The organism is Acinetobacter sp. YH01008 (genome assembly GCF_013420435.1).
GTDB lineage: Bacteria > Pseudomonadota > Gammaproteobacteria > Pseudomonadales > Moraxellaceae > Acinetobacter > Acinetobacter pseudolwoffii.
In genome coordinates this window covers 115,344-173,014 of sequence record NZ_VOYD01000002.1, presented here as the reverse complement: position 1 = coordinate 173,014, position 57,671 = coordinate 115,344, and the positions used below count along the sequence as shown (strand labels likewise).

The window sequence follows — 57,671 nt, the reverse complement described above, 5'->3', positions numbered from 1 at the left end:
GGAATGCCGGTCACCCAAGCCGTACCCGATTTTTCAGCCTGTACTTTCATCGCTTCGAGAAAAGCTTCAATATCGGTCTGGAACATCGGAATCGAGGACTCTGGCCAGACAATCAGGTCACGGCCCCATTCGGTCTTGCTCAGATTGGCATAAATCAATAAAGTTTTTACCTGATATTCAGTCAGCCATTTCAGATCTTGCGGAATATTGCCCTGAATCAGAGAAACCGTAAGCGGTTTTTCATTCTTTGGTTGCACAAAACTCAATTGAGCCGCGCCCCAGGCACCGATTAGTAAAATTGCAGCAGGAACCACCCAGAACAGACGTCGGTTCAGAATTTCGACCAGTGCACAGGCCAGAATAATCACCACAAAAGATACTCCAAACACCCCAAACAGAGGTGCATAGGCATCTAGGTAGCGTTCGGTAAAAGCATAGCCGGCAAACAACCACGGGAAACCGGTAAAGACCCAGGTTTTAGACCATTCAAACAGAACCCAAAGCGGGGCAAAGGTCAAAGGGGTTTCCGGGAAAAAGCGGCGATAGACAAAGGTTTGAACGGCGCTAAACAGGCCCATCACCAGTGCCATGATCAAGATCATTACAACACTGAGAAATGCACTGGTATCGCCATAGACATGAATGGAGGTATACAGCCAGAATGCGCCCACAAACCATAGGCCAATTCCATAGGCCCAGCCAATTCCAAAGGCCTGTTTGGCAGTACGACCGCGCAGACAGGCATACAGCAATGCCGGAGACAGAATCGCCAGCCACCAGTAATGATAGGGAGCCAAGGCCAGACTGAAGATCGCACCTGCGAATAAGGCAATTAAGACCGGATAGATGAGCGGTAACGGTTTTTGCTGTTGAGAAGAACTCAACAGCTTATCGAAATACGCCCTCATTGGCGCACAGCTCGAATCAGGTGAATGGAACGTGAATCTGCTTCAAGAATGGTAAATTGCCAGTTTTCCAGCTCGATGGTTTGACCTTCAAGATCATTGACCAGACCAATTTCCTGTAATAACAAGCCGCCCATGGTTTCTACTTCATCATCAGAGAAAGTTGCACCCAGCATGTTATTAAAATGTTCAATCGGCGTCAGCGCTTGTACTACCCAGGTATTGGCAGTAGCCGGGTCATTATCCGGAACAATGAACTGTGCTTCTTCATCGGCATTGTCATGTTCATCTTCAATTTCACCGACAATTTCTTCCAGAATATCTTCTAGCGTCACCACTCCGGATGTGGTGCCGTATTCATCAATCACCACGGCAATATGGGTCTGGGTGTTTTTCAGCATGCGTAGCACCTGATCCGAACGGGCACTTTCTGGTACAAATAAGGGTTGACGCATCAGTGCGCGAATATCGACTTTGGAGGTTGGTTCGGTCAGAAAAGGCAATAAATCCTTGGCCAATAGAATGCCGACCACATTATCGGTTTGATCGGAGGAAAAGACCGGAAAACGCGAATGCGCAGATTCGACCAACACATGTAGGATATCCAGCAGTTGGTCATCTTCCTGTAAGCTGATCATCGACGTGCGAGGCGTCATGACTTCGCGAATTTTGGTTGCCGGAAGGTCAAGTACACCTTCAAGCATGGCAACAGTATCGGGTTCTAAAAATCGACGTGAATCTTGTACTAATTTTAGCAGTTCGTCGCGAGTTTCGGGTGCAGTTCCCAGCCATTTACGTAAGCCGCGCATACCCCACGACGGGCCTGATTCCTCGTGCATGATTTTTCCTGAAGACTCTTAATATCTAAAAAAACGTGGTTTTATCATACCGCAGAAAATACGCTTGTCTATTGTAAATATGATGTGCAGGCATGATCGTATCAGTCAGGGCTGCGTTTAGTCGTGTGTACTTTGGCAAAGCCGCAATGCCCGAGCGGGATTATGCTAAAATATTTTCAGTCTTCCACTCTTGAGTCTATCGATGTCCCCAACTGAAATTATCCCAAGCCTGCAATTAAATACCCGAGGTTTACGCTGTCCTGAGCCAGTCATGATGTTGCATCAGGCCATTCGTAAATCTAAAGCCGGTGATGTAGTTGAGGTGTTTGCTACCGATAATTCAACCTCTTGGGATATTCCAAAATTTTGCATGCACTTGGGACATGAATTGCTGTTGCAGGAAGAGTGTCTGGATGAAAATGGTAATAAAGAATTTCATTATCTGGTGAAAAAGGGCAGCTAAATTGGCCGAAATTTTTTTGAAATTTATGATCTGATAAGAGTTCTTATTCGATCTTAAAAATAATATTATCGTCATTCTCCAGAAAATAAACCCGCTCGAAAGCGGGTTTATTTTGTTCTCATGAGAGCTTAAATATTCGGATATGAGAACTTGCGGAATATATTCCTCATTCGCAAGATTACCCTAACATTACATGTTAGGGTATGAACTCGCGCAAGGACTAGCCGAATTACATATTCGGATACTCATTACATGTTAGGGTAATTAGGACCACCGCCACCTTCTGGTGTTACCCAGGTGATGTTCTGAGACGGATCTTTAATGTCACAGGTCTTGCAGTGCACACAGTTGGCTGCATTGATCTGGAAACGTTTTGAACCATCATTATTTTCCATGATTTCATAGACACCCGCCGGGCAGTAACGCTGCGCCGGTTCATCCCATTTAGGCAGGTTTACTTCAACCGGAATAGAGGCATCAGTCAGCTTTAAATGCGCAGGCTGGTTTTCTTCATGCACGGTATTCGATACAAATACAGAAGATAAACGGTCAAAAGTCAGCTTGCCATCCGGTTTTGGATAGTTTGGCTTGAAGCTTTCAGCGGCTTGGGTTTTTAGTGCAGCATGGTCTTGCACCAGATCATGCAGGGTAAATGGTACTTTGAACACGTTCTGGTCGATAAAGTTAAATGCACCACCCATCCATTGACCGAACTTGTGCATCGCCGGGCCAAAGTTACGTGAATTGTATAACTCTTCTTTGAGCCAGCTGTTGTTGAACTTGTCGGTATAAGCGGTGAGTTCCTTAACAAAGAAATCGTCACCCTCAACCACACGTGCAACCGCCAGATCACCGCCTTTTTCCACACCAGCCGCAATCGCTTCAAATACCGCTTCACCGCAGAGCATGCCGGATTTCATTGCGGTATGTGAGCCTTTGATTTTGGCAAAGTTCAGGAAGCCGGCATCATCACCAATGAGTGAGCCACCCGGGAAAGTGAACTTCGGTAACGAGTTAAAGCCACCTTTGGTCACGGCACGGGCGCCATAAGAAATACGCTTGCCGCCTTCTAAATACTGCTTGATTAAAGGATGGGTTTTCCAGCGCTGCATTTCCATGAATGGATACATATGCGGGTTGGTGTAGGACAGATCCACGATCATGCCCAAAGTCACCTGATTGTTTTCAGCGTGATACAGCCACCAGCCGCCTGAAGAACCGGTTTCATTCAATGGCCAGCCGGCGCCGTGCATCACCAGACCTGGTTTGTGCTTGGCAGGATCAATCTCCCAGAGTTCTTTAATGCCGATCCCGTAATGCTGTGGATCTGCATCTTTGGCCAGATTGAACTGTTCAATCAGACGTTTACCGAGGTGACCACGACAGCCTTCAGCAAAAATCGTATATTTGGCATGCAGTTCATAACCCGGAGTAAAGTTATGCGTCGGTTCGCCATCTTTACCAATGCCCATGTCACCGGTCTGGATGCCTTTTACCGTACCATCTGCATGATACAGAATGTCTGAGGCGGCAAAGCCCGGGAAGATTGAAACTTCCAGTTCTTCTGCTTTTTGGCCTAACCAGCGCACCACATTGCCGAGCGAGATGACGTAGTTGCCATCATTGTGCATGGTTTTTGGCACCATCCAGTGTGGTGCTTCTTGTGATTTTTCATCTGAAAGCAGGAAGAAGGTTTTATCTTCAGTCACCGGCACATTGAGCGGCGCACCTTGTTCTTTCCAGTCCGGGAACAATTCATTGATGGCACGCGGTTCTAGCACAGCACCAGACAGAATATGTGCGCCAACTTCGGAGCCTTTTTCTACGACACAAACGGACAAATCATTTAAGTTGTTTTCAATTGCAAGTTGACGGATTTTGATCGCAGCAGATAGACCCGCAGGGCCTGCGCCGACGATGACGACGTCAAACTCCATCGATTCACGTTCGATGTGTTCCATGTAGGACTCCTCATATTACTATTCGGTGGCAACCATAATCGGATGATTGGGTGCTGCCATAAGTGTTCTTGGTTCCTAGACACAAAAATACTGGTGTCTTTGATAATCTGGGCTAGTATAGTTTTAAACCGAGTTTTAGCCAATTGGCTGAAACATATTATTTTTCCGTCATTAAGGTCTTCTTTTATGGATAAGCCAGTACCCAGCAAACATCTGACGAAAAAAGTAACTTCTCCTGATGATAAAAATTTAATGGATATCGCGCAATACTTAAAAGATGCACAGGGCGGTCACAAAAGGTCAATTCCCCCTTTGGAGCAATGGCAGCCAAAGCATTGTGGCACAATGGATCTGAAGGTTTTGGCCAATGGAGAATGGTGGCACGAAGGTCAATTGATCAAACGCCAAGCCATGATTGACCTGTTTGCAACCGTCCTTTGGAAAGAGCAGGGAAAATTCTACCTAAAAACACCGGTAGAAATGATTGAAATTGAAGTGGAAGATGAACCTTTATTGGTCAATCAGGTCGATCAGGTCGAGATTAATGGACTGAGTTATTTACAACTGGGCACCACAACCCAAGACCTGATTATTGTGGATGCTGAACATCCGATCTTTATGCGTGAATATAAAGATGAGTTGCGACCTTATGTGCATGTACGTTTTGGAATCAATGCCCTGATCCAGCGTGCCGCATTTTTGCATCTGGTCGAGATGGGAGAGCTTGATGAAAATCCGGCAGGTGAAGCCGTTTTAAGTTTGAAAAGTGGCGATTTAGACTTGCATTTGAGCACCTGAGGTTTAAGCTTGGTCGCTAGAGTTTTTGACACCGCAATTCAGACCGTTATGAGCGCCATTCAACCCATTTCTCCGCTATTAGACCCGATGCCCAACGCAACAGCAGATGCGCCGATTGGTATTTTTGACTCGGGCGTAGGCGGCTTGTCGGTGGCTCTGGAAATTGCCCGCCATCTGCCGAATGAACGCTTTGTCTATTATGCCGATACTGCACATGTGCCTTATGGCCCGAGAGATGATCAGGAAATCCGTAGCCTGACTGCTCAGGCGATTGAATGGCTGTATCGTCAGGGCTGTAAAGTGGCAGTCGTGGCTTGTAATACGGCCTCTGCCTTTAGTCTGGATTATTTGCGTGACTATTATGGCGAGAACTTTCCAATTATCGGTTTGGTGCCAGCACTTAAACCTGCAGTCTTGAATACCCGGTCGAAAACAGTTGCGGTCTTGGCAACACCGGCCACTTTTCGCGGGCAACTGATTAAAGATGTGATCTCCCGTTTTGCCGAACCGGCTCAGGTTAAAGTCCTGCCTGTGACCAGTCTGGAACTGGTACCTTTTGTTGAGGCTGGAGAGCAGATGAGTGAAGCCTGTCTGCAAACATTAATAGAGATTTTACAACCAGTTGTGGATCAAGGCGCTGATTATTTAGTACTGGGATGTACGCATTACCCCTTCCTAAAAGCGTCAATTCAGTATATTTTTGGTCAAAAGCTGACATTAATTGACTCAGGATTCGCAGTTGCGAGACAAACGGCCCGAATTTTAATTAAAAATGAGTTATTATTTGAGCATGAGCGTAAAGAAAGCGTGAAAATTGAATTGGTGGTGAGTGGGCAGAATGCTGAACAGCTCCGGCCGGTTTTGCAGCACCTGATTCCTGCCGGTTTAAAATGGCAGATCAGTAATATGAGTGCAGTTTAAAACTCATTTTTATAATTTTAAAAGAACGATATTTTTTCATTTTGGGGTGGTCATATTGTGTCAAAATGCATGAATTCATGCATTTTTTATGCAAATGTACAGGAGAAGAGGATAGCCCATGCTGGATAAACGATACCAAGTGTTCATCTCAACCTCTGGGGCAGAAATGCAGCCGGAACGTATCATTTTGTCTCAAACATTAGTGGGTATGGGGTTCTTCTCTTGGGGACTGGAACAGCGTACGCCGCTGAATACTGCTTTTTCACGCCGCCAGATTGATGATTGTGACTATGTAGTGATTTTGCTAGGCAGTCAGTATGGGGAACAGTCTGTCTCGGGTGTCGGTTATATGCACCTCGAATACATCTATGCAGTGACCAAGCAAAAACCGATTATTGTGTTTATGCATGACGATCCGGCATCACGTGAAAGTTCATTACATGATACCAAGCCGGAATTGCGGGAAAAGTTTAAGGAATTCCGTCAATTACTGCAGCAGGAAGTAGACCAGGTCTTTACTTATCGCAGCTTGCGCGATCTGGAAATGGCAGTACGTTTTAATATGCCGCAAATGCTGGAGCGTTATCCGGTGACCGGATGGGTGCGTCCGCAAAATACCCAGGCGCTGCATGACGAGATTGATCAGCTTAAGGCTAAAGTGAGCCAACTGGAGCGTGATGGTGGAACGGCGGAAATAGATCCGTTCCTGAGCCTGCCTAAAGTATCCATGCATGAAGTTTTTTCTTTTGAATACCGGATGCAGGCTTATCAGGATGGAAACTTTAAGGAAATTAAAGTTCAGAAGAAGCTGACTTGGGCGCAATTATTGGCCCTGCTGGGCTCTACCTTTGTCAATCCGACACCGGAAGAGTTTTTCTCCAAGCGGATGAATGAATATTTAAATGAAAACGGTCTGGAAGATGCACGGGCAGAAATGCCACGTGCACATGCCGTGGCTCGTGCCCAGATGAATATTCGTGCCTTGCATAGCTTGAAAATTCAGATGCGCCAGAATGACTGGATTGTGCCATCAGGTCGGGATGACCGCCAGCGAATGCTCTGGCAGATTACGCCGAAAGCTCAAAAATTACTGGACAGCAGTTTGCTGGATTTAGATCGTACTTTTCAATCTAAGTCAGTGTATTAATCCATATAGAGAATCAATCAAAAACTGTTAAAGTACAGGGGTTGATACCATTACGGATAAACTGAATGTCTTCTCCTGCTAAAGCTAAAGTGACGATTATATTGGCCAACTTGGGTACGCCAGATGCGCCCACGATTCCAGCAGTACGCCGTTTCCTGAAGCAGTTTTTGTCTGATCAGCGGGTGATTGAAATTCCGAAACCCATTTGGCAAATAATCCTGCGTTTATTCATTTTGCCATTTCGGCCTAAGCGGGTTTCACAGGCCTATGCACAGGTCTGGGGAGAGGATTCACCGATGCGTGAAATCCTGTTGCAGCAGGTCAATACAGTCAAAACCCATTTGACCCAGCTCTATCCGCAGTTTGAGTTGAATGTGGTGCCAGCAATGACTTATGGCAATCCGAATATTCAGCAGGTTTTGGCCCGAGTGTCTGAACAGCCGCAGGACCATGTGATTTTATTTCCACTATTTCCCCAATATTCTGCTACTTCGACTGCACCTCTCTATGATGCCCTGGCAAAATGGGTGGTGAAGCAACGCAATTTGCCTGGTTTGAGCATCATTCGTGATTATTATCAACATCCTTTATTTATTCAGGCTCTGGCGCAAAGCGTGCGTGACTATCAGGCAGTGCATGGTCAGCCGGAAAAACTGTTAATGTCTTTTCATGGTATTCCGCAGCCTTATGCCGACAAAGGCGATCCTTATGCCGATCGTTGTCGTATTACCGGACAATTGGTTGCACAGGCGTTAGGGCTGAGTGCAGAGCAATATGCGATTAGCTTTCAGTCACGTTTTGGCAAACAGGAATGGATTAAGCCCTATACCGATGTTGTGCTGGAAGACTGGGCCAAACAGGGGGTGAAATCCGTGCAGGTGATGAGTCCGGCATTCTCGGCTGACTGTCTGGAAACGCTTGAGGAACTGGCCATAGAAAATGCCGAAACTTTTAAATCTCTGGGGGGAGGCAGTTATCGTTATATTCCTGCTTTAAATAGCCGTGAAGATCATTTGCGATTGCTGAACAGTTTGCTACAGGCTAATCTGGAGGCATTGACACAAACGCTTGCTCATTAATTTTTCCGAGGTTTTTTGCCCTATGTTACAAGTCAAAATTGTTCCGGTTACTGCTTTTCAGCAAAACTGTTCGATCATTTGGGATACGGACACGAAAGAAGCCATTTTGATTGATGCAGGGGGCGAAGCTGAAAAACTCAAAGCTGAGGTCGAAGCTCTGGGCTTAACCGTGAAAGCTTTATGGCTGACCCATGGACATCTGGATCATGCAGGTGCAGTAGGCGCCTTGAAAAAGGCCTGGAATGTACCAGTAATTGGGCCACATAAGGAAGATGCTTTCTGGCTGGACATGATTCAGGAGGTTTCAGCGCGTTATGGTTTTCCGATTCCAGAAAAAGTTGAAGTGACACAATGGCTGGAAGGGGGGGAAATACTGAAGCTCGGTGATGAAGAATTTGAAGTGCGTTTCGCGCCAGGGCATACCCCGGGCCATGTGATGTTTTATAATAGCAATCATGCCCTGTTATGGACGGGCGATGTGCTGTTTAAAGGCTCGATTGGCCGTACGGATTTCCCGCGTGGCGATCATCAGCAGCTCTTGGATTCAATTCAGCGTGAATGTTTTAGCCTGCCGGATGAAACCCAGTTTATTTCAGGACATGGACCGATCAGCACCATTGGTTTTGAAAAGCAGCATAATCCCTTTATTGCAGGCAAAGCGGGTTAAATATCGACGTGAATCAAAGACCAAGTATCCTTGGTCTTTTATTTTGAAAATGGATCACTGCTAAATTGACGAGTTTGCATGTGAATTAGCCATGCCATAAAAGCAAAAAGCACACCCAGTACAATAAACAAGCTATCTTGTTGGAAAATACCGACTCCCAGAGAGAGAAGTGCCAGTAGACCCACCCCAACTAATATGACTTTTAAAATAATATAGTTCATATTATTGCTCTAAAAATAATGTGAAGATTTAAAGTAGAACAATAATGCTAAGGCACGATGAATGGTGTTAATTCGTGTTGGCTTTTCAGGGTGATTTTATAAACTTTATGTGATTTTTGGCTAATTTTCTACATAGTCTTCAGTTCAGAAATGTTTTTTTACTGTACAGAACTTCTAATCCTCAGAAGTGTCCGCCTGCGGTGCATCTTGAGTGGGCAAGCTATATTCTTCATTGGCCCATGCGCCCAGGTCAATCATCTTGCAGCGTTCTGAACAGAAAGGACGGAAATCATTCTCTTCCCAGGTCGTCAGTTTGCCACAGCGCGGACAGTTTAAAGTAGTGGGCATGAGATCAACTCCAAAGAAAAATAAAGCTTCGATTAGGCAAATATAGCCGCACTTGGTAGACTTATGCGGTTTTTATTAGTTTGATCTGATTATGCCGATTCGTCAATTTCAAGCACAGCGTATGCATGCACCCCGTGATTTTCAAAGCATCAGTCCTGAAGCGGTCTGCATCGAAGTCGGGGCGGGTAAAGGCAAACATGCTTTGTTATTTACCAAGACCCACCCCGATACTCAACTGATTGCGATTGAACGTACCCGCGAAAAATTCCTGGCCATGCAAAAACAGCACGGGATTGAAGGTCAGGCCAATTTACAGACCGTTCATGCCGATGCTTTGCCGTGGATCGTGCATGCATTGTATCCAGAGCAGGTAGAACAATTCTTTATTTTGTATCCAAATCCGGAACCGCATAATCCGGCGCAGCGCTGGGTCAATATGCCATTTTTTGAGTTTTTACTTTCCCGTTTAAAGACGGGTGGAACCATTACACTGGCCAGTAATATTCCTGCCTATATCGAAGAAGCAGAACAGCAGGCAGAACAACTGTGGAAATTACCTTTTATTAAAGAAGTCATTGCCCAGGATTCAGCACGCACCCATTTTGAAATTAAATATCTGGAACGTGGGGAATTGTGTCAGCAACTTATTATTACTAAACCTGAAGCTTATGTGACACGGTTTGATGATTTCCAGCCTTTGCAAGGGCAGAATGCTAGCGTCGCGGAATAATCAGATGAGCAAACGTATTGCCATTGTTGGCGCTGGTCCTGCCGGGTTAATGGCCGCAGAAGTCCTTAGTCAGTTTGATTATGAGCTGCACGTCTATGAGCAAAAACCGTCTGCTGCACGTAAATTTTTGATGGCAGGCAAAACCGGCCTGAATATCTCTCATGCGGAACCGGTTGAGCAATTTGTGCAGCGTTATGATCAGGTGGACTGGTTGTCGCCATGGGTCAAACAGTGGGATGCTGTCTGGATTCAAAACTGGATGCAGGAACTAGGCATTGAGCCTTATATTGGTTCATCCGGTCGGGTATTTCCCACAGAGATGAAAGCTGCTCCCTTGCTGCGTGCCTGGCTCAAGCGCTTGGCCAGTCATGGCATCCAGTTTCATTACCGGCATAAAGTCAGCCGACTGCATCAGCAACAGCTTGAGCTGCACGATCTAAAAAATAATGAACTTCGCACTGAAAAATTTGATGCAATTATTTTGGCCTGTGGCGCAATATCCTGGTCAGAACTGGGCAGTGACGGCGCATGGCAAGCCTGGTTAAAACCCGATGAGATTGAGGCTTTTCAGGCCAGTAATGCCGGGGTGGAATATCCATGGTCCAAGTTCATGCAGCCAGTCTTTGGTCAGCCTTTAAAACGTGTAGAAGCCTGGGTCGGGCAAGGTGAAAAAACCACGGGTGACATTGTGATCAGTCATTATGGGCTTGAAAGTGGTTTGATTTATAAGCAGGGAAGAGGTTTACGCGAACAGCTAAAACAAGGTCAGCAAATGCAACTGAGTCTGGATTTATTTCCTGACCAAAGTGTGGGGCAATTGGCGAAAAAATTACAGCCGACTAAGAAGCAGTCTTTAAGCAATGTTTGGCGTAAAGCCGGATTGGATGGTGCCAAAGCGGCTTTGGTGCGTGAACTGGTGGCCAAGACTTGGTGGCAAGATGCTGCTGAATTAGCCAAGCAGATAAAACATTTGACCATTCCACTTACAGGCTTTCGTCCGATTGAAGAAGCGATTAGCTGTGCAGGTGGGGTCAAGCGTGAAGTGCTGTCGGAACAGCTGCAACTTAAATCCAATCCGTATGTATTTCTTTGTGGGGAAATGCTGGACTGGGATGCACCGACTGGAGGTTATCTGCTGACAGCCTGTTTTGCTACAGGCCGGGCGGCAGGTCAAGGGGTGCATCAGTTCCTAAAGGCCAGCTAAGTCATTTTATGCTGAGGGAGAAAAAGCCCTTATTCTGAAATGCAGACCAAGCCTGGACAGTATCATGCTTATTCAAGGTGCCTGTATGCACCCATTGAGCTTAGATATTCGCTGTGTATTTTAGTCAAGCTGGGTGCAAGCAATGAGCTCCATGGAATTAACTGGCTGGGCGGGCAGGTGCTGTGTTGGCATTCAGATCCGGATATTGCGAACGCCAGCGTTCTAGTTGCTCTTGCGCATGCAGATATTTCCCTAAACCTTTGACACTTTCACTGGCCTCATTCACTGTTTTGGTTTGAGTCTCAGGACTATTTACCAATTTGTCCTGATGTTGCCAATATTGATACATCATGCCCTGAATATAACGGCCCTGTTCGGTTTTCAGTTCTAAATCCTTCAGCATATTCAGGGCTGACTGTACATGATCGCGCTGGCGTTGCTGAATAAACTCCGGACTCAAGCTATCTTCATCACGCATGCTGTTTAATTCTTTTTCCAGCTCCGCACTCATTTCCTGAAAACGTTGCTCATAATCGGTCAGTACTGCAATATCATGTGGATCATCAGTGGTTTTGGGAAAGTCTTTCAGCGGCTCGGTTTTCAGTTCCTGCATCACCTGATCTGAAGCCGTACTGTCTGCAGCCGGTTCGGTACTTTCCGATGTTTTCTGGTCACATGCCATGAGCAGCATGACTGCTGCAAACAGGGCAGTGCGTGTCATTCCTGATATTTTATGCATGATTGACTCCTGTTTTTAATTAGTTTTTTTAAATACGTATATATGGGTAATATAAGGAAAATAAATCATTTCCTCTATACCTTTGGCTGTATAGTCCCAGATAATCTGTTCAAACTGTTGTTTGAGCTGTGCTTGCCGGGATGCCGGCATGGCTGCAATAAAGCTGGTCGAGAGTAGCCGTTTTGATACCACCTGCTCCACACTGCCATGGTGTTGCCGGGTCATGCTGGTTTCTGCATACGGCTGAAACAGGGTTTGTTGTTCAAACACCTTGCGCCACGCTCCGCTATGATAACGCGGGGTATCACCTTCTAATGGGGCGATACACTCTGCCAGTGCCTGAACCCAGGCTACCCGGGTATCCCGCTGATTCCAGACCAGAACCAGATAAGCATCGGGTTTTAGGACTCGGTTGAGTTCCTGTAAGGTCTCTGCATTCGCAAACCAGTGAAATGACTGTGCACAAAATACCGCATTCAGGCTATGATCAGGCAAGGGGAGTTGATGGCTCAGGCCTTCAACAGCCTCAATGTCCGGATGGGCCAGTTTTAATTGTGCCAGCATTTCCGCAACCGGATCGACAGCGATGATGTTTTTACTGAGCGGGCGTAAATAAGGAATAAACTTGCCGGTCCCACTGCCCAAATCCAAAAGACGCGCATCGACAGGCAAAGTCAAAGTATCGGCCAGCCACTGACTGATCTCTGCCGGATAATCGGGACGCACTTGCTGATACAGCTCGGCAGATGCACTAAAACCCCGTTTTGCTGCCGGATGTAATGATTGTGTCATATTTTGCGCTTTTTAATCTTTTTGATCGATATAAAATAGCATATTCACTTTTTTGACAGCATTCATTGATTGAATTGTTGTGGAAGGGTTCGATTTACCAGCACGGGAAAGTTATGGACAAGCAGATTGTTTTTGAAGATGAGCATATACGCGCGATTTTTATGCCGGGGTCATCTTCAGAATTGATTTTTTCATTTGGCGATTTGATTACCCGTGCCAAGGGCCTCAACATCAATGCAGAAAAGTCGCTACAGAAATTCGAGTTCAATGTTCTGGGTATTATGCCCAAGCACAAATCCTGGTTCCCGCAAGGTTCCATGTGGAACATGTTAGAGGCAGTGGCTGAACTGATTGCGCCGTTTCAGCAGCGGGTTGCCTATGGTGGCTCGATGGGTGGCTATGCTGCGATCAAGTATTCCCGCGCCTTAGGCGTGCAGCGCGTGGTGGCGATGGTGCCGCAATATTCGATCAATCCGGATGATGTACACGATGCCCGCTACAATATGTTCTATCAGCCAGAGCTGAATGTCGGGATGCGGGTTGAAGCCGAAGATATCGATAGCGCGTGCGAATATATTATTGTCTATGATCCGTATTGTGCCGAAGACCGTGCGCATTATCTGAAACTACAGGCCCTGATTCCGCAGCATCATGTGCTGCATTTGCCCTTTACCGGACATGATGCCATTGCCGTTCTGGCCAGTTCCGAATTGCTGTATGACTTTTTGGTACATGATTACGAACCGAGTTATTTTTACCAGAAAATGCGTCGGGTCAAGAAAAACAGCAAGTTCTATTATCGCAAAGTCATTGAAAGTGTCTTGCCACGCCATCGTATGGCCTTGGGGCGTATCCTGAAAAATAATGATCTGCAACTGGATAATCAGTTTTTTGATGCCAGCCAGAAACAGGTGATCTTAAGAGAATTATTGCAAAATAAACAGGTCGATCAGCATGACCTGCTCAAGCTCGGCATTCATGTCAATTTGCCGCAGGAAAATCGTCAGTTGCTTCTGGATCAATATGGACACGGTCTGGTATTTAATGTCATCAGTCATAAAATCGAAAGTTATGCAGAAGGCGCGATTGCCCTGAACCATAAATTCCTGATTCCGATTTATGCCAAAGGCAATGGCCTATTGAGCATCAGCTTGAATGATGAGCGTTATCTGGTGGTGATGAATGACCGGCATGTCATGAAACTGATCAAGGAGCAGGATGAACTCAGTCTGGGCATGCACCCGATTCTCATGAAACGTTATAGCGATTATTATATGTTCAGCTATAAGCACTTGAATTTAAGTACCAATGAGTATGGCGCTGCGGCCTTTATCGATGAAAGTGACAAAAATACGCAGTTTGTGACGCACAATGAGATAAACTAGCTTTATTTTTTAATAAAAAACAATTACTTGACATGTGATTGGCTAGGCATAATATAGAGATAGGCGGTACAAATAATATCCACCCGTACTGCTCCCGATAGTTGAAACGAACCAGGGGGTCTCTATATGATGCAATCTGCCCAGATGATACAAGTCTGTTTCATGGTCGGTTTAGCGCTGCCCAATCTGGCACATGCAGAAAGTGTACATCCAGCCGTGATTATGATGAGTGCATCGATTATTTTCATGATCATTCTGGCGGTGTATGTGATCTATAAAATCCGGCGTTCATTGCGCAATCATCTCGATAAACCGCTAGATTAAGATTGGCAGAGCGGAAACTGCTTGAAAAGCCTCAATGACTTGTTTTAAATGATAAAGATCAATGGTTCAACAGGATTGAGGGAACAGCCATGAAAGCCGTTTATTTAGACTATGCTTCTCTAGACCAACAGGATTTGGACTTTCAGGCACTGCATGCAGCCTTTGATCCGCTTGTGTTGTATCCAACGACTTCGGCTGCCGAGATTGCTTCCCGCGTGGCCGAGGTTGAGGTCATTATTAGCAATAAAGTACTGATTGATGCTGCGACCATTCAGCAATCTCCTGAACTGAAACTGATCCTGATTTCTGCGACCGGCAGCAATAATGTCGATCTGGCTGCGGCCAAAGCACGCGGCATTGTGGTCTGTAACTGTCAGGCCTATGGTACTTCTGCGGTTGCGCAACATACTTTAATGTTAATGCTCAATCTGGCCACTTCATTTCTGTCTTATCAACGTGCGCTACAACAAGGCCAGTGGCAAAAAGCCAGCCAGTTTTGTTTGCTGGATGCGCCAATTGTCGAGCTGTCCGGAAAAACACTGGGCATTGTCGGTTATGGTGAACTGGGCCATGCGGTGGCGAAACTGGCTGAAGCTTTTGGCATGAAAGTTCTCATTGCTGCGCTGCCAAACCGTCCAGCAGATGCATCCCGTGTAGCATTTGCCGAGTTGCTTGCTCAAGTTGATTTTCTCAGTTTGCATTGTCCACTCACTGAAGACACCCGACATTTGATCAGTCATGCTGAACTCGAAGCCATGAAGCCAAGCGCATTTTTAATTAACTGTGCGCGTGGCGGAATTGTCGATGAAGCAGCCTTGGCGCAGGCGCTGCGTGAAGGTCAGATTGCCGGTGCAGCGACCGATGTTTTAACGGTTGAGCCACCCAAAGAAGGCAATATCTTACTTGATGCAACAATTCCAAACCTGATTGTGACGCCGCATAATGCATGGGGCAGTGTTGATGCACGGCAGCGCATTGTGAATCAAATGGTCGAAAATGTTGAGGCTTTTAAAAATGGCCAGCCGATACGGCAGGTGAATTGATTTTTAACCCTTCTCTTGAAGTGAATATTTTTTGCTGAAAGATAAATAAAAAGCCCATGACGGGCTTTTCTTATAAATCAGTCACTGCATAGCTGGTGGCAGTGCCGGAACCGGATTGAGGCTGCATCTGCGGTGTTGTGGTTTGCGGAGGCGCAGAGGATTCACTCAAAGGCTGTTGCACAATCGGTGCTGCTTGTTGAGGGTTAGCGCGCCACACTTCTTTGGTTTGCTGGATTTTCTGATTGGTTTGTTGGGCTGCTTGCGTAGCTCCCTGATCGACTTTCTGCGCGGTTTCTGAAGCCGCTGCTTTGGTATTTCCCCAAGCACGATCTACACCTGGTTTTACTTTAGCAATGCCTTTTTCAGTCACTTCACCGACTTTTTCTGCGGTATTGATGACGCCTTCCTGAGCTTTATAGGCAAAGACATGCAAAAGATTTGGATTGGTGCCATATGGAGCAATTGGCTTACTGGTTTGTGTTTCTGATTCGGTTGCAGCTTGTGCCAGTGCTGGAATGCAGATTAAAAATGCAGTGCCGAGAATAATAGCTTTTTTCATCATCATAATGTGATCGACCTCGAAGTAGTCAAATAGCGATCTTTTGTTTGATTTTGAGTGTAGCGGATAATTTCACGAAAACAATGAAGAACTGATGGATTCGCGAGCGCTTCCAAGAAGTACAATTTAGCTTTTTTGTAATGAAAGACGGCGCGGTGAGATATGAAACCGGTTTTTATTTATTTTAGATAAAGAATTGCCCCATTTTCTGAATAAAAACAGGGCAGGATGCTTAGTCACATTGAGTTAATGCATCTTTGGCAAAGTGATGGCGGAGTGAAATAAAGTTTTTTTGTACATTTTCGGCATGTAGATCAAACTTTTGTGCAGTGCTGGTGCCGTCGCGCTGGAAAGTTGCTGAACCTGCATCCATCAGGGTAAGGCCTTTAAATGACCATTGTTCAACGACACGGTTATTGCCAAGATCGCCGGTAAATTCAATCACGCATTTGTCGAGGAACTTGGTCAGTTTTGCCTTGTTGTTGGTGGTTTCTGGAGATACTTCGAGGTTTTGTACTTCCTGTAAGACGCCAACTTCAAGCTGCGGGATTTTTGGTGCAGATGTACAAGCTGTAACTGCGATACTCGCAAGACCCGTCAAAATAAGAGCTTTAAATTTCATATGATTCTTTCTTGTTGAGTGTTGTTAGGTTGAGTATAGGGAATCTATAGAGAAAAGCATATAGTTTCCCATCATTACAACAAGGTAAGCTAAATTGTATTCATAGGTGTAATAGAAGAAAAAGGCATAACACATTCTTTTTCTAATAATATTGAGCATAGTTGATACAAAAATTGATTAGGAGAGAGATTTACAAACTCACTTACAATTGGCCTTAATGTACCCTGCAATAGTTCATTAGCTTCACTAGGTCTATATCGAGCAACAGTACCAAGATAGAACATACATAATAAAGTATAGGATAAGTGTGGTAATTCGGCCGTTTTTAAATCAACGTAATAACGATATCCAGTATTTGTAAGAATAGGTGCAATATCAAATTTACAATATTCTTTTAGGATATTCTGATAAATCGTATTCATATTTTCTCTAGTATAAGGCTTTCGAGACTTGGATCTGTATACTATTTTCCCTTCACGAGGGAGGCCTTCTTTGAAATAATTTAATCTTTCATTTTTAAGAAATCTGTTTATATCAACTTTGGTTTTTTGTTCATTATCAATAAGAATTTCGGTAAATAATTTATTATGTTCAGGGTTAGTTAAGATTTCTATCTGAATAGGTAGTAATTTTCTTTTAGGTAGAAGTCCTAAGCCATGACATAGACTATGAATTTCGGGAATATTAGTTACGGCTTGGCGAAAATTAATATTAAAAGGATGAGTGATTTTCTTACCTAGAATTTCAGAAAAAGTAGCAAATATATTTACTCCTTCGTTAGATTTTGGCTTTACCTGAATAGTACTGTCTGTGCCAAGCGGTAAATTTAAACCATGATGCTCATGTACGGTTTCTAATTCAATTTTATTATAGGACAAAAAGCATTTTACAAGGTTCAGCATCCCATAATAAAGTAATGTTGCTCGAGTTGGTAAAAGAATACTGTTAGCGGCTTTATAAAAAGATTCAGCTAAAGATGAGAAATATAAAGAACGCTCTAAGAAAATTTTATTATCACCTCTACTTCTTGAAATTTTTTGTTGAAGGTGTGAATTAATTAGAGACCAAGGATCACTTGTTAATATCTGTTGATCTCCAGCTTTTAAATTAGCGAAGGAGAATCTTAATTTATTATATTTAAATAATGCTATTTCACCCTGTTCTAATTTACTCATTTTAAACTCAATAAAAAACCCCACTAATTTATAGCGAGGTTTTGTTTAAACTTCAAGCAATTAAAGCTTAGTGCTGTAACACCGAAATATCAGCCACTTTCGTAAACAAATCACGCAGCTGAGCAAGCATACGTAAACGGTTTGCTTTCAAGTCTGCATCATCAGCCATGACCATCACACCGTCAAAGAACGCATCGACTGGCGCACGAAGTGCAGCTAAAGCTGAAAGTGCAGCAGTGTAGTCTTTGGCAGTAAATAACGGCTCAACCACAGGTGTAATTTTTGCAAGTTCAGCGAACAATGCTTTTTCAGCATCTTCAACCAGGTTTGCTTCAACAATTTCACCTTCAGGTGCAGCTTCTTTTGCAAGAATATTGGCAACACGCTTGTTGGCAGCAGCAAGGGCAGCAGCTTCAGGCAAGGCACGGAAGTGATTGACCGCATTGACACGCTTGTCAAAATCAAGCGGTGATTTAGGCGACAAGGCTTGAACAGCTTGAATCACATCAACTGCAACGCCTTGATCTTCGTATTTGGCACGGTAACGACCTTCTAAGAATGCAACAGCATCATTTAAAGTCTTGTCGTGATCTTTCAATACATCGCCATAAGCAGCTAAAGCAAGTTTGATCAAATCTTCAATTGATACATCAAGTTCATTTTCAGTGACTAGACGTAAAATACCAATCGCAGAACGACGCAGTGCAAACGGGTCTTTAGAGCCTGTAGGCGCTTGACCAATACCAAAAATACCCGTCAAAGTATCTAAACGATCCGCAAGGGCAATGGTTGTACCTGTTTTGGTTTTCGGTAAAACGTCACCCGCGAATTTAGGTAAATACTGCTCGCCTAAAGACTCAGCAACTTCATCATTTTCGCCTTCAAGACGTGCGTAGTAAGTCCCCGCGATCCCTTGAAGTTCAGGGAACTCACCCACAAGTTCAGAGGTTAAATCACATTTTGCAAGAAGCGCTGCTTTTTCAGCATCGGCAGCATTTGCACCTGTAATTGGCGCTAAAGCAACAGCCAATTTTGCAATACGTTCCGACTTGTTCCAAAGCGTACCCAATTCTGCTTGGAAGACCATATTCGCCAATTTCTCTTTACGCGATGCAAGCGGTTGCTTTTGATCTTGCAAGAAGAAGAATTCAGCATCCGACAAACGTGGACGAACGACTTTCTCGTTACCTTCAATAATTTGTGTCGGGTCTTTCGACTCAATGTTCGACACCGTAATGAAGTACGGTTGCAGTTTATTGTCAGCATTCACTAAACAGAAGTACTTTTGGTTGTCCTGCATGGTGGTGATCAATGCTTCTTGCGGAACAGCAAGGAAGCGTTCTTCGAAGCTGGCACGAAGCGCAACAGGCCATTCAACCAATGCTGTTACTTCGTCACGAAGGTCACTTGGTACAATTGCAATGGCATTGACTTCATCAGCCAACGCTTTCACTTGTTGGTCGATAATGGCTTGACGTTCTTCAAAAGAAGCTACAACGTGCGCTGCTTTTAATTTTGCTAAGTATTCGTCAGCATGCGTTAAAGTAATCGCTTCAGGTGCGTGGAAACGATGACCATAAGTCACGTTAGCTGCTTTGTGATCCTGAATGGTTGCATCAACAATATCGTTGTCTTTCAGCAATACCACCCATTTTACCGGACGTACAAATTCAGTACGGCTCGCCGCAGAACGCATGCGTTTTGCAATTGGCAGGTTGTCCAAGGCATTTTGTAAAATTTGCGGGAGTAAAGCGTCTAGGCTTTGACCTTTCACGTCTTTCAAGTAGCACACTTTTTCAACTTTACCGGCTTGGAAAGTCGATACTTGATCAACCGTGATGCCTTGACCACGCATAAAGCCTTCAAGCGCTTTAGTCGGGTTGCCTTCCGCATCAAAGGCTGCTTGCTTTGCAGGGCCGTCGAAACGTTTTTGCGTGTCAGCTTGCGCGCCGTCAACATTTTTAATTTTTAATGCCAAACGACGTGGTGCTGCATAGGCTTCGATAGAATCAAAAACAAGACCAGCATCTTTTAAGCCTTTTACGGTTTCTGCTCGCAATGCATCACGTAATTTTTTTAAGCTTTTCGGTGGAAGTTCTTCACAGCCTAATTCGAACAAAACGGTATGTTTAGACATTATTTGCTCTCCTTAGATTCAACTTTTGCTTCCGCTTCAACTTGTGCTTTTAACTGCGCTAACACTTCATCACGAAGCTCAGGTTCAGCCATCGGGAAGCCCAATTTCGCACGCGCTGCCACATAGCTGTTTGCAATGGCACGTGCCAAAGTACGCACACGTAAAATATAACGTTGACGTTCAGTCACCGAAATCGCACCACGTGCATCTAATAAGTTAAAGCAGTGTGAGGCTTTAATCACTTGCTCATAAGCAGGCAATGGCAGTTCAGCTTCGATTAAACGTGTTGCTTCAGCTTCGTAGAAATCGAACAACTCAAACATTTTTTCAACGTTTGCATATTCAAAGTTATAAGTTGACTGCTCAACTTCATTTTGATGGAACACATCGCCATAGGTCACAGTACCGAACTGACCTTTGGTCCAAACTAAATCGTAAACCGAGTCTACACCTTGCAAGTACATGGCAAGACGCTCAAGACCGTAGGTGATTTCGCCTGTCACTGGGTAGCATTCAACACCGCCCACTTGCTGGAAATAAGTAAACTGAGTCACTTCCATACCGTTGAGCCAGACTTCCCAGCCTAGACCCCAAGCGCCGAGGGTTGGCGATTCCCAGTTGTCTTCGACAAAACGAATGTCGTGTACCAGTGGATCAATTCCAATCGCTTTAAGCGAGTCAAGGTAGAGCTGTTGGATGTTGTCCGGGTTTGGCTTCAGTACCACCTGGAATTGGTAATAATGTTGCAGACGGTTCGGGTTTTCGCCATAACGGCCATCTTTCGGACGACGTGACGGCTGAACGTAGGCTGCGTTCCAGGTTTCAGGCCCTAAAGCACGAAGGAAAGTCGCTGTATGGAATGTTCCTGCGCCCATTTCCATGTCGTAAGGCTGCAAAATTACACAGCCTTGCTCCGCCCAGTAAGTTTGTAAGGCAAGAATTAAGCCTTGGAAGGTATCAATATGCGATATGGCGCGACTCATGGTCATCCACTTAAAATTAGAGAAAAATTGTGCTCAATTATAAGGACTTTGCAGGGGAGTGGCAAAGGGTTAATGTGTGGAACCTTTTTTGAAAAAATCCAGAATACCTTTAAACAAGAAGAGTCATCTATGCATCTGTCGTGATTTCAGCTTTACTGGCCGATTGAGGCTAACTTAAAAATCAAGAATAAATCAGATATATGGCATCCGATTAACCGGAGCATTATAAAGCTCAACTGATCTTATACGATTAGCATCCTAAAATTAGTTTAATATTCACACAATATAATAATGCTTAAAAATAAGGAAATTCATGACCACTTATCAAATTCAATGTCATTTAAAATATAAGGTTGTCCAGACCACAGAATTTGTTTTTCTGATTCAGGCGGCACATCATTCCGATCAAACTATTCTTGAACAACAACTGACATTTAATATGCCTGTCGTATGGCGTGAATTCCAGGATTTAAATCATCAAAATCGTTATATACGTCTGCATGTCCAACCTTGTGATGTCTTTGAAGTGCACTATGACGCGACAGTTGAACGTCATCCGGTGATTAATGCAGATGCGCAGCATAATCTGAATGAAGTGCTGATTCCGGATTTGCCTGATGCGGTGCTGCCTTATTTGCTAGCCAGCCGTTATTGTAATTCGGATTTATTTGCAGAAATGGCCAATCGGTCCTTTGGCTGGATGACGCCGGGTTATGCGCGGGTCAAAGCGATTGAACAATGGATTTATAACAATATATTTTATGTTTCTGGCAGCACGGATCAGTTTAGTACTGCAACAGATGTGCTCATCCATCGGGCGGGCGTCTGTCGTGACTTTGCTCATTTAGGTATTGCGCTGTGTCGTGCTTTAGGCATTCCAGCACGCATGGTGGTCGGTTATGTCGAAATCGAAAAGTTTTTACCCGATTTTCACGCCATTTTTGAAGCTTATTTAGAGGGTGGGTGGGTACTGTTTGATCCGACCCGTTTGGCGCCTGTAGAAAATTTAATTCGGATTGGCACTGGCATCGATGCCGGAGATGTGGCATTTTCGACCTTCTATGGTGAGGTCGAGCTGATTAAAATCGAGCCGATTATTCGATCTGAATCAGATGAAAATCCGCTATCAAAGCCCACTGAAATTACTGCAAAATAACATGATTTTAAACAGTTTTATCAGCTTCATTGTAAGTCACGATGTTGTTGGAATATGCATGAAGTATAAAGCCTCAGCCCTTCAAAACCATTTTGATGATGAGCAATCATGCCGACATTTTTTTTCTAAAAAGTAGGCATACCTGCAGCATTAAAAGATATAAAACAAATATACCTTTAAGGCTGCTTGGTTCTATAATGCGGAAAATCGATAAAAAGTAAATCAGGTAGACTGTGTTTCACTCAAATCTAGACTGGCTCAATACCTTAAAACCAAACTTCAAAGTCCTTCCGCTCAAAGACCGTCTGTTATGCGGCATCGGTGCCCTGATCGGCTTGGCCGTATCCTCATTGCTGAGTTTGTGGATTCTGGGTGATTTTAAGGCCTGGTATATTGCACCGATGGGGGCGTCTTCGGTGTTGCTGTTTGCAGTGCCGGCCAGTCCTCTGGCACAGCCCTGGAATATTATGGTGGGGAATACCATTGCGGCTGTGGTCGGCGTAACCTGCGCATTATTCATGGCCAATCCGACTGAAGCTTTTAGTGTCGCCGTCGCTCTGTCGATTATGCTGATGATGACCACAGATTCCTTGCATCCCCCGAGTGGTGCGGTCGCGATTACTGCGGTCTTGGGCGGAAATGCGGTACATGATCTGGGCTATGCCTTTGTGTTTTATCCGGTGCTCTTAAATTCACTGCTGCTGATGATCATCGCCATTGTATTTAACCGCATGATTGGCAAGAGCTATCCGCAGCAGGCGCAACTGAATACCCGTTCTAAAGATCCAACCCCGACCCAGAAAGTTACCATTCAGCCGCAGGATATTCAGGACGTGCTAGACCAGCAAACAGAATTGCTGGATATCAGTGAATATGACCTGCAAAAGATTATTCTGGAAGCACAGGATATTGCCAATGCGCGGGCGGTGCATGAATTTACTTGTCAGGATATTATGACCAAAGATGTGGTCACGCTGCATGAAAATGACAATATTCATCATGCGCTGGACAAGTTTAAACAGATGAACCTGATGAGCCTGCCCGTGGTCAATGCAGAAGAAAAACTGGTCGGCACTTTGGCCATGTATGACGTGGTGGAATGGTTTAAGCGTGCTTCGGATATTCGCAGCAGTTGGGAAGATCAGGTCAGGCATATTATGAGCTTAAAAGTCGTCACGGTGCAGCCGACCCAGCCGATTCAGGATCTGGTGCCTTATTTTGTTGAACGTTCTTTTAATTATATTCCGGTGGTCAGTCAACAACAGCTGGTGGGAATTATCAGTCGTGCCGATATCATTGCTGCACTGAATCAGGAACTCAATCAACTTAAGATCAAAAGCAGAACTGAATAAGATGATTTTAGAGAAATTATCTGAGTTTAATGCATCTGCTTTGAGCAAGGATTTTGCTTAAAAAGCAGCGATACTTGCCAATAAAAAAGCACGCCAAAACGTGCTTTTTTATTGGACTTGGTTTAGAGGAAGAACCAGTAAATAAACAGTGAAATAATAAAGATACACATAATATTCAGTACAAAACCGACTTTCATCATTTCGCTTTGCTGGATATGACCGGTTCCAAAAACAATCGCATTGGGCGGGGTAGCTACCGGCAGCATAAAGGCACATGAGGCACCAATACCAATGACAATCACCAGAATTTCTTTGGGCATGCCCATCTGATCCGCAATTGCGGCAAATACTGGTACCAGCAGGGCAGCCGAAGCGGTATTACTGGTAAATTCAGTCAGGAAGATAATAAAAGTGGCGACTACAAAAATAATCATCAGCGGGGAGGCATCACCAAAGGCATTGGCCAGAGTTTGCCCCAGTACCAGCGAACTGCCTGAATCCTTCAGAATGGCACTCAAGGTCAGACCACCACCAAATAGGTACAAGACCCCCCAGTCGGTATTTTCTGCAATCTGTTTCCAGCTTGCGGTACCTAGAATTACCACCATACAGGCAGCCGAAATTGCAATCCAGGTATCCGGCTGAGAAATACCAAAAATTTCGGTGAATTTTTTACTGAAAATCCAGGCAATTGCAGTACAGAGAAAGAGGATCATGGTGGCTATACGGGTGCCGGTCCAGGGAATATCTTCGGTCACAAATTGTACTTTGTGATTTAGTTTTGGACGTAGTACCAGATATAAACTGACTAGCATGGCGGGGAGAATAATGAACATCATCGGCAAGCCGATTTTCATCCAGTCGGCAAAATCATAGCCGAGTGCCTTGGCGGCAATGGCATTCGGAGGGGAACCGACCATGGTGCCCAGCCCGCCAATACTGGCCGAATAGGCAATGCCGAGCAGGATAAAGACAAAAGTTTTACGATCCTTGCTGACATCCAGATGTGAAAGCAAGCCTAAGGCCAAAGGCAGCATCATGGCAGCAGTGGCCGTATTGGAAATCCACATGGACAGCAGCGCCGTCACCACAAAAATCGCCAGTACAGAAATACCCAAATGCCCACCAGACATGGAGATAATCCACATGGCAATTTTCCGGTCCAGCTTCTGGATATGCAATGCCGTTGCCAGCGCAAAACCACCAAAAAACAGGAAAATGACAGGATCGGCAAAAGTGGCCAAAGCGGCTTGTGTGGTGATGGGAACCAGTCCCCCGTCAGAGGCCATTGGCATGGCGAGTAACACCGCCATCACTGGAACTAAAAGTGCGGTAATGGTGATATGAATCGCTTCAGTCAGCCAGAGAATACCGATAAAAGCCAGCAGAGCCAGACCCTTATTGGCATTCTGGTCATAGGGCAGATAAAGATAGAGGCTATAGGCCACAATAGCTGCAACAACAATAAGGATCCAGCCTTTGAGCAGCCCTTTAGGCATCGCATTGGTTGGGGTGGCTAGATTGGTCTGAGTCATATGCTCTCCTTGCAAGGTTTTTATTTACGTCATTTTTTTATATCAGCTTTGAATTTGTAATTTTGCTTTGTTTAAAAAATACCCTATTTAAAGATACTATAACCAGATTGTTGCAATAATCCAGCACTTTGCCAGAGGGCATACAGGCCCAAGCCAAAAAGTAAAGCCAGGACAATCCATTTGAAGTGCTGCTGAGATAAACGATGGCGTATTTTGCCTCCGATCCAGACACCAGCAAGGGCGAATAAGCTGATCCCGATCAGAATATGCTGTTGATGGGTTTCCAGTGTGATCAGAATTGGAAATAGTAAAATCAGCTGGATCAGTTTACCGGCAATAAAATTGAGATTACTGATAATAACAATATCTATCTTTGAGAGCTGGCAACTCATCAGATACATCATCAGAAAAGGTGCCATAGCATTGGTCGCACCTCCAATAATGCCGGCCAGTAAACCAAAACAGAGCATGCTGGAAATATGCGGACTAACTTGTAAGGGTCGTGCCCGTAACTGGTCCAAGACATAAAATACAATTACCAGACCCAATAACAGTTTTAAATAAGCCTCATTTAGCCAAAGTAACAGCTTGACCCCGAGTACACTGCCGATCAGGCTACTAAGCATTAATGGCCAATAGCGTTTTATATAATAGCCAATACTATTCAACAGACTATGTGCAGGATCGGCATTCAGCATGATCAGATTCAGCAGCAAACAGGGCAGAATGACAAGGGTAACCGCGATGCTAAGCGGATATGCGCTGGACAGAACAGCCGTACTCATCATGGGAAAGCCAAAGCCGCTTAAACCATGCAGCAGGGCTGCTACGGCACAGAGCCACAGCATCATCCATTCTGCCTGAGTCATCTGACATCCATTTCAAACATTGGAATATTGAATTTATCGCTAATTGAGCTAAAAGATAAAGTAAAAAGCTGTCATACAGCATAGAAATAACAAAAATATAGGCAAAAAAAAGCCACGATAATCTAGGGGAATTATCGTGGCATCAAAATCTCACCCCATTAGACTGGGTGAAGGAGGAAGCACTTCAATACATCTTGCTATAAATTAGGATGCAGATTAATAGCGTTTATCCTGATTGACGGTGCGCACAGGATTTTGATAGTCCTGAACTTGCTGAACCTTGTCCTGTTCAATGCTGTACTGCTTTTTTGGCATGATTAACCACAGAACCAGATAGACCAGAATACCCGGAAATGCAGCACTCATGACCGAAATCACCACAAAGATAAGGCGTAATAAATTTGCGTTCCAACCAAAACGTTCAGCAATACCACCCATCACACCTGCAATCATGTTTGAGCGGTTAGAGCGATATAAACCAACATTGGCCATTAAAATCTCCTGATTAAAAATAGGGTTGAATCCTAAAACAGATCCATACTTCAAAAATGGAGTTGGATCAAATTTTTTAAAGTGCTGATTGCAAATAAATTCGTTAAGTAATGTTAATAAAGATTAAATCCAGCTCTAAGAGCCACTAACATAGTGAAAATTCTATTGAACTCTTGTGTAAAGTTCATTGGCTTGCAATGTGCTCTGTACGTGCTGTGTTTCCTAATTTAGGTATGCTTTAAAATGAAATTGGATGTATCAAGTTGTACATTAAGCAGTTTTTTTAAATTCGGCCTAATGTTGGGGGGGATGGGCATACTACAGGCTTGTGATCGCCATCAAGTCAAGCCTGAGCAGGAGCTTCAGGCAGAATCAGGACAGGAGGGGGTGAAAATTTCCGCTGCGAATGCACAGCCTGATGTCGTGCCGGTGAGTGCAAAATCTTTAACTCAGGTAGCAGGGCAAGCTACCCTTCGGGCAGAAACCGAGTCAAATCTGGCCGTCGTACCAGATTATGCCAAAGATTTTATCGGCCGCTATTATACCGAGATCGACTGTGATGGTAACTTTGCGCCCTGCAATGAGGGTAAGGCAGAATTTATTTTGACCTTAATGCCGGATGGTACGGTGCATCGCAGCATTTTGCAGTATGGCAAAGTGTTTATTGATAATGCCAAAAGTAGCACTGCCAGCAATATCACCTATCGCAAAGACCGTTGGTTTATCAATCCGGAGCGTACCGAGGTGGTGGTGAGTCGTAAAGAAGGGGCGAGCTTTTATTATACGATTAAGGATTCGAACCATCTGGTGATGAATCTGGACAAAATCTATAGTGAAAAGGAAAGAATCAATCGTGAATTATTTGATCGCGGCTATCCTGCACCCTCTAAAGCTTATGAGCTGGTAAAAGACACCACATTTGATATTAGAAAATAATGCGATAAGAAACGGCGCTGCTCTTTTTTTTAGAATTAGATTAAAGAAAACTATTTATAACTGTTTAAAAATCAAAACAAGTTTTGAAGACAAATCAGCCTAAAATCCAAGCGTGAAAATATAATAGCAGCTGATAGAAAGCAAATGAAAATAGTGTAGGGGATGTTTCAGAAGACATTCTAAGTAAAGAATGGTGGGCCGTCCGCGACTCGAACGCGGGACCAATGGATTAAAAGTCCACTGCTCTACCAACTGAGCTAACGGCCCATTCTGGGTAATCAAAATGAATTTGATTGAGATTTCTAAAACTGATGTTTTAGAATGATGGTGGGCCGTCCGCGACTCGAACGCGGGACCAATGGATTAAAAGTCCACTGCTCTACCAACTGAGCTAACGGCCCATCAAGGGATATCAAAGAAATGGTGGGCCGTCCGCGACTCGAACGCGGGACCAATGGATTAAAAGTCCACTGCTCTACCAACTGAGCTAACGGCCCTGAACCGGCATTCAAACTAGGTTTGAATGTATAGTGCAAGTCAAGCTAAATAGCTTAAAGCACCACTTTGTTTGATGGAGCGTATTGTAGCAAGATCTCATTTCAGCGCAAGCAAAAAATAACAAAGTTGCCCATGTTTGATTATAAATAGAACAATTGTGCTTTATCTAAACAAAAAATAGGCAACTTCAGTACTTAGAAGCGATATTGGTAGGCCTGAATGTTGGCAAAAATCTCTGCTGTGAGCTCAGAATAGGCCGTTGCACCTGGTAAGAGAACCAACAGGCGTTCATCGGTTTTATTCGGATCAAATGCTTGCTCTTTCAACCTGTTTTTCTGGTATTTAAAGGTGCCTGTCGTTTCGACTTGCTGCTGGATACGTAAAAACACCGGAACGGCATAAGCAGGCAAGCACTGTTTAAAGGTGCTGACCATCTGTTGCAGGTCTTCTTGATCCAGTTGCATGTCTGGTTTTAAGGTCAGCGCTGCCATCCCGGCACGACCATTGGTATTGGGGATTTCCACGCCATACACCACCGCTTCAACGATTTTGTCATACTCGGTCAGCATGTTTTCAACTTCAGTCGTGGAAACATTTTCACCTTTCCAGCGGAAAGTATCACCTAAGCGGTCGACAAACTGGGCATGACGAAAGCCGATATTACGTACCAGATCGCCCGTATTGAAATAAGCATCACCTTTGCCAAATACATCCTGCATGATCACGGACTTGTTTTTTTCCGGGTCGGTATAACCATCAAAGGGTGAGCGACGGGTAATTTTACCAATCAGTAAACCTGTTTCACCTTTTTTCACCCGTTTGCAGTGACCCTTGTTATCCCGAACCGGTTCATTTTTATCTTTATCAAAGGCAATAATGGCATAGGGTGTCGGGGAGAAACCGACGGTATTGTCAAAATTGAAAATATTGCTAAAACCGACATTGCCTTCACTGGACGCATACAATTCCAGCACTTCCTGAATCCCAAAACGGGATTTGAACTTGTCCCAGATATTCGGGCGCATGCCATTTCCAATCATTCGGGTGACCCGATGGTCTTTTTCCAGTTCAGAGGGAGGGGCATCCATCAGATAGCGGCACAACTCACCGACATAGCCAATTGCAGATGCATCAAATTTCTTTACATCTTTCCAGAAGGAGGAGGTCGAGAATTTACGTCGAATCGCAAGCGTTCCTGCACCTGCAATCACGCCACACCAGCACACCACCATGCCTGTGGCATGATAAAGCGGCAGGGTGCAGTACATCACATCATCTTTCTTCAGGTTTAGCACATGGCCATAGGTGCCATAAGCCAGCGTCCAGCGCCCGTTGGTAAAGATGACTGCCTTAGGCAGGCCGGTGGTGCCCGACGTATAAATGTAGAACAGCCCATCTTTGCCTTGCACCGAATGGGTGGTCGGTGGATTGAATTTCGGGGAGAGATCGATTTTTTCAGCCAGATTGATAAAGCCCGCAGGCGCCTGCCCCGGATCGGCTTGAGTATTTTGATCGGCAAACCAATGCAGGCGATCACTGCTAATATTGAGGTCATCACGAATCTCGTTGACCGCGTTCCGGCACTCTTCACCGACAATCACCGCAATTGGTTTGACCAGGTTGATACTGTGGGTCAGCACCTTACCCACCTGCGAGGTATTGACCAGTGCCGTGGTGACACCGAGTTTGGCCAGACCGAGCACGCTGGCAATCAGTTCAGGGCGGTTCTCGACCATCAGCGCCACGACATCACCTTTTTTGGCACCCAAGGAAAGATAAAAATGTGCAATCTGGTTGGCCCAGGCATTAAGAGCGGTATAACTATAGCTTTGATCTTCGAAACGCAAAGCGATACCTTCCGGATTACGCTGTGAAGCTTTTTCAAAAGCCAGACCCAGACCGGCCGGTGTATTCGGAGTACGTAAATAAGCCTGTCTTAGCCCAGTCAGCAAATTAGGCACTTTGATTAAGAAGGCCGGGATTTTGGCAGCGACATCTGCAATACCAATAAGATCGTGCGGTTTCATTTGGGTCATGAGAATCCTATTTGTTTTTCGTATCCGATAGGTTTAATTTATATACAGTAGACAAGCTATCCATCTTTTAACGTTAAAAAGCTAGTGCAATCTACCTATTTTGACCAAATCTAGCAAAAAAAACCTAGTCATCGAAATGACTAGGTTTTTTTATGTGACTGCAATTGGGCAAATTATGACTCAGTTGCAGTATTGGCTTTTTTCGGTGGACGGCCACGTGGACGACGCGGGCGAGCAGCTTGCTTCTCGGCTTTTTCCGCTTCGCTGGCTTCAGCTTCCTCTACGGTCGCTTCTGCCACATCTTTGCTTTTTGCCACAGGCGCTTCTGTTTCAGCACTTGCTTCAGCTGGAGCAGCTTCTTCGACCTGAACTTCAGCTGGTGCAACTTCAGTGGTCACTTCTACTGGTGCTGCGGTTTCAGTTGCTGGTTCCGTCGGTTGAGTATTTTCCGTCGTTTCAACCACTGCTTCCGATGCTACAGGTGCTTCAGTTACAGCTGCTTCAACAGGTTCAGCTGGTGCTTCTACTGCTACAGGTTCTGGCGCAGCTTCAACTGACGGCGCGGCTTCCACCTTTGCCTGCTGTTTGGCTTGTTGCAAAGCCTGCTCCGCAGCCTGTTTGGCCAAACGGCGACGCTCACGTGGATCGTTGGCAACACGCTTGTCTGAGACCGGTTTTGGTGGGTTCAGGTCCAGGACTGGAGCAGGCTCTGCTTCAACCTTGGCTACCGTTACTTCAACATCACGGGTGACCGGTTTTTTCTCTGCAGCAGCAGGCGCTGCGGCAGCCACCAGACTCGCGTTGTACTCTTTCGTGAACTTTTCTAAAGCACGGTTGAAGGTTGGTAATAAACCAAACTGTTCGATCAGCACTGAGCAGTCTTCACCATAGACATGACGAATCAGGCTACCAATGGTGAACTGGCCCAAAGTTGGCACTTGTGACGGTGTTAACTGCTGAGCTGCAGGTTGTTGCGACTGTGCTGCACGCTGCTGGCGACGACGCTGACGCGGATCGTTGCTGGCCCGTGTTTTTTCAGACGTTGCTTCAGTCGCTACAATTTCTTCCACAGGAGCTGTCAAGGTGGCTTCAACCACATTTTCAGCTGCAGCCGCTTCAACTGGCGCATCTGCCGGTGCAGTGACTTCAACTGCTGGCGTTGCAACTGTAGCATTGTCATTCAATGCCACGATTTCGCTTTTTGCCTGGTCAATATTTACGACCATTGCTGTTGGCATCACATCCGTACGGGGTGCATCGACCAATTCAACACGAAGCTGCTTGTCATTGACGGCCGGCGCTTCAACAACTGCAGGAGCTGCCTGAGGCGCTTGTTCGTTCAGAACACTTGGATCGCGGTGGCGATTTGGGCGTTCCGGACGTTGCTGGTTGCGGCGGTCACGGCGCGGCATTGCCTGTTGTGGCTGTTGTTCATTGTTCTGAACATCATTTTGCTGCGCTGGCTCGTTGTGATGCTGACGGCGAGAATGACGCTTGTTTTCACGTGCTTCATGGCGTTGTTCTTGACGAGACACCTGAACCACTTCTTCATGCACTTGATGTTGCTGAGGTGCAGGAGCTTCAGACTGAACCTGCTCGCGCGGTTCTTTGTGCTTCGGGTTCGGGTTGCGCGGTTTCTTGTTGTGACGTGGTGCCCTTTCTTCACGCTCTGCCGGTTTTTCTGCCGCATCACGTTCCTGTTTTTGTGCAACAGTCGATGGTGCCAGGTAAGCATTATTGTTGCTTGATACAGCAGCAGGTTGTGCTACGTGCTGTGGTGCTGGCTGTGCAACCGGTGCAGCCACCTGACCGAACTGGCCACGACTTACCGCACCGCCATTGATCATTTGTTCAATCGCTGCTGCAGCATTATTGGCAGTACGTGATGGATCAACAGTCGCTGCCTGTTTTTGTACAAACAGGTTTTCTAACCATGCACATGGGCTGCTTGAAGCTACTGGAGCTACTGCCTGTACAGGTGTTTGCTGTGCCACTTGCGGTTGAGCCGGCTGGTTTTGTGGATTGCGGCGTTTATTGTTATTACGGCCATTGTTTTGTTGCGGCTGTGAAGGCGCTGGTGCTGCGTGTTGCGCATGCTGCTCTTCTTCTAGATGCCATTCCGAAGACTCATAGCCCAATTCTTTTTCACTTGAACGGGTCGCTTCGGTACGTTCATAGCTGGTTGGGGCAAAGCCTTCGGCATTATAGGTAATTTCATAGTGCGGTGTTTCTAGATGCGGATGCGGCAATACTGTCACACGTACATTCGAGGTTTGTTCCAGATATACTAGGGTATGACGCTTTTCATTCAACATGAATGCAGCAATTTCGACCGGAACTTCGACCTGAACTTCACCTTGACGTTCACGCAGTGCAATCTCTTCCACTTTACGCATGATTGAAAGTGAAAGTGAACGCAAGTCGCGTACCATGCCGGTACCATGACAGCGTGGGCAGACATAGCCAGTCGCTTCTTCAAGAGAAGGACGTAGACGCTGACGGCTCATTTCCATCAGGCCAAAACGTGACAATTGACCGAATTGAATACGGGCACGGTCACTCTGGGTCGCTTCACGAAGTTTCGCTTCCACCATACGCTGGTTGCGATCTTTGGTCATGTCGATAAAGTCGATCACCACCAGGCCGCCGATATCGCGTAAACGCAATTGACGCGCAATTTCTTCTGCAGCTTCAATATTGGTGTTCAGCGCAGTATCTTCAACATCGCTACCGCGGGTCGATTTTGCTGAGTTGATGTCAATCGACACCAAAGCTTCAGTTTGATCGATGACGATCGAACCGCCAGAAGGGAGTTTTACTTCACGTTCATAGGCAGTCTGAATCTGGCTTTCAATCGCGAAATGAGCAAATAAAGGCTCATTTAAGGTATAGGTTTTCAGTTTGTCGAGTTGACGTGGCATCACTGCTTTTACGAAGTTATAAGCTTCGTTATAGGCTTGCTCAGAGTCAATTAGAATTTCCGCAACATCATCACGCAGGTAGTCACGAATGGCACGTGTCACCACACCCGCTTCCTGATGCACCAACATTGGAGATGGGCCAGAACTTGCTGTTTTCTGGATTTGTGCCCAAAGGTCAAGCAGATGTTGCAGATCAAGTTGCAGCTCTTCTTGTGAACGGCCGATGCCGGCAGTACGCACAATCACGCTCATGCCACGTGGTACGTTAAGCGTCGCCAGCATTTCTTTCAGTTCTTCACGCACAGCACCAGAAATTTGACGGCTGATACCACCACCTTTCGGGTTGTTTGGCATTAAAACCAGGTAACGGCCAGCAAGTGAAATAAACGTAGACAGGGCAGCACCTTTATTGCCACGCTCTTCTTTTTCCACCTGAACCAAAAGCTCGGTGCCTTCCGTGATCAGTTCACGGATATTTGAGGTCTGGCGTGGATCGGCTTTGTAATATGAGTTTGCGATTTCACGCATCGACAGGAAGCCTTGACGACCTGCACCATATTCGACGAATACAGCTTCTAAAGAAGGCTCAACGCGAGTCACGTGACCTTTATAGATATTGGATTTTTTTTGTTCACGGGTACGATTCTCTAAATCAAAATCGTAAAGACGCTGACCAGTGACAAGTGCAACGCGAATTTCTTCGGCATGTGTTGCATTAATCAACATACGTTTCATGGGTGTAACACCTTATAGTGATACACAGCAAAAAATCGCTATACACGTAGCGAACATCACACATCACGGATCAATGGCTCAAATCTGCAATGAATTTCATTGTGGTCTGAGTCTTTTCTTACCGGCTTCTACTTGTATAGATAGGCTTCGGTTTTGATTCACGTATTGATGATGGCAATACGGCTTCAATCTTTAAACGGATTAAAGTCACCTGAACGCTTCACTGGCGGACGAGCGGTGCATTGGATGTATGTAACTTTCACTGTCACATTGCTCGAAGATCATCCCTTCTTTATAGAAAGTGTCTTGATACGGAATTGTCGTCGTATCTTTACAAACTGTGCAGATCCAATGCATCGACGCTGTAGCCTGAAGTCGTCTTCAGGGTGCGACTAATCTGATGTGTATCAGTTTACGTTTAAAAACCAACGAAAGTTGGCGACATATTTTTTAAGACAAACTGATTTATGTACCTGAGGTACAATTAAACGCAACAGTTTGCTTTGTTTGCCGATATAATAAGCCTTCGGCGTCGGCATAATTCTTTGGGGACCTTCCCGTATCATGTGAGTCTTTAATTGAACAATCAAGTTCAGAAAAATCTGAAATGATTCAACTTTTACCCACAAACGATGGTTTCCGTGCGCTGACTATATCAAACCTTGCATCATCTGCCTATGGGCTAAGCTTATGTTTCTTGTGTAAAGCATAACCTAAGTGATCAGTTTTTAATCAATTTTAGTATTTTTTGGGTCATAGTAACTGTATGAATTCTACGCAACAATGGCAAAACGTCACTTGGTTTGAAGTGGATGAACATCAAGATGGACAACGCATCGATAATTTCCTGTTTAGTCGTTTGAAAGGTGTGCCAAAAAGCCGTATCTATCGCCTGATTCGTGAAGGCCAGGTGCGCGTCAATAAAAAACGCATCAAGGCGGAAACCAAACTGGCGATTGCTGATCAGATTCGTGTTGCACCGATCCGTTATGAGCAAAAAGATGAATCTGCTGCGCCAATCTCTGACAAGGTTGCCAATGGTTTGTTGGCCCGGGTAATTTATGAAGATGAAGGTCTGATGGTGGTCAACAAGCCTTCAGGCATTGCGGTGCATGGCGGCAGTGGTGTGGCCTATGGCCTGATTGAAGGTTTACGTGCAGCGACTGGGAAAAAATATCTGGAACTGATTCATCGTATTGACCGTGACACGTCTGGTCTGGTGATGATCTCGAAAAAACGTAGCGTACTGAAAAGCTTACAGGACATGCTGCGTGAACATAAAATTAAAAAAACCTATGCTGCTGTGGTCAAAGGTAACGTAGCACTTGACCGTCAGTTGATTGATGCGCCTTTACATCGCTATGAGCTGGCCAATGGCGAGCGTCGTGTCTGTGTATCGCCGAAAGAAGGTAAAGAGTCGAAGACGCAGTGGAATGTGCAGGAACGCTTTATGCATGCCACACTGGTCTATGCCTCTCCACTTTCGGGTCGTACCCATCAGATTCGTGTACATGGTTTGAGTATTGGGCATCCGCTAGTAGGCGATGAAAAATATGGTCATGAAACTGGTTATAACGGGCCGAAACCGCGCCGCTTGTGTCTGCATGCCATGCGTCTGGAGATTCCGGGTTATGCCATGATTGAAGCACCTTTGCCGGAAGATATGCAGAGTCTGGTGGCGCAGTTAAGAGCACAGAAAGCGGATAAGCCGACGGCTCAGTAAAGACTTATTTTTTTCTTTTAATAAATTCAATCCACCCTAACCCTCTTTCTTAAAGAGGGGCTAGGGGAGATTTTAGGCATTAAACCTCTCTCTAGCCCTCTTCTACAAGGAGAGGGCTAGAGAGAGGTGGTAAAGCTACCTAACCTTGAATCAAATCTAGGAAATCTTTATGAACTCATCTGTAAAACTGGTCATTTTTGATTGGGATGGCACTTTATTTGATTCGGTCAGTCAAATCGTGGCGAGTTTGCAGTTTGCAGCACAACAGTTTCAACAGCCCTTAAGCGATGAAGACGCGAAAAGCATTATTGGCTTAGGTTTGCCTGAAGTGGCACAGCGTTTATTTCCGAATGTGCCTGAATTGCATGCCAATATTTTACAAAGTTATTCCGAACACTATGTGGCAAACTCTTCCGGAGATTCCTGGTTTGAAGGGGTGGCACATATGCTTGCGGATTTGCAGCAACACGGTGTGAAGCTGGCAGTGGCGACGGGTAAAAGCCGTAAAGGTCTGGATCGTGTCTTGAAGCAGACCAACAGTGAGCAGCTGTTTGTGACCACGCGTGCTGCCAGTGAAACCCGTTCCAAACCAGATCCACTCATGTTAGAAGAAATACTGGCAGAAACGGGTGTACAGGCCGAACATGCGCTTATGGTCGGTGACACTTCTTATGATCTGGAAATGGCACAAAATATGGCCATGCCAAGTATCGGTGTCAGCTATGGCGTGCATGAACCTGAGCTTTTGGCGCAATTTAATCCGCTCTGTATCGTAGATGATGTGACCGCTTTACATGCGGCATTGTTGGCTAAAGTCCAATGGAAACAAGCGATTTAATCTATTATCTTGGTTACAGTAAAAAATGGTATTTCCCCGGTTTAAAACTGCCGGGGAGCGCCACAGATTTAAGCGTTTGCTCTTATCTTTTAGTCTAAAGTCGCAATTATGTTGATTTTATTCGGTCAGATTAGCGGAGTTTTTCTGCTAAATGATGATGCATTTTAAATACTAAGATTTTGTTTTGTCTTGGTTTTTATGGATTTTCTTTATAGATAATAGCTATAGCAAAAAATAAAATAACTATTGGCATAAAAGCCGTATTTTTCCCATTCTAAAACTGTTTATTCCTATGCTCGCTCTGAGAAAGGTAATCCTGACGGATTATCGGCCTGATCATGTCCATATTTTCTGTCCATCTTAGATCTCAGCATAAGCCTAATTTTTGCAGTTTAAGGAAACATTGATGTCGAATTCTGCTGTTGTTGAATCAGTTGCACAAGCCCTTCGTAGCGCTGAATTATCACAAACTGCGATCGCGCCGATTCGCCCAGAACTGGGTGGTGAAAGTGCTGACGTAGATATTGCCTATGCCGTTCAAGAAGTGAATACCGAGCGCGCTTTGTCTGAAGGTCGCCGTCTGGTAGGCCGTAAAATTGGTTTAACCTCTAAAGTGGTTCAAGCGCAACTCGGCGTAGATCAGCCTGACTTCGGCATGTTGTTTGCTGACATGGCCTATGGCGATGGTGAAGTAATTCCTGCAGGTCTGCTGATTCAACCTAAGGTTGAAGCGGAAATCGCATTGGTAATTAACCAGGATTTGACCAAAGAAAAACATACCTATGCAGATATTATCAGCGCGACTGAGTATGCCCTGCCTGCAGTTGAAGTGGTCGATAGCCGGATCGAAAACTGGAAAATCAGTTTAATTGATACAGTTGCAGATAACGCATCTTCCGCAGCATTCGTTTTAGGTTCTCAACCTGTAAAACTTGAAAACCTTGATCTGGTGAACTGCAAAATGGTCATGACGCGTGGTGACGAAGTTGTGTCTCAAGGTGTGGGTAAGGCATGTCTTGCAAACCCACTCAATGCTGCAGTTTGGCTGGCAGATGAAATGGTACGCCGTGGTCGTCCATTACTTGCAGGCGACATTATCTTAACAGGTGCCTTAGGGCCTATGGTTGTGGCTCAACCAGGCGATGAATTCAAAGTTGAAATTGAAGGCTTCGGTTCTGTTACAGCTGCATTTGCTGCTGAATAATCGAGATTCCAAGAGAGTACATTCATGAAAAAGATTAAATGTGCAATGATCGGTCCAGGTAATATTGGTACGGATTTGCTTTATAAATTACAACGCAGCGAATGGTTAGAGCCAGTGTGGATGGTGGGGATTGACCCGACCTCTGAAGGTCTGGCACGTGCTGCAAAAATGGGTTTAAAAACCACCGCTGAAGGTGTGGATGGTCTTCTTCCTCACGTGATTGCAGATGATATTAAAATTGCATTCGATGCAACGTCTGCTTATGTACATGCTGAAAACAGCCGCAAGCTCAATGAACTTGGCGTACTGATGATTGACTTAACGCCTGCTGCGATCGGTCCTTTCTGTGTACCACCGGTCAACCTTGAAGCATTGCTTGCGGGTGGCGAAGTGCCAAACGTCAACATGGTAACGTGTGGTGGTCAGGCAACGATTCCGATGGTTGCTGCAGTTTCTCGCGTTCAACCGGTTGAATATGGTGAGATCATTGCAACGGTATCGACTAAATCAGTAGGTCCAGGTACACGTAAAAACATTGATGAATTTACCCGTACCACTGCCGGTGCCATTGAGAAAGTGGGCGGCGCGAAACAGGGTAAAGCGATTATCATCATCAACCCGGCTGAGCCACCACTGATGATGCGTGACACGGTTCACTGTCTGGTAGAAGGTGAACCGGATCAAGCAGCGATCACTGAATCTGTACATGCAATGATTAAAGAAGTTCAAAAATATGTACCGGGTTACAAGCTTGTCAATGGTCCAGTTTTTGATGGCAACCGCGTGTCAATTTACTTAGAAGTTGAAGGTCTTGGTGATTTCCTGCCGAAATATGCGGGTAACCTTGACATCATGACTGCTGCTGCTGCACGTACTGCAGAGATGTTTGCAGAACACGTATTCAATAAAGACGCTTAAGGAGCAACCACATGTCTAAGATTATTGTTCATGATATGACTTTGCGTGATGGTATGCATCCACAGCGCCATCAAACCACTGTTGAGCAAATGATTGCGATTTCAACAGCGCTTGATGATGCAGGCGTACCTTTAATCGAAGTAACCCACGGTGACGGCCTTGGCGGTTCATCCGTCAACTACGGTTTCGCTGCTGCAACTGACGAAGAATACTTGTCAGCTGTTGTACCACGTATGAAGAATGCCAAAATTTCTGCATTACTTCTACCTGGTATCGGTACGGTTGACCATTTAAAAATGGCGCATGAAATTGGTGTTTCTACTATTCGTGTTGCAACGCACTGTACAGAAGCGGATTGCTCAGAACAGCACATCACTGCTGCGCGTAAGTTAGACATGGACACAGTGGGCTTCCTAATGCTTGCTCACATGGCGACTCCTGAAAAACTGCTTGAAGAAGCAAACAAGATGGTGTCTTACGGTGCAAACTGTATCTATGTCACTGACTCAGCAGGCTATATGCTTCCTCAAGATGTCATCGATCGTGTTGGTCATTTACGTCAACACTTGGACCCAAGCATTGAGCTCGGTTTCCACGGTCACCATAACTTGGGTATGGGTGTATCGAATACGGTTGCTGCGGTACAAGCCGGTGCAGTACGTGTTGACTTGGCATCTGCAGGTTTGGGTGCGGGTGCGGGTAATACACCACTTGAGTTGTTCATTGCGGTTGCAAACCGTATGGGCATGGACACTGGCGTTGACTTGTTCAAAGTACAAGACGTTGCTGAAGATCTGGTCATTCCAATGATGCACAACCCGATCCGTGCCGATCGTGATGCAGCAACTTTGGGTTATGCGGGTGTGTATTCTTCATTCCTGCTGTTTGCTAAACGCGCTGAAGCAAAATATGGCGTTTCTGCACGTGAAATCCTGATGGAGCTTGGTCGTCGTGGTACGGTCGGTGGTCAGGAAGACATGATTGAAGATTTAGCATTAACCATGTCTAAAGCGCGTGAGTTACAAGCTTAACTTTTAATCGCTCAGTATTAAAATAAGTTTGATAAAAAAGCATCCAAATTGGGTGCTTTTTTATTTTAAATGAGACTGATTAATATATTAAAACTCTGGGGTGAGATGTTTTAGTTATAATATTGTAGGGCGATTATTTTGGCTTTATATTTTCCTTAAACATAAAAACGATAAATAAAAAATGGCTGCTGAAAGATTTTAAAAAATTTACTCTTATTAATAGAAGAAACAAAAGTTTGAATTAAATATCTGGTCAATTTTTTATTTTAATTAATCGTTTTAAAATCTAAGCGATTGGTTGCTTGAGGAGAAGTCTGAAATATCGGCCGATGAAAGCAGAAAACCTTAATACTGTAGTCGGATTTTTAAAAAGGGCATTGTTTAGCATGATGGTGCCATAGCTTAATTTGATTACTGGGAAATAAGCCATGCGTCGTCAAAATTTATGGATAGCAATTCTTGCTGCGACAGCAACATTAGGAACTTCTGCAACTTATGCAGATTTTGTTGACGATAGCCAAGTGCAATTAAAATTTAAAAACTTCTATCTTGATCGCCAAATCAAAGAAAATCCTGCAGCGAACTGGGGTTCATGGTCGCAAGGGATCACTTTGGATGCGAAGTCAGGTTACCAAGATATTGGTGCTGGCATTCAAGTAGGTGCAGATCTTTTGGTACAACATGCATTCAAATTGAATGCGCGTGATAAAAATCCAGACTGGATTTTGCCGCATGATGGCAAAGAATCAAAAGATAATTTTGGGAAGGTTGGTGCGACATTAAAAGCCAAAGTATCTCAAACTGAATTGAAAGTAGGTGAATTATTACCTGTTTCTCCAGTTTTAGTTTTCGATCCATCACGTCAGTTGTTGACGACTTATAGTGGTGCATGGTTGGAATCAAAAGATGTAAAAGATACTAAGTTAACCTTGGCTTACATCGATGGCATTAATAACCGTTATGACAATCAGTTCCGTGAGTTAACTAAATTTGCGCCACCAGCAAATTATGATACAGGTGCGGAAGCGGATGGTATGTACATTGCGGGTATTGATCACCAATTTACACCTGAGATTGGTGCAAGCTACTGGTATGCCGATGTACAAGATATTTATACCCAGCAATATGTTGGTGCAAACTATAAAACCAAGTTAGGTGAAAAAGCCAAACTTGATAGCCATGTACGTTACTTCGATAACTCAGATTCGGGTGACAAATTATATGGTGAAGTGGATAACCAAGCATTATCGGTAGGTGCAAAAGTGAATTATGGTTCACATACCTTCGGTTTAGGTTATCAACAAATGTTTGGTGATACAGCATTCCCGACATTGGGTGGATGGGTGCCTCAGCCTTATTTGGTGAACTGGGGTGTAGCAACATTCACCAATGTAAATGAAAAATCATGGGGATTCACCTATGGTTATGACTTTGCTGAGTTGGGTGCGAAAGGCCTAAATGCAACGGCTGTTTACTTCACTGGTTCTGATGCTGAAGTTAAAACAGCGCAAGGTGCGCTAAAAGATCAAAAGTCGGATGAATTTAATTTGATCGTAAATTACACCGTACCAGAGGGTAAATTGAAAGGTTTAGGCATTCAAGGAATGTATATTGACGCCAATTATGACTGGAAATCAGACCTGAAAGAGTACCGCGTAGCAACGACCTATACGTATAAGTTCTAATTAAAGCAATGAAAAAGCGGGAAGATAAATTGGCATTTCCCGCTTTTTTTTAAAGGCCTATTCAAAAGCGAAATACCACAATAATCATAAGGGAATTGTGATTATTTAACTCTTTAAAAACAAATACTTAAATTATAGTCATTTTGTTGTTTATGATCGTAAATATGTATCAGTTACAGTCTATTGAACAGGTAATATGAGACTGTAAAAACACAAAATTCGAAAGAGTCCCTCTTGGGTTTAAAACCGCTATGGTTTGAAACACAAGTTCTACGCAATACGAGGAGCATGTATGAGCACTGTTCAGATTCCTGACTATACAACTGATTCATTCTTTGGTTTAGAAGATAAATGGATTGAAACTGCTGAAGGCGAATTGACTCATTACCACGAAGTGGGTGAGGGTACACCAATTCTATTTTTACACGGTTCAGGTACAGGTGTATCTGCTGCTGCTAACTGGTGGTTGAACCTACCTCAAATTGGTGAACAAGCACGTTGTATCGCAATCGACACGATTGGTTATGGTCAAACTGTTGTTGCACCGAATACTGCGTATGGTATCCGAGCTTGGGTTGATCACGCCGTGCGTACGTTAGATGCACTTGGTATTGAAAAAACTTGGTTAGTGGGTAACTCACTTGGTGGTTGGTTAGCATTCCAAATGGCGCTTGACTATCCAGAGCGTATTTTGGGTATCGTTTCTATGGGTACAGGTGGTGCGAAACAAACTGCTGCACTCAAAGCGCATGCAAACCCGGTGTTGACTGAAGAAGGCATCAAGAAAACCTTGTCAATGTTTGTGGTAAATAAAGACTTGATCACGGATGAACTGGTTAAAGTTCGCTTTGCTTCTGCTGCAAATGACTATGCATCAAATCGTTTGATGGATGTAGTTGGCGCACGTGACCGTGACCGTTTCGAATTCCCGCTTGATTTCGAAAAAATGAAAGATATTACTGTGCCAGTGTTACTGATTCATGGTACGCAAGATGTGGTCATTCCAGTATCACGTACTTGGGACATCCTGAATGTGGTTCCAAATGCTGATGCGCATATTTTCAGCCAATGTGGGCACTGGTCTCAAGTTGAGAAAGCAGACGAATTCAATACTGTGATCAAAAACTATCTTGCTGTTCACGGCGTAAAATAATTTTACCGTGTTTTAAAAAGGGATGACTTCGGTCATCCTTTTTTTGTGGGCAAAATATTGAACAGAATGTACTTAAGTGCATATGATTCTCATTTGTACAGGTTGATGTAAAAATCTAATTATTTTTAGCAAGTTATTAAATTTAAGCCGAGAAAAAACTGACTTAACTTTTATTAGACTTAAGTTGTAAATGAAGGGGGGTTAGGGTGAAAAACAGGCAATATTAGCCCAGATCAGGCGACCAATTAAGGAGCTACAGATTGATCCTTTATCAAAAAATAGAATTTAAAATAAATTTTTTAGCAAAAAATGATAAAACAAAAAAGCACATGCCACTCAAAAGTTGAATGGCATATGCTTGATCGGGGATGGAGCGGCATTAGTCCTGTTCGTCGCGGTTAATGTCCAGATAAAACACCCGGGTTAATAGCTCAAGGAATTTGGTTACCGCATAGGATTTGTTGTTTTTGTGGTAACTGACATACAGATCCAGATATGGCAGTTCCACGTCCAGAGGGCGAATTACGGTATTGTCCATGGTCAGCGGTACAATATAGCCCGGTAATATGGTGCAGCCCAAGCCAATACCAATCGAGTTGATATTGAACAGGATGTTATCCGCTTTCTGTACGATGTTGAGCTCAACATTATTGGCTTTGGCAAAGTCCAGAATGGCATGATGTAAAGTATGTGACTGCTCTGCTGATGGAATAATAAAATCAATACCATTCAATGCTTTAACTGGAATTCTCTCGTATTTTGCCAATGGGTGATCTTTAGGTAATATAAAAATCAAAGGCTCACGAATCACAAACTGGCTTTCAATTTCATCACTATTGAAGTTATGACGGGTAAAAGTCAGATCCAGATCGCCTTTTTTCAACAGACGCATTTGTTCATTATTGTTCAGGCTGAGCAATTCAATTTTTAAATCCGGATTTTGCACACGCAGATTTGGCAAGATATACGGGAAGATTTTCATCTCGGCCACCGGAACAAAACCAATCCGTAGCATTTGCTGCTTGGCTTGTGACACCTGACGTGCCATGGCAACGGCCTTGTCTGCTTGTGCCAGGGTCAGGCGCGCCTGTTCCAGAAATACGGCACCTTCTTCGGTCAGCTCCACTTTACGTTTGGTTCGGTTGAGTAGCTTGACGCCGACATCTTCTTCCAGGTCTTTGATTTGCTGGCTAAGTGAGGGTTGAGCCGTATAAAGTTTAAGTGCTGCCTTACTAAAGTTCAGTTCTTCAGCAACGGTGATAAAGTAGCGAAGGTGTCGTAATTCCATGTCATCAGCCCGAAGAGTAATCCAAAAAATGTCTTACTATAATTTCATAGAAGTATAATCTATAAACAACTATGTCGTGAAGGTTATTTTGATATTTAGAAAGTAAATACTCTTGAGATATTTATTAATGTTTTAATATCAGAACAAGCACGTGGAATAATTGCTTAAAGCTATTAATTGAAACAAAAAAAATATTTCCCCAAAATCAATCCAAAATCCATTATCCATTCGAATTGAGTCTATTTACTTTGTGCCTTGATGGGTCACAGGAGAGCTTTTCATGAGTGGAAAAATTGATGTGCGTGAAATCGACGCTTTAGTCGATGCACAAAATGGGCGTATCACTCCATCTATCTATACAGATCCAGATATTTACGAATTAGAACTTGAACGCGTTTTTGGCCGTACTTGGTTGTTCCTTTGTCATGAAAGCCAGATTCCAAAGGCGGGTGACTTCTTCAATACCTATATGGGTGAAGATCCGATCATCGTGGCACGTCAAAAAGATGGCTCAATCAAAGCATTCTTAAACCAGTGCCGTCACCGCTCTATGCGTGTGAGTTTCGCAGACTGTGGTAATACCCGTGCATTCACTTGCCCATACCACGGCTGGTCTTATGGCATTGACGGTTCTTTAAAAGACATTCCGCTTGAAGAACGTGCTTACCCACAAGGTGCATGTAAAGAGCAATGGGGCTTGGTCGAAGTGAATCGTGTCAAGTCTTACAAAGGTCTGGTATTCGCTTGTTGGGATGAAACCACACCTGATCTTGAAGAATACATGGGCGATATCGCCTGGTATCTAGATGGTGTACTTGACCGTCGTCCAGGTGGTACAGAAATTATCGGTGGTGTACACAAATGGGAAATCGAGTGTAACTGGAAATTTGCAGCGGAACAGTTTGCATCTGACCAATATCATGCCTTGTTCTCTCATGCATCTGCGATCCAAGTCCTTGGCGCAAAACCAGATGATGAAGCATCGAAAAAACTTGGTGCTGCACAAACGGCTCGTCCAGTCTGGGAAACGGCTAAAGATGCACTTCAGTACGGTTCACGTGGTCACGGTTCAGGCTTCTTCTTTACAGAAAAACCAGATGCAAACGTATGGGTCGACGGTGAAGTAGCCAACTACTTCCGCGAAACTTATGAAGAAGTAAAAGAGCGTTTAGGTGAAGTCCGTGCCCTGCGTCTTGCAGGTCATAACACCATGTTCCCGACCTTGTCTTGGTTGAACGGTACGGCAACGCTTCGTGTATGGCACCCACGTGGTCCAAACAAAACTGAAGTATGGGCATTCTGTATTGCGGATGCTGAAGCATCGCAAGAAGTCAAAGAAGCATTTGAACGTTCTGCAACGCGTGCTTTCGGTCCTGCTGGTTTCCTAGAGCAAGATGACTCTGAAAACTGGATCGAGATTCAAAAAGTTTTACGTGGTTATAAAGCCCGTCAAAACAAACTCATTATGGAAATGGGTAAAGGCAACGAGAAAATCCGTGAAGACGGTATTCCGGGGATCACCAACTATATTTTCTCTGAAACTGCAGCACGTGGCATGTACCGCCGCTGGGCAGATTTATTGATCCATGAAAAATGGGAAGACGTTGAAGCAGCAGCTGACGCATACGAGAAGGAGCTTATGAAATGAGTCAAGTGAGTTTAGAACTTCATCATCAAATCAGTCAGTTCCTGTATCGCGAAGCAAAATTGCTGGACGACTGGAAATTCCGCGATTGGTTGGATACCTTGGCTGAAGATATTTCTTATACGCTACGTACCACACCAAACGCGCAAACCCGTGACCGTCGCCGTTCAGTTGAGCCACCGACGACTTGGGTATTCAACGATACCAAAGACCTTTTAGAGCGTCGTGTCGCACGTCTTGAAACCGGTATGGCTTGGGCTGAAGAGCCTCCATCACGTACCACTCACATGGTGAGCAACGTGATCGTAGAGCCAGCTGAAGTTGAAGGCGAATACGACGTATATGTAACCTATTTGCTATATCGTACGCAAAAAGAGAAAGACATTGTCATTTACTGCGGTAAACGCCATGACAAGATCCGTAAAGTTGAAGGCGGCCTCGGCTTCCAGATCTTCAACCGTAAGATCATGCTGGATCAAGCGACCTATAGCTCACATAACCTGAGTGTATTCTTCTAATGAATAAGATTTTTGTTTGCCAAGTTGACGAATTAGACGAAGGCGAAGCGCTAAAAGTAGATTGCGGCGTGAATGGTATTGATGCATTGGCAGTATTCAATAACGGTGGTGAGTTCTTCGCAATGAACGACCGCTGTTCACACGGCAATGCGTCTATGTCTGAAGGTTATCTGGAAGACGACGGTACAGTGGAATGTCCACTTCATGCTGCACGTTTCTGTTTGAAAACAGGTGAGGCACTTTGCTTGCCAGCAACTGATCCAATTCAAACATTCCCGGTAGTGGTTGAAGACGGCGCATTATATGTAGAGATGGCAGGAGAGTAATCATGGGTTGGCTACAAGGCGAAGTTGCACTTATTACCGGTGGTGGTTCAGGCTTAGGCTGGGCGCTAGTGGAACGTTTCCTGGAAGAAGGTGCACAAGTTGCCGTTCTTCAACGTTCAAAAGCAAAAGTGGAGGCATTAAACGAACACTTTGGCGGTAAAGTTCTTGCGATTGAAGGCGATGTAGCCAGCTATGCAGACAACGTTCGTGCAGTGAATGCCACTGTAGAGCGTTTCGGCAAACTCGACTGTTTCGTTGGTAATGCCGGGATCTGGGATCATTATGCCGATATCGTCAATACCTCTGGTGAGCAGCTGGAAAAAGCCTTTGACGAGATTATGGGGATTAATACCAAATCGCTCATTCTCGGCGCGAAGGCTGCACTGGATGCATTGATCGCTTCTGAAGGTTCTATCATATTTACTTTGTCTAATTCGGCACTGTACTCCGCTGGCGGAGGCCCTGTATATACTGCATCTAAGCATGCAGGGGTGGGTATTATGAAAGAATTGGCCTATGAGCTTGCGCCTAAAGTACGAGTGAATGCGGTTGCACCGTCAGGTATGAATGTGAATATCAAAGGCGCAGCGTCGCTCGGTCAGGAAAATGTTGGCCTGCTCGATGCACGTGATCCTGAGAAAATTGCACGTGGTATGCCACTGAATTTCTTGCCTGAACCGGAAGATATGACAGGTTCATACGTACTCTTGGCATCTCGTCAAAATAACCGTCCTTTGACTGGCGTTCTGATCAATGCAGAATGCGGTCTGGGGATTCGTGGCTTACGTCAGCCCCGTGCCGGTTTCTTTGACGAATAAAAATCTGCTTTTAAAAATCTCCCCTTCCCCCTCTTTATAAAAGAGGGAGAAAATCTCCCTCCTTTTTAAAGGAAGGATGGGGAGGATTTAAGTCTTCCTTTTTGGAGTCTCTCATGGCCGTTAAACTTATTTGTGCATCGCACAGTCCGTTAATGGAATTTGCTTCACCACAGGAAAAGCGTAAAGAACAAGCCGTTCGTGATGCTTTTGAAAAACTCTCTGCTGAAGTAAAAGCTTACGACCCAACCCTGATCATCACCTTTGGTCCTGACCATTTTAATGGTTTCTTCTATGACCTGATGCCAAGTTTCTGTGTCGGTATTCGTGCCAAAGCTGCGGGTGACTGGGATTATGGTAAAGACAATGATCACATTGATGTACCTGAAGACAAAGCATTAGGTTTGGTTCGACGTGTACTCGATGAAGGTGTCGACGTTGCATATTCTTACCGTATGCAGGCGGATCATGGGGTGACTCAGCCATTGCACTTCCTGTGTGACGGCAAACTCGATCGTTATCCAACGATTCCAATTTTTATTAATGGCGCTGCAGCACCGATGCCAACCCCCAAGCGTACCATTGCTTTGGGCCGTGCTGTAGGTCAGTTTATTAAATCTTTAAACCTTGAAAATGAGCGTGTCCTTGTTTTAGGTACAGGTGGTCTGTCGCATGATCCACCCACACCGCAAATGGGTTCGGTTCCACCACAAGTAGAAGAATTCCTGATTGCAGGTCGTAATCCAACGCCTGAAGCACGTGAAGCACGTCAGGGCAAAGTCATTGCAGTCGGTCAGAAACTGGCAGCAGGCGATACTTCGGTTGCAGTTCCTTTAAATGCTGAATGGGATCGTGCACTACTTGAAACCTTCAAGAACGCTGATTTTGCGACCTTAGAAGCCATGACAGAAGATGAAATTCGTCGTGACGGCGGTCGTGGTGGTCAGGAAGTCCGTTCCTGGATGGCCGCATTTGCAGCCTTAAGCGAAATGGGCGAATACGACATGACAACACACTGCTATGAAGATATCAGTGAATGGATTGCGGGCTTCGGCATCGTATCTGCAGAGTTAAAAGGTTAATTGACATGAGCAACATCGAAACCATCGTAATTGTAGGGGCTGGCCAGGCAGGTGCAAGCGCGATTTTAGAACTTCGTGGCAACAAGTACGCAGGTAAAATCATTCTGATTGGTGATGAAACGCATCTTCCTTATGAGCGTCCGCCACTGTCGAAAGATGTGATTCTAAAACCTGAGGACACCAAGATTGAAATTCTGTCAGCAGAAAAACTGGCTGATCTTGGCGTGACCACCATTCGTGGCAATGGCGTGACTCAAATCAACGCGACCGCGAAAACGGTTGAACTTCAAAATGGTGATGTTGTTGCTTATGACAAATTGCTTCTCGCAACAGGCGGTGCCGCGCGCCGTCTGCCAAACTTCGATGCGTTAGGCAAACATGTTTATACCTTGCGTAACCTTGAAGACTCACAGGCATTGGTTCCTGTATTGCAAGCAGGTCAACGTATTCTGCTGATCGGTGGCGGTGTGATCGGTCTTGAACTGGCATCCTCTGCGCGTTACAAAGACTGTCAGGTGACTGTGCTTGAGCAGGGACCAATGGTAATGGGGCGTTGTTCACCGCGTATTTTAAGTGAATTTCTGCTTGAACAACACCGTCTGGCAGGCGTAGATGTTCGCTTAAATACTCAAGTTGCAGCTTGCCGTTTAGATGGTGAAGAAATTGTGGTGACTTTAGCTGATGGCGAAGAGTTACGTGCTGATGCTGTGGTTTATGGAATCGGAATTGTGCCAAACGCACAGCTTGCCATTGCAGCCGGTTTAGATGCTGATCTTGCGATCAAGGTCAATGAAAACTGCCAGACTTCAAATGCCGATATTTATGCAGCAGGCGATGTCGCGACACAACTTCGTGAAGACGGCGAATTCCGCCGTGTCGAGACTTGGGAAAATGCCAATCTTCAGGCAGGCATTTTTGCGCGTCATGTCATGGGTGTCGAACATCCAAAAGCCAATCCGGCCTGGTTCTGGACCGATCAGCTCAATATCAACTTCCAGTTTGTCGGTGATATGGCAGCGACCCAATGGCTGGTTCGTGGTGACATGGATGCAGCCAAAGGCGCAGACAATTCATTTGTGATGTATGGTGTGACCGATGGTCAAATCGTTGCCGGTATTACCGTCAATGCGGCCAAAGAAATGCGTCATCTGAAAAAAATGATCAGCAAGAATACGGCTTTTGAAGCTGAAAAACATTTGGATCTGGCACAAGACTTACGCAAAATTGCTTAAGTTGTATTGAGATATCTTGGAACAGACCTATGTTTTGCATAGGTCTGTTTTTTTATATTGATCGAATACTCTCTATATGATCACTACCTCAAGTTTCAGTTTTGGTTTGTATTACTTTGCGTAGGTAATGCCTCACTTTTGAGAGATGAGCCATACATGGCGCAAGGTGACAAAAATCTTTTTCTAAACTGAGGATATGTCCATATATCCCAGTTTAGCGGCGGCATCCATGCCGCAATCAGTATTGTCGATTGTGGATTTGAACGAGAAGTTAGTTCAACTCTTTCTGATTAACTTTAATTGAGTCTTTTATGAATTCAAATTCATCTCCCATGCTGGTGACGGCAAGTATTTATGCTTTACTGGTGCTGATTTGGGCCGCAACGCCTTTGGCGATTGTCTGGAGCGTGGCCGAGATTCACCCGATGTGGGTACTGATCATTCGCTATTTTGGCGCATCGATTATTGCGCTATTCCTGCTAAAAATCATGCGTGATCCCTTGCCTTTTGACGGCACTTCAATGAAAAGCTATCTGGCCGGCAGTCTGAATTTAATCGGTGCACAGCTGTTTATTTATCTGGCAGCCAATTATCTGACCTCAGGTCTGATGGCCCTGATTTTTGGTTTTTCGCCGCTGATTGCCGGTCTGATCGGGCATGTGATCTTAAAAACTCATCAGTTAGTGTGGCTGCAATGGTCAGGTATGGCTGTTGCCATTGCAGGGCTGAGTTTTGTATTTTTAGATTCGGCAGACAGCAAGGTGAATCCTTGGGGTGTGGTGCTGATGCTGATCAGTATGGTGTCCTATATCAGTTCAATCTTCTGGGTCAAACAGATCAACGCACCTTTAAGCCCAATGTCACAAGCGACAGGTTCATTGCTGCTATCAGCAGCCGGTTCACTGCTCTTGATTCCATTTATCTGGCAGCATATGCCGACCCAGTTGCCTGGCATACAGGCGCTGATCGGGTTTGTATTTACCATGATCATGTCCTCGATTGTGGCGATGCTGTGTTATTTCTGGCTGATTCGGCGTTTAAATGCTTCAACAGTATCTTTGAGTAATGTCATGACGCCAGTCATCGCACTGGTACTTGGTGCGACTCTGAATCATGAAATCATCAGCAGTCATGCCTTTGCAGGAATTGCCGTGGTGATGTTCGGCATCATTATGTACTTTTGGAAAGAGTGGCGTGAGCAATACTTTTCCAAGCACTAAATCTGTAGCAAATCAAAAGGGCGAAAGCCCTTTTTTATGCTTTAAATCTTTTAGAGGAATGAAGTCTATGGCTACATCCGTTCACAAGAGTTTAAGCAAGTCTATTTAGCAGATTGGCCAAATGTTAAAAATAGTATATGTCATCGTATGCACTCTCAATCGTTGCATAACTCAGGCGTGCACGATCAAATCAGCACACATTATGAGGATAAAATTTTGGCTGGAATCAGCAGAGTAGGGCTTGGTATGATTTTGTATTTTTTAAAAAACTGTATGCATCATGTTTTTCTCGACAGTACCCATAGTCCGGCCAGCCAGCAGGCTATCAGAGCGCTATTTTTTTGCTAAAATAACAAAAACATACATGATTGTCTGTGATGGATTTCATACTATACTCAAGTGCGCCTGTTTTTAGTTTGTATGCTCATTAAAAGATGCATCGCCTGACCATTTCAAGCGGTTGCTGTCTTGCATATAGCGAATAATAAATAGTGGATGTTTATGCAAGATCTTCTCAAAACTAAAAAATTTCAGTTAACCACGGAGTCCAGCTGGAAACATCTCTGGTCTAAGCCGGTATTTGAGTATCTGCATTCAGATCATTTCAATGGACAACAGTTTCGTAATCTCGAGCATCCTGCTCGGGCGCACAGTCGTTTTGACTTATATAAATGGCTCATTACCCGAAAATCCAAAAACTGGAATATCAATCTCGATGCAGAACGTGCCGAGTTTTTTGCGCGACCGCGTGCATTGCCACAGCAGCGTCCCGATGCGCCTTTAGATGACTGGCAAATCTGGTTTATTGGTCACGCCACTGTGCTCATTCAAATTGGGCCTTATAATTTCCTGACCGATCCGGTCTGGGCTGAATATGCCAGTCCTTCTGCATCCACTGGCCCGCAGCGGGTCATTCCTGCCGGTATTGCGCTAGATGAACTGCCACATATTGATGCTGTGTTGCTCAGCCATAACCACTATGATCATATGGATCTGGCCACACTGGAATGGTTGCATAGCACATTTGAAATGCCAATTTATACCGGACTGGGCAATGCCTGGTATTTGCCAAAGCACTATACCGTGCATGAGATGGACTGGTGGGAAAATGCATTTTTTGAAGAAATCCGCATTGTCTATACGCCGGCACAGCATGCCTCGGGGCGCGGTATGCGTGATCAGAATTGTGCTTTGTGGGGTGGCTTTTCCTTATTGCATGGTCAGGAACATTGTTTCTTTGCCGGAGATAGTGGTTATGCCTCGCATTTTAAAGAGGTTCGCAAGCGTCTGGGTGCGCCCCGAATTGCCTTGCTGCCCATCGGTGCCTATGAGCCGCGTGCACTGATGCGTGCGATTCATATGAATCCGGAAGATGCATTTCATGCACATCAGGACTTGCAGGCCAAATGCTCACTGGCGATTCATTACCGTACTTTCCAGCTCACTGATGAAGATCGGGATGCACCAGAGCATGAATTGCATGAAATTATCAAACATTCTTCCAAGCTGATTAATCCGTTTTACTGCGTACATGAAGGCAAACGGATTATTGTCTAATGGCTTCACGCTGTTCTTGCTTGATGAGTTGAATGGCAAGCACAGAAAGCATCAGCCAAACAGCATTTCACCTATGCCAGAAAATCCAACCAAGACTTTGGCCAGTACCCGCTCAAAGCCCAGGTTTTGCCAGATTGTGATTTCAGCAGGGGACTGAAACAGTATTTTTGGAATCAGTCCTTGATAGAATCAGCGCATTGCCAAGCTTAGCTGAATGTTGCGAAGTGTTTGGGTGAAAACAGGCTCAGAATTCACGAATAGCATTTTCCAGAAAATGGTGTTTATTTTCGCTAGATGGAATCAGGCAATAATCAGTTTTACCAAATAGTTGGTAGCGCTTTAAAGCAACGCCACGATACAGAAAGTCGCGGATAAAACGCGGCACTAAATAGCCTGTACTCATTAAATTCAACGGAAAACCGACTTTTAACAGGGCAGTGGATTCGGTATAAAGTGTGCCAGCTTGGATGACGAGCATCGTGCTGTAATGTGCAGTGGACATCTGGTAATGCTCGAGCAGGGCAACACCTAAAGGGGATTGGGCAGAGACCAGTTTAAACTGTATCTTGTTATCGTATTGAATCAAAAATCGTGCCCAGCCATTACAGATCACACAAACAGCATCAAATAAAATGATGTCGTGTTGTTGAATGATGTCTTCAATATCTTTGCTCATCGTTATATTTTTTCTAGTGACGTATTATTTGTATACTGCTTGATATCACACTAAAAAACCACCCGAGGGTGGTTTTTTATATATCGCTAAGGCAGCTTAAAGCAAGCTGGCTAAGCCTTTGGCTGGATCGGTTTCACGAGCAGCCTGTGCATCTGCCACTGTCATGCCGAGTGCTTGTGCTACGCCTTCGCCATAGGCCGGATCGCAACTATAACAATTGCGGATGTGACGGTATTTAATGAAATCTAGTGCATCACCCATCGCGCCAGCCGTGTTATTAAACAAGGCCTGCTTTTGTTCATCATTCATCAGGTTGAACAGGGCACGTGGCTGGCTGAAGTAATCGTTATCATCTTCACGGAAATCCCAGAAATCGGCAGCACCGGTGATTTTTAGTGGTGGCTCTCTGAATTCCGGTTGCTCCTGCCATTGGCTGAAACTGTTCGGCTCATAATGTGGCAAGGAACCGTAGTTGCCATCCATACGACCCTGACCATCACGACGGTTAGAATTGACCGGACAGCGTGCAGCATTGACCGGAACCTGTGAGTGATTCACGCCGACACGGTAACGCGCGGCATCGGCATAGTTAAATAAACGTGCTTGTAACATCCGGTCCGGCGAGTAGCTGATGCCCGGTACCAGATTGCTGGGTGCAAAAGCCGCCTGTTCCACATCCTGGAAATAGTTTTCCGGATTGCGGTTCAGTTCGAACTCACCGACTTCAATCAGCGGATAATCACCTTTCGGCCAGACTTTGGTCAGGTCAAATGGATGATATGGTACTTGTTCTGCCTCAAGTTCTGGCATGATTTGTACGAACAGGGTCCATTTCGGGAAGTCCCCACGTTCAATCGCATTGTACAGGTCAGTCTGGCTGCTTTCGCGGTCACGACCAACCAGTTCTGCTGCCTCGGCATCGGTCAGGTTTTGAATGCCTTGTTGCGTGCGGAAATGGAATTTCACCCAGAAACGTTCATTGTTGGCATTGATGAAGCTGTAGGTATGGCTACCAAAACCATGCATGTGACGATAACCGACTGGAATACCACGATCTGACATCACAATGGTGACTTGGTGCAATGCTTCCGGCAGCAATGTCCAGAAATCCCAGTTATTGGTCGCATTACGCAAGTTGGTGCGTGGGTCGCGTTTTACTGCTTTATTCAGGTCAGGGAACTGGCGAGGGTCGCGGAAGAAGAATACTGGTGTGTTGTTACCAACCAAATCCCAGTTACCTTCTTCGGTATAGAATTTCAGGGCAAAACCACGAATATCACGTTCTGCATCGGCAGCACCACGTTCACCGGCAACGGTAGAGAAACGCGCAAACATTTCAGTTTTTTTGCCCACTTCAGAGAAGATTTTAGCGCGGGTATATTGGCTAATGTCATGGGTCACGGTAAATGTACCAAAAGCACCTGAACCTTTGGCATGCATACGGCGCTCAGGAATCACTTCGCGAACAAAGTTAGCCAGTTTTTCATTCAGCCATAAATCCTGAGCAAGTAATGGACCACGTGCACCTGCGGTCATACTGTTCTGGTTGTCGACCACAGGCGCACCCGCTTCAGTGGTCAGGTGGGTAACAGGGCATTTTTTAAAATCTTGGCTCATTTTTCCTCTCCAAGTTTTGAATATCTTGTAGCGTTTATCCAGTATTTATAAAATATTGAGTTATCTGCGAAGGGCATCAGGTTTTACTCTATTTTCAATATCTTGATATAAATACTGTTAGCGCACAAAGTGGAATTCACAGGATATAATTGAGTGATGTCACTCAAAAAATATTTTTAAAGTTAATAAAGTCTAAAATATTTAAAATTAAATGGTTACTTTTTAAAAGTAGCCGGTTTTCTACTCTTTGACAATATCAAATTCTCTATATTTTGGATAACTCAAATAATGAATCGGATTAAACGAAAATAACAATCTTTAAGTCCCTTATATGTTTTTATCAAAGGATCAAACTAATAGATGAATCGTGCTGTTTAAAATAAATCTTATAACTAATTTATTTTAAATGCTTTTTTTGATTAGGTTTTGTCTGTGTGAAAAACATCATAAAGTGCTGAATGTAATCAGCATGTTTTCCGGCCATAGCGCTCATTTTTGTAATACAGAATATCCTGCTTAAATGGTCTTTATTTTTAAAAAAAGCATTGGCAAATATGCTTGAAAATTGTCCAAAATGGCGTATCATTATTTTCCCACTCGCGTGGAAACTCACTAAAATCTAGTTAAAAGGCGAAAGTACAACATGGCCAAGAAGAAAACAGTCGAGCATGTGGTGATCCATAATTTTGTGGCAAAACACATGCATGAAGTCAACAAAAGTCAGGTTTTTGTAGACCGAAAGAAAAATGCAAAACGTGGCTACAACAAGCACAGACAAGGGCGATATTCTATGGAAGATCGCCCTTTTTTAATGGCAGCTTAAGATCTGTAAGGTGGTTGAGGATGACGCGTTGGCTGTTTGGGGTTGGTTCCAAGTGGAGAGAGCGGGGCAACGGGGCGGTTGCTACGATTTTGTGTATTTTGAGTGGAGCGCCGCGATGAATTTGTTGGCTCATCTCGTATAAAATCATTAAATAATTTATTCAGTCTTCCCTGATTTGGCTGTCCATAATGTGCAGGGTGAGGTTCAGTTCTGGCCTGCTGAAAACTGGCAAATTGATCTTTTTGCTGACGATAGAGTTTGGCCGCTATCACAGAGGGATCATTTCGGCCTAAACGCCGTCGCTGGGATGCTGAAATTTCGATGCCCAATAGAGGGGACATTTTAGGCCGATCGGCATAGCCGCTGGCAGGACGTGTATAAGATGAACCGGAATAATCCGCATTTTTCCGGGCCCGCAAGGCAGGTGCAATAATAACAATATAGAACACCGCAATGAGCATGAACAGGATAACCAGAAATTCCATAACCACCTCTACACTCGTCGAGGGACTGGAAAAGTCCCGGATTAGGCACTCACCATACGCGTGGCTGATTTCACCATATCACCCAAACCATGGGTTCTGAAATAATATTCCAGCCAGCTTTTTACCATCAGTGGATTGTCCATTTTTAACACATGCTGTAGCAATTCCTGTGCATCACTCATCGGCACGTGACAAATGGTTTTACGTACCTTCAGGATATTACTCGAACTCATTGACAGGGTATTAAAGCCCATGGCCATGAGCAAAACCGCAGACAGCGGATCACCTGCCATTTCACCGCAGATACTGACCGGTTTTTCATTACGATGACAGTCCTGCACCAGACGGGTCAGGGCACGCAGTACGGCAGGATGTAAATGTGAATAGACATTGGCAACCCGCGGATTATTGCGATCGACTGCCAAAAGATATTGAGTCAAATCGTTAGAGCCAACCGAGAAGAAATCGACCAGTTCGGAAAACTCATCAATCTGATGCAGCACACTCGGCACTTCCACCATGATGCCGAGTTTTGGCTTGTTCACTTTGACCTGTTCTTCTTCCTGAATCGCCGCATGATCACGTTCCAGTAAATAGAGGGCTTCTTCAACCTCACTGACACTGGTCACCATCGGCAACAGAATATGCAGGTTATTCAGTCCGATACTGGCTTTAAGCATGGCGCGAATTTGTGAAGAAAAAATTTCTGGATGGTCCAGGGTAAAACGAATGCCACGCCAGCCCAGTGCCGAATTTTCTTCTTCAATCGAGAAATACGGCAGGTCTTTGTCTGCCCCAATGTCCAGGGTACGCATCACTACCGGTTTATTGGCAAAGTGAGTGAGTTGCTGGCGATAAATCGCGCGCTGTTCTTCTTCGCCCGGGAAGCGGTCGCGTAGCATAAATGGAATTTCAGAACGGTATAAACCAACGCCTTTGGCACCACGTTGCACGCCACGGACCACATCGATCATCAGGCCGGTGTTGACGTATAGTTTTACCGCTACCCCATCTGGGGTAATCGCATCTTTGGTTTCGTACTGACGCAGATCTTTGGCGATCTGTTCTTCTTCTTTTTGAATTTCTTTATAGCGACTGCGCAAACGCCGTGGCGGATTGATGAAGACCCGGCCTTGATGCGCATCAACGATCATTTCTACATCATCCAGGGTATTAATTGGCAGTTCAGTCACACCGACCACAGTCGGAATGCCGAGGGCACGTGCCACAATTACCATATGCGAGTTCATGGCACCTTCAGTGGTGACAATCGCAGCAATTTTATCCACTGGCAGTTCAACCAGAGCTGCAGTGGAAATCTCTTCCCCTATCAGAATACTCTCATCGGTCAGCTCACGATGACTGGCATCAGCTTCCTGTAAACGCGCCAGAATACGGCGGCCCAAGTCTTTTAAGTCTGCCACCCGTTCACGTAAATAATCATCCTGCATCTGGGCAAACTGTGCCACATGACTATCAATCACGATGCGCACTGCACCCTGTGCCCAATGGCCTTCGCGAATGAGCGCCTTGATTTCTGCCGGCAGGGCATTTTCATCCAGCATCCGCAAGAATACGCTAAAGAGGGCGCGTTCTTCGGCCATCAGCGCATCCTGCATCTTGTCATCGAGCGACTGGATTTCTTCACGGACGGAGTTGAGGGCGCTGTCTAATAATTGTAGTTCTTCGCTGATGTCATCGGCTTCACGATCGGGAACGGCGGCCAGATCTGCTGGCGGGTAGAGAATCACGGCACGACCCAGAGCAATCCCGCCTGAACCGGACACACCCTGAAAGGTTTTATAGGCAGGCAGGTTATTTGGCTTGCGGAAGACATCAATATTGCCCACCGCATGGGCATGGGCAATCACGCCAGAGAGCTGCGCGCACAGTGTGACCAGAAATGATTCGGCGGCTTCAGAGAAATCCTGAGATTCTTTATTCTGAACCACCAGCACACCCATTACCTTACGGCGGTACATCACCGGGACGCCCAGAAAAGAGTTATACAGCTCTTCACCGGTTTCAGGCAGGAACAGGAAGCGTTCATGTTTGGGTGCATTGTCCAGATTGACAATTTCTTCACGCTGGCCGACCAGACCCACCAAACCTTCGCCAGTCTGTAACGATACGTGACCTACAGACTCAGCCTTCAGGCCCTTGGAAGCCATCAGCAGATAACGCTGGTTACGTTCATCCAGAAGGTAAATAGAGCAGACATCGACATGCATGGCGTCCGCGACATGCTTGACCATGATATCGA

52 protein-coding genes, 3 tRNA genes and 1 pseudogene (2 of these 56 cut by a window edge) are annotated in these 57,671 nt (G+C 44.9%); 30 read left to right on the top strand and 26 right to left on the bottom strand.

The window, feature by feature from the left end:
• Nucleotides 1-908, bottom strand: the 5' portion of a protein-coding gene (gene lnt / locus FTT75_RS02845; protein WP_180185886.1) for an apolipoprotein N-acyltransferase. It extends 652 nt beyond the left edge of the window; the window shows 908 of its 1,560 coding nt (coding positions 1-908); the start codon lies at nt 906-908; its stop codon lies beyond the left edge, outside the window.
• Entirely contained in the window at nt 905-1,744 is an 840-nt protein-coding gene (locus FTT75_RS02840) for an HlyC/CorC family transporter (RefSeq protein ID WP_218951623.1), read from the bottom strand. Before FTT75_RS02840 ends, lnt begins: the two co-directional genes overlap by 4 nt.
• Before the next feature lie 202 nt (nt 1,745-1,946).
• On the opposite strand from FTT75_RS02840, the gene tusA reads away from it, so the two are divergent.
• Nucleotides 1,947-2,207, top strand: a complete 261-nt coding sequence (gene tusA, locus FTT75_RS02835) for a sulfurtransferase TusA (protein WP_005095362.1) — start codon at nt 1,947-1,949, stop codon at nt 2,205-2,207.
• Nucleotides 2,208-2,455: 248 nt separating this feature from the next.
• Here the strand turns inward: tusA and FTT75_RS02830 are convergent, their stop codons facing one another.
• Nucleotides 2,456-4,168 (bottom strand): electron transfer flavoprotein-ubiquinone oxidoreductase, encoded by a 1,713-nt coding sequence (locus FTT75_RS02830; RefSeq protein ID WP_100355489.1) that lies wholly within the window; start codon nt 4,166-4,168, stop codon nt 2,456-2,458.
• Between the two features lie 186 nt (nt 4,169-4,354).
• Here FTT75_RS02830 and FTT75_RS02825 point away from each other — a divergent pair, with 186 nt between their 5' ends.
• The 5 genes from FTT75_RS02825 to FTT75_RS02805 all read left to right on the top strand — a co-directional run bounded on the left by FTT75_RS02825 (nt 4,355) and on the right by FTT75_RS02805 (nt 8,780).
• Entirely contained in the window at nt 4,355-4,966 is a 612-nt protein-coding gene (locus tag FTT75_RS02825) for a DUF1285 domain-containing protein (RefSeq protein WP_005095365.1), read from the top strand.
• Nucleotides 4,967-5,014: 48 nt separating this feature from the next.
• The gene (gene murI, locus FTT75_RS02820; protein ID WP_100355488.1) at nt 5,015-5,887 is read left to right on the top strand and encodes a glutamate racemase; all 873 of its coding nucleotides are present in this window, start codon (nt 5,015-5,017) and stop codon (nt 5,885-5,887) included.
• Between the two features lie 118 nt (nt 5,888-6,005).
• A complete protein-coding gene (locus tag FTT75_RS02815) occupies nt 6,006-7,034 on the top strand; it encodes a DUF4062 domain-containing protein (protein ID WP_005095369.1) in 1,029 nt (342 codons plus the stop codon).
• A 65-nt stretch (nt 7,035-7,099) separates the two neighbouring features.
• Nucleotides 7,100-8,113: a ferrochelatase gene (gene hemH / locus FTT75_RS02810; RefSeq protein WP_180185885.1), complete on the top strand. Its 1,014-nt coding sequence runs from the start codon at nt 7,100-7,102 to the stop codon at nt 8,111-8,113.
• A 22-nt stretch (nt 8,114-8,135) separates the two neighbouring features.
• A complete protein-coding gene (locus FTT75_RS02805; RefSeq protein WP_005095372.1) occupies nt 8,136-8,780 on the top strand; it encodes an MBL fold metallo-hydrolase in 645 nt (214 codons plus the stop codon).
• A gap of 38 nt (nt 8,781-8,818) precedes the next feature.
• Here FTT75_RS02805 and FTT75_RS02800 read toward each other — a convergent pair whose 3' ends face one another.
• Both FTT75_RS02800 and FTT75_RS02795 read right to left on the bottom strand, forming a co-directional pair.
• A complete protein-coding gene (locus tag FTT75_RS02800; RefSeq protein WP_180101388.1) occupies nt 8,819-9,001 on the bottom strand; it encodes a hypothetical protein in 183 nt (60 codons plus the stop codon).
• Between the two features lie 174 nt (nt 9,002-9,175).
• On the bottom strand, nt 9,176-9,349 hold the full coding sequence (locus FTT75_RS02795) for a DNA gyrase inhibitor YacG (RefSeq protein WP_005095374.1): 174 nt from the start codon (nt 9,347-9,349) through the stop codon (nt 9,176-9,178).
• Nucleotides 9,350-9,434: 85 nt separating this feature from the next.
• Here FTT75_RS02795 and FTT75_RS02790 point away from each other — a divergent pair, with 85 nt between their 5' ends.
• Together FTT75_RS02790 and FTT75_RS02785 are read left to right on the top strand one after the other, a co-directional pair.
• Complete coding sequence (locus FTT75_RS02790) at nt 9,435-10,079, top strand: SAM-dependent methyltransferase (RefSeq protein WP_171255765.1); 645 nt, start codon at nt 9,435-9,437, stop codon at nt 10,077-10,079.
• A gap of 4 nt (nt 10,080-10,083) precedes the next feature.
• Nucleotides 10,084-11,283: a TIGR03862 family flavoprotein gene (locus FTT75_RS02785; RefSeq protein WP_100534763.1), complete on the top strand. Its 1,200-nt coding sequence runs from the start codon at nt 10,084-10,086 to the stop codon at nt 11,281-11,283.
• A 157-nt stretch (nt 11,284-11,440) separates the two neighbouring features.
• On the opposite strand, the gene FTT75_RS02780 is transcribed toward FTT75_RS02785, so the two are convergent.
• Both FTT75_RS02780 and FTT75_RS02775 read right to left on the bottom strand, forming a co-directional pair.
• Nucleotides 11,441-12,022: a hypothetical protein gene (locus FTT75_RS02780; protein ID WP_180185884.1), complete on the bottom strand. Its 582-nt coding sequence runs from the start codon at nt 12,020-12,022 to the stop codon at nt 11,441-11,443.
• A gap of 15 nt (nt 12,023-12,037) precedes the next feature.
• On the bottom strand, nt 12,038-12,814 hold the full coding sequence (locus FTT75_RS02775; protein ID WP_180185883.1) for a class I SAM-dependent methyltransferase: 777 nt from the start codon (nt 12,812-12,814) through the stop codon (nt 12,038-12,040).
• A 113-nt stretch (nt 12,815-12,927) separates the two neighbouring features.
• On the opposite strand from FTT75_RS02775, the gene FTT75_RS02770 reads away from it, so the two are divergent.
• The 3 genes from FTT75_RS02770 to FTT75_RS02760 all read left to right on the top strand — a co-directional run bounded on the left by FTT75_RS02770 (nt 12,928) and on the right by FTT75_RS02760 (nt 15,566).
• A complete protein-coding gene (locus FTT75_RS02770; RefSeq protein WP_180185882.1) occupies nt 12,928-14,199 on the top strand; it encodes a hypothetical protein in 1,272 nt (423 codons plus the stop codon).
• A 126-nt stretch (nt 14,200-14,325) separates the two neighbouring features.
• Entirely contained in the window at nt 14,326-14,523 is a 198-nt protein-coding gene (locus FTT75_RS02765; protein WP_005172920.1) for a hypothetical protein, read from the top strand.
• Nucleotides 14,524-14,612: 89 nt separating this feature from the next.
• Nucleotides 14,613-15,566: a 2-hydroxyacid dehydrogenase gene (locus FTT75_RS02760; RefSeq protein WP_180185881.1), complete on the top strand. Its 954-nt coding sequence runs from the start codon at nt 14,613-14,615 to the stop codon at nt 15,564-15,566.
• 70 nt (nt 15,567-15,636) lie between these two features.
• On the opposite strand, the gene FTT75_RS02755 is transcribed toward FTT75_RS02760, so the two are convergent.
• The 5 genes from FTT75_RS02755 to glyQ form a co-directional block, all read right to left on the bottom strand.
• Entirely contained in the window at nt 15,637-16,131 is a 495-nt protein-coding gene (locus tag FTT75_RS02755; RefSeq protein ID WP_100329300.1) for a hypothetical protein, read from the bottom strand.
• A 226-nt stretch (nt 16,132-16,357) separates the two neighbouring features.
• Nucleotides 16,358-16,747, bottom strand: a complete 390-nt coding sequence (locus tag FTT75_RS02750; protein WP_100329299.1) for a hypothetical protein — start codon at nt 16,745-16,747, stop codon at nt 16,358-16,360.
• Nucleotides 16,748-16,836: 89 nt separating this feature from the next.
• A complete protein-coding gene (locus FTT75_RS02745) occupies nt 16,837-17,922 on the bottom strand; it encodes a YaaC family protein (RefSeq protein ID WP_180075943.1) in 1,086 nt (361 codons plus the stop codon).
• A 67-nt stretch (nt 17,923-17,989) separates the two neighbouring features.
• Nucleotides 17,990-20,059 (bottom strand): glycine--tRNA ligase subunit beta, encoded by a 2,070-nt coding sequence (gene glyS, locus FTT75_RS02740; RefSeq protein WP_180185880.1) that lies wholly within the window; start codon nt 20,057-20,059, stop codon nt 17,990-17,992.
• Nucleotides 20,059-21,042 (bottom strand): glycine--tRNA ligase subunit alpha, encoded by a 984-nt coding sequence (glyQ, locus tag FTT75_RS02735; protein ID WP_005095400.1) that lies wholly within the window; start codon nt 21,040-21,042, stop codon nt 20,059-20,061. Before glyQ ends, glyS begins: the two co-directional genes overlap by 1 nt.
• Nucleotides 21,043-21,355: 313 nt before the next feature.
• On the opposite strand from glyQ, the gene FTT75_RS02730 reads away from it, so the two are divergent.
• Together FTT75_RS02730 and FTT75_RS02725 are read left to right on the top strand one after the other, a co-directional pair.
• Complete coding sequence (locus FTT75_RS02730; protein ID WP_180185879.1) at nt 21,356-22,198, top strand: transglutaminase family protein; 843 nt, start codon at nt 21,356-21,358, stop codon at nt 22,196-22,198.
• 233 nt (nt 22,199-22,431) lie between these two features.
• Nucleotides 22,432-23,550, top strand: coding sequence for an HPP family protein (locus FTT75_RS02725; RefSeq protein WP_005095404.1), 1,119 nt, complete (start codon nt 22,432-22,434; stop codon nt 23,548-23,550).
• A gap of 122 nt (nt 23,551-23,672) precedes the next feature.
• On the opposite strand, the gene FTT75_RS02720 is transcribed toward FTT75_RS02725, so the two are convergent.
• The 3 genes from FTT75_RS02720 to FTT75_RS02710 all read right to left on the bottom strand — a co-directional run bounded on the left by FTT75_RS02720 (nt 23,673) and on the right by FTT75_RS02710 (nt 26,446).
• Nucleotides 23,673-25,085, bottom strand: a complete 1,413-nt coding sequence (locus FTT75_RS02720) for a DASS family sodium-coupled anion symporter (protein WP_005172903.1) — start codon at nt 25,083-25,085, stop codon at nt 23,673-23,675.
• Between the two features lie 83 nt (nt 25,086-25,168).
• On the bottom strand, nt 25,169-25,954 hold the full coding sequence (locus FTT75_RS02715) for a sulfite exporter TauE/SafE family protein (RefSeq protein ID WP_100329294.1): 786 nt from the start codon (nt 25,952-25,954) through the stop codon (nt 25,169-25,171).
• A 216-nt stretch (nt 25,955-26,170) separates the two neighbouring features.
• Complete coding sequence (locus tag FTT75_RS02710; protein WP_005172901.1) at nt 26,171-26,446, bottom strand: PspC domain-containing protein; 276 nt, start codon at nt 26,444-26,446, stop codon at nt 26,171-26,173.
• Nucleotides 26,447-26,689: 243 nt separating this feature from the next.
• On the opposite strand from FTT75_RS02710, the gene FTT75_RS02705 reads away from it, so the two are divergent.
• Nucleotides 26,690-27,382 carry a hypothetical protein gene (locus FTT75_RS02705; RefSeq protein ID WP_005172899.1) on the top strand — a complete coding sequence of 231 codons (693 nt, stop codon included), beginning with the start codon at nt 26,690-26,692 and terminating at the stop codon, nt 27,380-27,382.
• A gap of 191 nt (nt 27,383-27,573) precedes the next feature.
• Here FTT75_RS02705 and FTT75_RS02700 read toward each other — a convergent pair.
• The 5 genes from FTT75_RS02700 to FTT75_RS02680 form a co-directional block, all read right to left on the bottom strand.
• Nucleotides 27,574-27,649, bottom strand: a tRNA-Lys gene (locus FTT75_RS02700).
• A gap of 58 nt (nt 27,650-27,707) precedes the next feature.
• Nucleotides 27,708-27,783: transfer RNA gene (locus FTT75_RS02695), tRNA-Lys, on the bottom strand.
• Nucleotides 27,784-27,803: 20 nt separating this feature from the next.
• A tRNA-Lys gene (locus tag FTT75_RS02690) sits at nt 27,804-27,879 on the bottom strand.
• A 195-nt stretch (nt 27,880-28,074) separates the two neighbouring features.
• Nucleotides 28,075-29,916 carry a long-chain-acyl-CoA synthetase gene (locus FTT75_RS02685; protein ID WP_005172895.1) on the bottom strand — a complete coding sequence of 614 codons (1,842 nt, stop codon included), beginning with the start codon at nt 29,914-29,916 and terminating at the stop codon, nt 28,075-28,077.
• A 173-nt stretch (nt 29,917-30,089) separates the two neighbouring features.
• Nucleotides 30,090-33,572 (bottom strand): Rne/Rng family ribonuclease, encoded by a 3,483-nt coding sequence (locus tag FTT75_RS02680; RefSeq protein WP_180101297.1) that lies wholly within the window; start codon nt 33,570-33,572, stop codon nt 30,090-30,092.
• A 766-nt stretch (nt 33,573-34,338) separates the two neighbouring features.
• Here FTT75_RS02680 and FTT75_RS02675 point away from each other — a divergent pair.
• From FTT75_RS02675 to FTT75_RS02645, 7 genes are all read left to right on the top strand, one after another.
• Nucleotides 34,339-35,295 (top strand): RluA family pseudouridine synthase, encoded by a 957-nt coding sequence (locus FTT75_RS02675; RefSeq protein ID WP_005095416.1) that lies wholly within the window; start codon nt 34,339-34,341, stop codon nt 35,293-35,295.
• A 169-nt stretch (nt 35,296-35,464) separates the two neighbouring features.
• Entirely contained in the window at nt 35,465-36,133 is a 669-nt protein-coding gene (locus FTT75_RS02670; RefSeq protein WP_180185878.1) for an HAD-IA family hydrolase, read from the top strand.
• Between the two features lie 406 nt (nt 36,134-36,539).
• Nucleotides 36,540-37,337 carry a 2-keto-4-pentenoate hydratase gene (locus FTT75_RS02665; protein ID WP_005095421.1) on the top strand — a complete coding sequence of 266 codons (798 nt, stop codon included), beginning with the start codon at nt 36,540-36,542 and terminating at the stop codon, nt 37,335-37,337.
• 24 nt (nt 37,338-37,361) lie between these two features.
• Entirely contained in the window at nt 37,362-38,255 is an 894-nt protein-coding gene (locus FTT75_RS02660) for an acetaldehyde dehydrogenase (acetylating) (RefSeq protein WP_004278526.1), read from the top strand.
• 11 nt (nt 38,256-38,266) lie between these two features.
• Complete coding sequence (dmpG, locus tag FTT75_RS02655; protein WP_005107995.1) at nt 38,267-39,286, top strand: 4-hydroxy-2-oxovalerate aldolase; 1,020 nt, start codon at nt 38,267-38,269, stop codon at nt 39,284-39,286.
• 428 nt (nt 39,287-39,714) lie between these two features.
• Complete coding sequence (locus FTT75_RS02650; protein ID WP_180079621.1) at nt 39,715-40,971, top strand: OprD family outer membrane porin; 1,257 nt, start codon at nt 39,715-39,717, stop codon at nt 40,969-40,971.
• Between the two features lie 292 nt (nt 40,972-41,263).
• Nucleotides 41,264-42,124 carry an alpha/beta fold hydrolase gene (locus FTT75_RS02645; protein ID WP_180185877.1) on the top strand — a complete coding sequence of 287 codons (861 nt, stop codon included), beginning with the start codon at nt 41,264-41,266 and terminating at the stop codon, nt 42,122-42,124.
• A 379-nt stretch (nt 42,125-42,503) separates the two neighbouring features.
• Here the strand turns inward: FTT75_RS02645 and hcaR are convergent, their stop codons facing one another.
• Nucleotides 42,504-43,412: a DNA-binding transcriptional regulator HcaR gene (gene hcaR, locus FTT75_RS02640; RefSeq protein WP_005172878.1), complete on the bottom strand. Its 909-nt coding sequence runs from the start codon at nt 43,410-43,412 to the stop codon at nt 42,504-42,506.
• 280 nt (nt 43,413-43,692) lie between these two features.
• Between hcaR and hcaE the strand changes: the two genes are divergently transcribed.
• The 8 genes from hcaE to FTT75_RS02600 all read left to right on the top strand — a co-directional run bounded on the left by hcaE (nt 43,693) and on the right by FTT75_RS02600 (nt 51,807).
• Nucleotides 43,693-45,060 (top strand): 3-phenylpropionate/cinnamic acid dioxygenase subunit alpha, encoded by a 1,368-nt coding sequence (gene hcaE, locus FTT75_RS02635; protein WP_005095430.1) that lies wholly within the window; start codon nt 43,693-43,695, stop codon nt 45,058-45,060.
• Entirely contained in the window at nt 45,057-45,575 is a 519-nt protein-coding gene (hcaF, locus tag FTT75_RS02630; protein WP_005095432.1) for a 3-phenylpropionate/cinnamic acid dioxygenase subunit beta, read from the top strand. The genes hcaE and hcaF overlap by 4 nt, the downstream gene beginning before the upstream one ends.
• On the top strand, nt 45,575-45,901 hold the full coding sequence (gene hcaC, locus FTT75_RS02625; RefSeq protein ID WP_005095433.1) for a 3-phenylpropionate/cinnamic acid dioxygenase ferredoxin subunit: 327 nt from the start codon (nt 45,575-45,577) through the stop codon (nt 45,899-45,901). The genes hcaF and hcaC overlap by 1 nt, the downstream gene beginning before the upstream one ends.
• A 2-nt stretch (nt 45,902-45,903) precedes the next feature.
• Nucleotides 45,904-46,719 carry a 3-phenylpropionate-dihydrodiol/cinnamic acid-dihydrodiol dehydrogenase gene (hcaB, locus tag FTT75_RS02620; protein ID WP_005095434.1) on the top strand — a complete coding sequence of 272 codons (816 nt, stop codon included), beginning with the start codon at nt 45,904-45,906 and terminating at the stop codon, nt 46,717-46,719.
• Nucleotides 46,720-46,832: 113 nt separating this feature from the next.
• Nucleotides 46,833-47,798: a 3-carboxyethylcatechol 2,3-dioxygenase gene (locus tag FTT75_RS02615; RefSeq protein WP_074383973.1), complete on the top strand. Its 966-nt coding sequence runs from the start codon at nt 46,833-46,835 to the stop codon at nt 47,796-47,798.
• A gap of 5 nt (nt 47,799-47,803) precedes the next feature.
• Entirely contained in the window at nt 47,804-49,030 is a 1,227-nt protein-coding gene (hcaD, locus tag FTT75_RS02610; protein WP_005172868.1) for a 3-phenylpropionate/cinnamic acid dioxygenase ferredoxin--NAD(+) reductase subunit, read from the top strand.
• 311 nt (nt 49,031-49,341) lie between these two features.
• Nucleotides 49,342-50,250 carry a DMT family transporter gene (locus FTT75_RS02605; RefSeq protein ID WP_180185876.1) on the top strand — a complete coding sequence of 303 codons (909 nt, stop codon included), beginning with the start codon at nt 49,342-49,344 and terminating at the stop codon, nt 50,248-50,250.
• Between the two features lie 501 nt (nt 50,251-50,751).
• The gene (locus FTT75_RS02600) at nt 50,752-51,807 is read left to right on the top strand and encodes an MBL fold metallo-hydrolase (RefSeq protein WP_074383975.1); all 1,056 of its coding nucleotides are present in this window, start codon (nt 50,752-50,754) and stop codon (nt 51,805-51,807) included.
• Nucleotides 51,808-51,861: 54 nt separating this feature from the next.
• On the opposite strand, the pseudogene FTT75_RS15950 reads toward FTT75_RS02600, so the two are convergent.
• The 3 genes and pseudogenes from FTT75_RS15950 to FTT75_RS02585 all read right to left on the bottom strand — a co-directional run.
• Nucleotides 51,862-52,062, bottom strand: a pseudogene (locus FTT75_RS15950) (DoxX-like family protein); the annotation flags it as partial.
• Complete coding sequence (locus FTT75_RS02590) at nt 52,052-52,483, bottom strand: thiol-disulfide oxidoreductase DCC family protein (RefSeq protein WP_180039673.1); 432 nt, start codon at nt 52,481-52,483, stop codon at nt 52,052-52,054. The gene FTT75_RS02590 and the pseudogene FTT75_RS15950, both read right to left, overlap by 11 nt.
• A gap of 96 nt (nt 52,484-52,579) precedes the next feature.
• Nucleotides 52,580-54,100 carry a catalase gene (locus FTT75_RS02585; protein WP_180039675.1) on the bottom strand — a complete coding sequence of 507 codons (1,521 nt, stop codon included), beginning with the start codon at nt 54,098-54,100 and terminating at the stop codon, nt 52,580-52,582.
• Between the two features lie 643 nt (nt 54,101-54,743).
• Between FTT75_RS02585 and FTT75_RS02580 the strand changes: the two genes are divergently transcribed.
• Entirely contained in the window at nt 54,744-54,923 is a 180-nt protein-coding gene (locus tag FTT75_RS02580) for a hypothetical protein (RefSeq protein ID WP_005095450.1), read from the top strand.
• Here the strand turns inward: FTT75_RS02580 and FTT75_RS02575 are convergent.
• Nucleotides 54,920-55,408, bottom strand: coding sequence for a hypothetical protein (locus tag FTT75_RS02575; protein WP_005095451.1), 489 nt, complete (start codon nt 55,406-55,408; stop codon nt 54,920-54,922). The two genes, FTT75_RS02580 and FTT75_RS02575, sit on opposite strands and share 4 nt — an antisense overlap.
• Nucleotides 55,409-55,449: 41 nt before the next feature.
• Nucleotides 55,450-57,671 carry the 3' portion of a phosphoenolpyruvate--protein phosphotransferase gene (ptsP, locus tag FTT75_RS02570; protein ID WP_005172856.1) on the bottom strand. It continues 76 nt past the right edge of the window, so the window shows 2,222 of its 2,298 coding nt (coding positions 77-2,298); its start codon lies beyond the right edge, outside the window; it ends in the stop codon at nt 55,450-55,452.

Coding starts and splice junctions, on each gene's coding strand:
- FTT75_RS02840 (WP_218951623.1), bottom strand. CDS start 1,744: ATGCACGAGGAATCAGGCCCGTCGTGGGGTATGCGCGGCTTACGTAAA.
- hcaC (WP_005095433.1), top strand. CDS start 45,575: ATGAATAAGATTTTTGTTTGCCAAGTTGACGAATTAGACGAAGGCGAA.
- FTT75_RS02585 (WP_180039675.1), bottom strand. CDS start 54,100: ATGAGCCAAGATTTTAAAAAATGCCCTGTTACCCACCTGACCACTGAA.
- FTT75_RS02775 (WP_180185883.1), bottom strand. CDS start 12,814: ATGACACAATCATTACATCCGGCAGCAAAACGGGGTTTTAGTGCATCT.
- FTT75_RS02780 (WP_180185884.1), bottom strand. CDS start 12,022: ATGCATAAAATATCAGGAATGACACGCACTGCCCTGTTTGCAGCAGTC.
- FTT75_RS02705 (WP_005172899.1), top strand. CDS start 26,690: ATGAAATTGGATGTATCAAGTTGTACATTAAGCAGTTTTTTTAAATTC.
- FTT75_RS02800 (WP_180101388.1), bottom strand. CDS start 9,001: ATGAACTATATTATTTTAAAAGTCATATTAGTTGGGGTGGGTCTACTG.
- hcaB (WP_005095434.1), top strand. CDS start 45,904: ATGGGTTGGCTACAAGGCGAAGTTGCACTTATTACCGGTGGTGGTTCA.
- hcaE (WP_005095430.1), top strand. CDS start 43,693: ATGAGTGGAAAAATTGATGTGCGTGAAATCGACGCTTTAGTCGATGCA.
- FTT75_RS02615 (WP_074383973.1), top strand. CDS start 46,833: ATGGCCGTTAAACTTATTTGTGCATCGCACAGTCCGTTAATGGAATTT.
- FTT75_RS02710 (WP_005172901.1), bottom strand. CDS start 26,446: ATGGCCAATGTTGGTTTATATCGCTCTAACCGCTCAAACATGATTGCA.
- FTT75_RS02715 (WP_100329294.1), bottom strand. CDS start 25,954: ATGACTCAGGCAGAATGGATGATGCTGTGGCTCTGTGCCGTAGCAGCC.
- FTT75_RS02650 (WP_180079621.1), top strand. CDS start 39,715: ATGCGTCGTCAAAATTTATGGATAGCAATTCTTGCTGCGACAGCAACA.
- FTT75_RS02675 (WP_005095416.1), top strand. CDS start 34,339: ATGAATTCTACGCAACAATGGCAAAACGTCACTTGGTTTGAAGTGGAT.
- FTT75_RS02815 (WP_005095369.1), top strand. CDS start 6,006: ATGCTGGATAAACGATACCAAGTGTTCATCTCAACCTCTGGGGCAGAA.
- FTT75_RS02760 (WP_180185881.1), top strand. CDS start 14,613: ATGAAAGCCGTTTATTTAGACTATGCTTCTCTAGACCAACAGGATTTG.
- FTT75_RS02590 (WP_180039673.1), bottom strand. CDS start 52,483: ATGAGCAAAGATATTGAAGACATCATTCAACAACACGACATCATTTTA.
- FTT75_RS02770 (WP_180185882.1), top strand. CDS start 12,928: ATGGACAAGCAGATTGTTTTTGAAGATGAGCATATACGCGCGATTTTT.
- FTT75_RS02825 (WP_005095365.1), top strand. CDS start 4,355: ATGGATAAGCCAGTACCCAGCAAACATCTGACGAAAAAAGTAACTTCT.
- FTT75_RS02730 (WP_180185879.1), top strand. CDS start 21,356: ATGACCACTTATCAAATTCAATGTCATTTAAAATATAAGGTTGTCCAG.
- FTT75_RS02830 (WP_100355489.1), bottom strand. CDS start 4,168: ATGGAACACATCGAACGTGAATCGATGGAGTTTGACGTCGTCATCGTC.
- FTT75_RS02575 (WP_005095451.1), bottom strand. CDS start 55,408: ATGGAATTTCTGGTTATCCTGTTCATGCTCATTGCGGTGTTCTATATT.
- FTT75_RS02685 (WP_005172895.1), bottom strand. CDS start 29,916: ATGACCCAAATGAAACCGCACGATCTTATTGGTATTGCAGATGTCGCT.
- hcaR (WP_005172878.1), bottom strand. CDS start 43,412: ATGGAATTACGACACCTTCGCTACTTTATCACCGTTGCTGAAGAACTG.
- FTT75_RS02665 (WP_005095421.1), top strand. CDS start 36,540: ATGTCGAATTCTGCTGTTGTTGAATCAGTTGCACAAGCCCTTCGTAGC.
- FTT75_RS02600 (WP_074383975.1), top strand. CDS start 50,752: ATGCAAGATCTTCTCAAAACTAAAAAATTTCAGTTAACCACGGAGTCC.
- tusA (WP_005095362.1), top strand. CDS start 1,947: ATGTCCCCAACTGAAATTATCCCAAGCCTGCAATTAAATACCCGAGGT.
- hcaD (WP_005172868.1), top strand. CDS start 47,804: ATGAGCAACATCGAAACCATCGTAATTGTAGGGGCTGGCCAGGCAGGT.
- hcaF (WP_005095432.1), top strand. CDS start 45,057: ATGAGTCAAGTGAGTTTAGAACTTCATCATCAAATCAGTCAGTTCCTG.
- FTT75_RS02660 (WP_004278526.1), top strand. CDS start 37,362: ATGAAAAAGATTAAATGTGCAATGATCGGTCCAGGTAATATTGGTACG.
- FTT75_RS02605 (WP_180185876.1), top strand. CDS start 49,342: ATGAATTCAAATTCATCTCCCATGCTGGTGACGGCAAGTATTTATGCT.
- FTT75_RS02785 (WP_100534763.1), top strand. CDS start 10,084: ATGAGCAAACGTATTGCCATTGTTGGCGCTGGTCCTGCCGGGTTAATG.
- murI (WP_100355488.1), top strand. CDS start 5,015: ATGAGCGCCATTCAACCCATTTCTCCGCTATTAGACCCGATGCCCAAC.
- FTT75_RS02805 (WP_005095372.1), top strand. CDS start 8,136: ATGTTACAAGTCAAAATTGTTCCGGTTACTGCTTTTCAGCAAAACTGT.
- FTT75_RS02680 (WP_180101297.1), bottom strand. CDS start 33,572: ATGAAACGTATGTTGATTAATGCAACACATGCCGAAGAAATTCGCGTT.
- glyS (WP_180185880.1), bottom strand. CDS start 20,059: ATGTCTAAACATACCGTTTTGTTCGAATTAGGCTGTGAAGAACTTCCA.
- FTT75_RS02745 (WP_180075943.1), bottom strand. CDS start 17,922: ATGAGTAAATTAGAACAGGGTGAAATAGCATTATTTAAATATAATAAA.
- FTT75_RS02720 (WP_005172903.1), bottom strand. CDS start 25,085: ATGACTCAGACCAATCTAGCCACCCCAACCAATGCGATGCCTAAAGGG.
- hemH (WP_180185885.1), top strand. CDS start 7,100: ATGTCTTCTCCTGCTAAAGCTAAAGTGACGATTATATTGGCCAACTTG.
- FTT75_RS02670 (WP_180185878.1), top strand. CDS start 35,465: ATGAACTCATCTGTAAAACTGGTCATTTTTGATTGGGATGGCACTTTA.
- FTT75_RS02765 (WP_005172920.1), top strand. CDS start 14,326: ATGATGCAATCTGCCCAGATGATACAAGTCTGTTTCATGGTCGGTTTA.
- glyQ (WP_005095400.1), bottom strand. CDS start 21,042: ATGAGTCGCGCCATATCGCATATTGATACCTTCCAAGGCTTAATTCTT.
- FTT75_RS02645 (WP_180185877.1), top strand. CDS start 41,264: ATGAGCACTGTTCAGATTCCTGACTATACAACTGATTCATTCTTTGGT.
- FTT75_RS02795 (WP_005095374.1), bottom strand. CDS start 9,349: ATGCCCACTACTTTAAACTGTCCGCGCTGTGGCAAACTGACGACCTGG.
- dmpG (WP_005107995.1), top strand. CDS start 38,267: ATGTCTAAGATTATTGTTCATGATATGACTTTGCGTGATGGTATGCAT.
- FTT75_RS02750 (WP_100329299.1), bottom strand. CDS start 16,747: ATGAAATTTAAAGCTCTTATTTTGACGGGTCTTGCGAGTATCGCAGTT.
- FTT75_RS02580 (WP_005095450.1), top strand. CDS start 54,744: ATGGCCAAGAAGAAAACAGTCGAGCATGTGGTGATCCATAATTTTGTG.
- FTT75_RS02755 (WP_100329300.1), bottom strand. CDS start 16,131: ATGATGATGAAAAAAGCTATTATTCTCGGCACTGCATTTTTAATCTGC.